This is a genomic window from Alkalilimnicola ehrlichii MLHE-1 (assembly GCF_000014785.1).
Lineage (GTDB): Bacteria > Pseudomonadota > Gammaproteobacteria > Nitrococcales > Halorhodospiraceae > Alkalilimnicola > Alkalilimnicola ehrlichii.
Genome location: NC_008340.1, coordinates 3,068,681 through 3,124,708, shown reverse-complemented (window position 1 = coordinate 3,124,708; position 56,028 = coordinate 3,068,681). Strand labels below are relative to the sequence as shown.

At 66.7% G+C, this 56,028-nt stretch carries 50 protein-coding genes, 1 tRNA gene and 1 pseudogene (1 of these 52 running past the window's edge); 26 read left to right on the top strand and 26 right to left on the bottom strand.

The window, feature by feature from the left end:
• Positions 1 to 23: 23 nt before the first annotated feature.
• Positions 24 to 1,322, bottom strand: a complete 1,299-nt coding sequence (locus MLG_RS13920; protein ID WP_011630485.1) for a citrate synthase — start codon at positions 1,320 to 1,322, stop codon at positions 24 to 26.
• A 372-nt stretch (positions 1,323 to 1,694) separates the two neighbouring features.
• Positions 1,695 to 1,949, bottom strand: a complete 255-nt coding sequence (locus MLG_RS13915) for a type B 50S ribosomal protein L31 (RefSeq protein WP_011630484.1) — start codon at positions 1,947 to 1,949, stop codon at positions 1,695 to 1,697.
• A gap of 173 nt (positions 1,950 to 2,122) precedes the next feature.
• Here MLG_RS13915 and MLG_RS13910 point away from each other — a divergent pair, with 173 nt between their 5' ends.
• Both MLG_RS13910 and MLG_RS13905 read left to right on the top strand, forming a co-directional pair.
• On the top strand, positions 2,123 to 3,148 hold the full coding sequence (locus MLG_RS13910) for an amidoligase family protein (RefSeq protein WP_011630483.1): 1,026 nt from the start codon (positions 2,123 to 2,125) through the stop codon (positions 3,146 to 3,148).
• Entirely contained in the window at positions 3,124 to 3,912 is a 789-nt protein-coding gene (locus MLG_RS13905; RefSeq protein ID WP_011630482.1) for a gamma-glutamyl-gamma-aminobutyrate hydrolase family protein, read from the top strand. Before MLG_RS13910 ends, MLG_RS13905 begins: the two co-directional genes overlap by 25 nt.
• 63 nt (positions 3,913 to 3,975) lie before the next feature.
• On the opposite strand, the gene uvrA is transcribed toward MLG_RS13905, so the two are convergent.
• On the bottom strand, positions 3,976 to 6,798 hold the full coding sequence (uvrA, locus tag MLG_RS13900; RefSeq protein ID WP_011630481.1) for an excinuclease ABC subunit UvrA: 2,823 nt from the start codon (positions 6,796 to 6,798) through the stop codon (positions 3,976 to 3,978).
• A 115-nt stretch (positions 6,799 to 6,913) separates the two neighbouring features.
• Between uvrA and MLG_RS13895 the strand changes: the two genes are divergently transcribed.
• Together MLG_RS13895 and ssb are read left to right on the top strand one after the other, a co-directional pair.
• Positions 6,914 to 8,134, top strand: a complete 1,221-nt coding sequence (locus tag MLG_RS13895; RefSeq protein ID WP_011630480.1) for an MFS transporter — start codon at positions 6,914 to 6,916, stop codon at positions 8,132 to 8,134.
• 170 nt (positions 8,135 to 8,304) lie between these two features.
• Complete coding sequence (gene ssb, locus MLG_RS13890; RefSeq protein ID WP_011630479.1) at positions 8,305 to 8,769, top strand: single-stranded DNA-binding protein; 465 nt, start codon at positions 8,305 to 8,307, stop codon at positions 8,767 to 8,769.
• Positions 8,770 to 8,786: 17 nt separating this feature from the next.
• Here the strand turns inward: ssb and MLG_RS13885 are convergent, their stop codons facing one another.
• On the bottom strand, positions 8,787 to 9,689 hold the full coding sequence (locus MLG_RS13885; protein WP_011630478.1) for a helix-turn-helix transcriptional regulator: 903 nt from the start codon (positions 9,687 to 9,689) through the stop codon (positions 8,787 to 8,789).
• Between the two features lie 201 nt (positions 9,690 to 9,890).
• Between MLG_RS13885 and MLG_RS13880 the strand changes: the two genes are divergently transcribed.
• The 8 genes from MLG_RS13880 (at position 9,891) to MLG_RS13845 (ending at position 18,844) form a co-directional block, all read left to right on the top strand.
• A complete protein-coding gene (locus MLG_RS13880; RefSeq protein ID WP_011630477.1) occupies positions 9,891 to 12,473 on the top strand; it encodes an efflux RND transporter permease subunit in 2,583 nt (860 codons plus the stop codon).
• Between the two features lie 23 nt (positions 12,474 to 12,496).
• Positions 12,497 to 13,351: an outer membrane lipoprotein-sorting protein gene (locus tag MLG_RS13875; RefSeq protein ID WP_011630476.1), complete on the top strand. Its 855-nt coding sequence runs from the start codon at positions 12,497 to 12,499 to the stop codon at positions 13,349 to 13,351.
• Between the two features lie 5 nt (positions 13,352 to 13,356).
• The gene (locus tag MLG_RS13870; protein ID WP_011630475.1) at positions 13,357 to 14,730 is read left to right on the top strand and encodes a DUF1302 domain-containing protein; all 1,374 of its coding nucleotides are present in this window, start codon (positions 13,357 to 13,359) and stop codon (positions 14,728 to 14,730) included.
• 45 nt (positions 14,731 to 14,775) lie between these two features.
• Positions 14,776 to 14,976 (top strand): YgaP family membrane protein, encoded by a 201-nt coding sequence (locus tag MLG_RS13865; protein WP_011630474.1) that lies wholly within the window; start codon positions 14,776 to 14,778, stop codon positions 14,974 to 14,976.
• Between the two features lie 181 nt (positions 14,977 to 15,157).
• Entirely contained in the window at positions 15,158 to 15,856 is a 699-nt protein-coding gene (locus MLG_RS13860) for an ABC transporter permease (RefSeq protein WP_011630473.1), read from the top strand.
• Between the two features lie 2 nt (positions 15,857 to 15,858).
• The gene (locus MLG_RS13855) at positions 15,859 to 16,638 is read left to right on the top strand and encodes an ATP-binding cassette domain-containing protein (protein WP_011630472.1); all 780 of its coding nucleotides are present in this window, start codon (positions 15,859 to 15,861) and stop codon (positions 16,636 to 16,638) included.
• A gap of 60 nt (positions 16,639 to 16,698) precedes the next feature.
• On the top strand, positions 16,699 to 17,505 hold the full coding sequence (locus MLG_RS13850) for a substrate-binding domain-containing protein (RefSeq protein ID WP_011630471.1): 807 nt from the start codon (positions 16,699 to 16,701) through the stop codon (positions 17,503 to 17,505).
• Between the two features lie 166 nt (positions 17,506 to 17,671).
• Complete coding sequence (locus tag MLG_RS13845) at positions 17,672 to 18,844, top strand: PQQ-dependent sugar dehydrogenase (protein WP_232209331.1); 1,173 nt, start codon at positions 17,672 to 17,674, stop codon at positions 18,842 to 18,844.
• 44 nt (positions 18,845 to 18,888) lie between these two features.
• Here MLG_RS13845 and MLG_RS13840 read toward each other — a convergent pair whose 3' ends face one another.
• From MLG_RS13840 to adh, 11 genes are all read right to left on the bottom strand, one after another.
• Entirely contained in the window at positions 18,889 to 20,877 is a 1,989-nt protein-coding gene (locus MLG_RS13840; RefSeq protein ID WP_011630469.1) for a sigma-54-dependent Fis family transcriptional regulator, read from the bottom strand.
• 195 nt (positions 20,878 to 21,072) lie between these two features.
• Complete coding sequence (locus MLG_RS13835; protein ID WP_011630468.1) at positions 21,073 to 21,381, bottom strand: hypothetical protein; 309 nt, start codon at positions 21,379 to 21,381, stop codon at positions 21,073 to 21,075.
• Between the two features lie 9 nt (positions 21,382 to 21,390).
• The gene (locus tag MLG_RS13830) at positions 21,391 to 22,029 is read right to left on the bottom strand and encodes a rhodanese-like domain-containing protein (RefSeq protein ID WP_011630467.1); all 639 of its coding nucleotides are present in this window, start codon (positions 22,027 to 22,029) and stop codon (positions 21,391 to 21,393) included.
• On the bottom strand, positions 22,016 to 22,993 hold the full coding sequence (locus tag MLG_RS13825; protein ID WP_011630466.1) for a quinoprotein relay system zinc metallohydrolase 1: 978 nt from the start codon (positions 22,991 to 22,993) through the stop codon (positions 22,016 to 22,018). The genes MLG_RS13830 and MLG_RS13825 overlap by 14 nt, the downstream gene beginning before the upstream one ends.
• The gene (locus MLG_RS13820) at positions 22,990 to 23,757 is read right to left on the bottom strand and encodes a quinoprotein dehydrogenase-associated SoxYZ-like carrier (protein WP_011630465.1); all 768 of its coding nucleotides are present in this window, start codon (positions 23,755 to 23,757) and stop codon (positions 22,990 to 22,992) included. Before MLG_RS13820 ends, MLG_RS13825 begins: the two co-directional genes overlap by 4 nt.
• Before the next feature lie 32 nt (positions 23,758 to 23,789).
• Positions 23,790 to 24,806 (bottom strand): substrate-binding periplasmic protein, encoded by a 1,017-nt coding sequence (locus tag MLG_RS13815; protein ID WP_011630464.1) that lies wholly within the window; start codon positions 24,804 to 24,806, stop codon positions 23,790 to 23,792.
• Positions 24,793 to 25,239 (bottom strand): cytochrome c-550 PedF, encoded by a 447-nt coding sequence (pedF, locus tag MLG_RS13810; protein WP_011630463.1) that lies wholly within the window; start codon positions 25,237 to 25,239, stop codon positions 24,793 to 24,795. The genes MLG_RS13815 and pedF overlap by 14 nt, the downstream gene beginning before the upstream one ends.
• Positions 25,240 to 25,339: 100 nt before the next feature.
• Entirely contained in the window at positions 25,340 to 27,148 is a 1,809-nt protein-coding gene (locus MLG_RS13805) for a PQQ-dependent methanol/ethanol family dehydrogenase (RefSeq protein ID WP_011630462.1), read from the bottom strand.
• A gap of 386 nt (positions 27,149 to 27,534) precedes the next feature.
• Positions 27,535 to 29,601: a TonB-dependent receptor family protein gene (locus MLG_RS13800; RefSeq protein WP_011630461.1), complete on the bottom strand. Its 2,067-nt coding sequence runs from the start codon at positions 29,599 to 29,601 to the stop codon at positions 27,535 to 27,537.
• A 66-nt stretch (positions 29,602 to 29,667) separates the two neighbouring features.
• On the bottom strand, positions 29,668 to 30,048 hold the full coding sequence (locus tag MLG_RS13795; protein WP_011630460.1) for a DUF779 domain-containing protein: 381 nt from the start codon (positions 30,046 to 30,048) through the stop codon (positions 29,668 to 29,670).
• A gap of 115 nt (positions 30,049 to 30,163) precedes the next feature.
• Positions 30,164 to 31,684: an aldehyde dehydrogenase gene (gene adh, locus MLG_RS13790; RefSeq protein ID WP_011630459.1), complete on the bottom strand. Its 1,521-nt coding sequence runs from the start codon at positions 31,682 to 31,684 to the stop codon at positions 30,164 to 30,166.
• Between the two features lie 584 nt (positions 31,685 to 32,268).
• Between adh and MLG_RS13785 the strand changes: the two genes are divergently transcribed.
• Positions 32,269 to 33,513: a porin gene (locus MLG_RS13785; RefSeq protein WP_011630458.1), complete on the top strand. Its 1,245-nt coding sequence runs from the start codon at positions 32,269 to 32,271 to the stop codon at positions 33,511 to 33,513.
• A 267-nt stretch (positions 33,514 to 33,780) separates the two neighbouring features.
• Entirely contained in the window at positions 33,781 to 35,910 is a 2,130-nt protein-coding gene (locus MLG_RS13780) for a TonB-dependent receptor family protein (RefSeq protein ID WP_011630457.1), read from the top strand.
• Here the strand turns inward: MLG_RS13780 and MLG_RS13775 are convergent.
• Both MLG_RS13775 and MLG_RS13770 read right to left on the bottom strand, forming a co-directional pair.
• The gene (locus MLG_RS13775) at positions 35,830 to 37,290 is read right to left on the bottom strand and encodes a LapD/MoxY N-terminal periplasmic domain-containing protein (protein WP_011630456.1); all 1,461 of its coding nucleotides are present in this window, start codon (positions 37,288 to 37,290) and stop codon (positions 35,830 to 35,832) included. The genes MLG_RS13780 and MLG_RS13775 overlap by 81 nt on opposite strands.
• 3 nt (positions 37,291 to 37,293) lie before the next feature.
• Positions 37,294 to 37,938: a response regulator gene (locus tag MLG_RS13770; protein ID WP_011630455.1), complete on the bottom strand. Its 645-nt coding sequence runs from the start codon at positions 37,936 to 37,938 to the stop codon at positions 37,294 to 37,296.
• A gap of 290 nt (positions 37,939 to 38,228) precedes the next feature.
• Here MLG_RS13770 and lpxD point away from each other — a divergent pair, with 290 nt between their 5' ends.
• Complete coding sequence (gene lpxD / locus MLG_RS13765) at positions 38,229 to 39,287, top strand: UDP-3-O-(3-hydroxymyristoyl)glucosamine N-acyltransferase (protein ID WP_011630454.1); 1,059 nt, start codon at positions 38,229 to 38,231, stop codon at positions 39,285 to 39,287.
• An 88-nt stretch (positions 39,288 to 39,375) separates the two neighbouring features.
• On the opposite strand, the gene MLG_RS13760 is transcribed toward lpxD, so the two are convergent.
• From MLG_RS13760 to MLG_RS15790, 3 genes and pseudogenes are all read right to left on the bottom strand, one after another.
• A complete protein-coding gene (locus MLG_RS13760) occupies positions 39,376 to 40,230 on the bottom strand; it encodes a universal stress protein (protein ID WP_011630453.1) in 855 nt (284 codons plus the stop codon).
• 37 nt (positions 40,231 to 40,267) lie between these two features.
• A complete protein-coding gene (locus MLG_RS13755; protein WP_011630452.1) occupies positions 40,268 to 41,761 on the bottom strand; it encodes a SulP family inorganic anion transporter in 1,494 nt (497 codons plus the stop codon).
• A gap of 527 nt (positions 41,762 to 42,288) precedes the next feature.
• A pseudogene (locus MLG_RS15790) lies at positions 42,289 to 42,576 on the bottom strand (ethylbenzene dehydrogenase-related protein); the annotation flags it as partial.
• 158 nt (positions 42,577 to 42,734) lie between these two features.
• Here MLG_RS15790 and MLG_RS13745 point away from each other — a divergent pair.
• Positions 42,735 to 42,811, top strand: a tRNA-Met gene (locus tag MLG_RS13745).
• Positions 42,812 to 43,006: 195 nt separating this feature from the next.
• On the top strand, positions 43,007 to 43,381 hold the full coding sequence (locus tag MLG_RS13740; protein WP_011630450.1) for a hypothetical protein: 375 nt from the start codon (positions 43,007 to 43,009) through the stop codon (positions 43,379 to 43,381).
• Positions 43,382 to 43,481: 100 nt separating this feature from the next.
• Here MLG_RS13740 and MLG_RS13735 read toward each other — a convergent pair whose 3' ends face one another.
• The 3 genes from MLG_RS13735 to MLG_RS13725 all read right to left on the bottom strand — a co-directional run bounded on the left by MLG_RS13735 (position 43,482) and on the right by MLG_RS13725 (position 45,990).
• Positions 43,482 to 44,246 (bottom strand): ABC transporter permease, encoded by a 765-nt coding sequence (locus MLG_RS13735; RefSeq protein ID WP_011630449.1) that lies wholly within the window; start codon positions 44,244 to 44,246, stop codon positions 43,482 to 43,484.
• Positions 44,243 to 45,211: a daunorubicin resistance protein DrrA family ABC transporter ATP-binding protein gene (locus MLG_RS13730; RefSeq protein WP_011630448.1), complete on the bottom strand. Its 969-nt coding sequence runs from the start codon at positions 45,209 to 45,211 to the stop codon at positions 44,243 to 44,245. The genes MLG_RS13735 and MLG_RS13730 overlap by 4 nt, the downstream gene beginning before the upstream one ends.
• 107 nt (positions 45,212 to 45,318) lie before the next feature.
• Positions 45,319 to 45,990 carry an NADPH-dependent FMN reductase gene (locus MLG_RS13725; RefSeq protein WP_011630447.1) on the bottom strand — a complete coding sequence of 224 codons (672 nt, stop codon included), beginning with the start codon at positions 45,988 to 45,990 and terminating at the stop codon, positions 45,319 to 45,321.
• Between the two features lie 123 nt (positions 45,991 to 46,113).
• On the opposite strand from MLG_RS13725, the gene MLG_RS13720 reads away from it, so the two are divergent.
• From MLG_RS13720 to MLG_RS13685, 8 genes are all read left to right on the top strand, one after another.
• Positions 46,114 to 46,458 (top strand): metalloregulator ArsR/SmtB family transcription factor, encoded by a 345-nt coding sequence (locus MLG_RS13720; protein ID WP_011630446.1) that lies wholly within the window; start codon positions 46,114 to 46,116, stop codon positions 46,456 to 46,458.
• A gap of 18 nt (positions 46,459 to 46,476) precedes the next feature.
• Positions 46,477 to 46,899 carry an arsenate reductase (thioredoxin) gene (gene arsC, locus MLG_RS13715; RefSeq protein ID WP_011630445.1) on the top strand — a complete coding sequence of 141 codons (423 nt, stop codon included), beginning with the start codon at positions 46,477 to 46,479 and terminating at the stop codon, positions 46,897 to 46,899.
• Positions 46,900 to 46,973: 74 nt separating this feature from the next.
• Positions 46,974 to 47,351 (top strand): arsenite efflux transporter metallochaperone ArsD, encoded by a 378-nt coding sequence (arsD, locus tag MLG_RS13710; protein ID WP_011630444.1) that lies wholly within the window; start codon positions 46,974 to 46,976, stop codon positions 47,349 to 47,351.
• 108 nt (positions 47,352 to 47,459) lie between these two features.
• On the top strand, positions 47,460 to 49,175 hold the full coding sequence (gene arsA / locus MLG_RS13705; protein ID WP_011630443.1) for an arsenical pump-driving ATPase: 1,716 nt from the start codon (positions 47,460 to 47,462) through the stop codon (positions 49,173 to 49,175).
• A complete protein-coding gene (arsB, locus tag MLG_RS13700) occupies positions 49,172 to 50,287 on the top strand; it encodes an ACR3 family arsenite efflux transporter (RefSeq protein ID WP_011630442.1) in 1,116 nt (371 codons plus the stop codon). The genes arsA and arsB overlap by 4 nt, the downstream gene beginning before the upstream one ends.
• Positions 50,284 to 50,604, top strand: coding sequence for a CC/Se motif family (seleno)protein (locus MLG_RS13695; RefSeq protein ID WP_011630441.1), 321 nt, complete (start codon positions 50,284 to 50,286; stop codon positions 50,602 to 50,604). The genes arsB and MLG_RS13695 overlap by 4 nt, the downstream gene beginning before the upstream one ends.
• A 30-nt stretch (positions 50,605 to 50,634) precedes the next feature.
• Positions 50,635 to 51,474 carry a universal stress protein gene (locus MLG_RS13690; protein ID WP_011630440.1) on the top strand — a complete coding sequence of 280 codons (840 nt, stop codon included), beginning with the start codon at positions 50,635 to 50,637 and terminating at the stop codon, positions 51,472 to 51,474.
• Positions 51,475 to 51,609: 135 nt separating this feature from the next.
• Positions 51,610 to 52,794 carry a thiolase family protein gene (locus MLG_RS13685; RefSeq protein WP_011630439.1) on the top strand — a complete coding sequence of 395 codons (1,185 nt, stop codon included), beginning with the start codon at positions 51,610 to 51,612 and terminating at the stop codon, positions 52,792 to 52,794.
• A 73-nt stretch (positions 52,795 to 52,867) separates the two neighbouring features.
• Here MLG_RS13685 and MLG_RS13680 read toward each other — a convergent pair whose 3' ends face one another.
• The 3 genes from MLG_RS13680 to MLG_RS13670 all read right to left on the bottom strand — a co-directional run bounded on the left by MLG_RS13680 (position 52,868) and on the right by MLG_RS13670 (position 55,898).
• Entirely contained in the window at positions 52,868 to 53,470 is a 603-nt protein-coding gene (locus MLG_RS13680) for a hypothetical protein (protein ID WP_011630438.1), read from the bottom strand.
• Between the two features lie 173 nt (positions 53,471 to 53,643).
• Positions 53,644 to 54,363, bottom strand: a complete 720-nt coding sequence (locus MLG_RS13675) for a DUF3012 domain-containing protein (protein WP_011630437.1) — start codon at positions 54,361 to 54,363, stop codon at positions 53,644 to 53,646.
• Between the two features lie 221 nt (positions 54,364 to 54,584).
• Positions 54,585 to 55,898, bottom strand: coding sequence for a thioredoxin domain-containing protein (locus MLG_RS13670; protein ID WP_049753607.1), 1,314 nt, complete (start codon positions 55,896 to 55,898; stop codon positions 54,585 to 54,587).
• Positions 55,899 to 55,978: 80 nt separating this feature from the next.
• On the opposite strand from MLG_RS13670, the gene putA reads away from it, so the two are divergent.
• On the top strand, positions 55,979 to 56,028 hold the 5' portion of the coding sequence (gene putA / locus MLG_RS13665) for a bifunctional proline dehydrogenase/L-glutamate gamma-semialdehyde dehydrogenase PutA (protein ID WP_011630435.1). The gene runs 3,103 nt beyond the window's last position; 50 of the gene's 3,153 nt are visible here — the first part of the coding sequence; its start codon is at positions 55,979 to 55,981; the stop codon falls past the right edge of the window.

The window sequence follows — 56,028 nt, the reverse complement described above, 5'->3', positions numbered from 1 at the left end:
CGTCGGCGGTGCCGGCAGGGGAATCAGCTGCGCTGATCCACCGGCACGTAGTCGCGCTTGGCGGCGCCGGTGTAGAGCTGGCGCGGACGCCCGATGCGCTGCTCGGGGTCGTTGACCATCTCCATCCACTGCGCCAGCCAGCCCGGGGTGCGGCCCAGGGCAAACAGCACCGTGAAGAACTCGGTGGGGATGCCCAGCGCGCGGTAGATGATGCCCGAGTAGAAGTCGACGTTCGGGTAGAGCTTGCGCTCGACGAAGTACTCGTCCTGCAGGGCGATATCCTCCAGCTCCATGGCCAGCTCCAGCTGCGGGTCCTTGCCCACGCCGAGTTCCTCCAGGACCTCGTGACAGGTCTTGCGGATGATGGTGGCCCGCGGGTCGAAGTTCTTGTAGACCCGGTGACCGAAGCCCATCAGGCGGAAGGGGTCGTTCTTGTCCTTCGCCTTTTCGATGAACTTGGGCACGTTGGAGACGTCGCCGATCTCGTTGAGCATGTTCAGCACCGCCTCGTTGGCCCCCCCATGCGCCGGTCCCCACAGCGCGGCGCAACCAGCTGCGATGGCGGCGAAGGGGTTGGTGCCGGTGGAACCGGCCAGGCGCACCGTGGAGGTGGAGGCGTTCTGCTCGTGGTCAGCGTGCAGGATCAGGAGCTGGTCCAGCGCCCGCTCGGCCACGGGGTTAACCTCGTACTTCTCGGTGGGGCGGGAGAACAGCATGTTCAGCAGGTTCCCCGCGTAGGACAGGTGGTTCTGCGGGTAGACGAAGGGCTCGCCCACCAGGTGTTTGTAGGCCGCCGCGGCGATGGTCGGCATCTTGGCGATGACCCGGTGCGCGGTCAGCTCCCGGTTCTTCGGGTCGTTGATGTCCAGTTCGCCGTGGTAGAAGGCGGATAGCGACCCGACCACCCCGGTGAGCATGGCCATGGGGTGGGCGTTGTAATGAAAGCCGTCGAAGAAGTCCTTCAGGCTTTCGTTGAGCATGGTGTGGTTGGTCACCGAGCTGACGAACTGGTCCAGTTCGGCCTTGTTCGGCAATTCGCCGTGCAGCAGTAGGTAGGAGACCTCCAGGAAGGAGCTCTTCTCAGCCAGGTGTTCGATGGGGTAGCCGCGATACAGCAGCACGCCGTTGTCACCATCGATGAAGGTGACATCGCTTTTGCAGCTGGCGGTGGAGGTGAAGCCAGCGTCGTAAGTGAAGTAGCCCAGCTCGCCATAGACATTCTTGATGTCGATGACCTCGGGGCCGTGGGTGCCTTGATAGACCGGCAACTCCACGGATTTGCCGGTGCTGTTGTCGGTCAGGGTGACGGTCTTCTCGGACATGGAACGCTCTCCTAGACAGCTCTCGAAATACCGTGATGCCGGCGCGCCCGCGGGCGCCGGTCCTGCCCCCTAAGCCGGTCTTGGGGCAAGACATTCAGGCCGGTCACGGTCCGGGAGTTACTGAAAGGGTATTGCAAAAAAAACCCTTGTCATCAGCAATCCGTTCCTCTGGGGCCCATACCCCGACGTGGATGGGCCCCTCGCCCGCCTCCATGGTGCGTGGCGTCGGGCGACCCGGGGGAGGGCCCCCGGGATATCTATGCGGTGGTTAACCGCTTTTTATAATAGATATCTCGCTGTTTTGCAGTGAGATACAAAAAAGCGCCCGGGGTGCAGGCGCTTTGGAGCGACAGGGACGAGACAAGCCCGCCCTCAGTTGCCGGTGCTGATGCCGAACTTCTTCTGGAACTGATCCACCCGGCCACCGGAGCTCAGCGCGCGCTGCTTGCCGGTGTAGAAAGGGTGGCTCTTGCTGGAGACTTCCACCTTAAACAGCGGATACTCCTTGCCGTCCTCCCACTGGATGGTCTCGTTGGTACGGACCGTGGAGCGGGTGATGAACGCGAAATCGGAGGAGATGTCCTGAAACACCACCTCGCGGTATTTGGGATGAATGCCTTGCTTCATGGTTGCCACCTGGGTCACGGGACCGGGCACGACGTCCCGGAGAATGGCTGAGCTTGAAAGGCGGCTATCATAATGCCCGCCCGTCTCCTAGACAAGCCCCGCAACACTGAGAGTAGTATAGACCCTGTTTGCCGCGGTCCGGCCTGGGCAGGGGCCGCAACTGGAGAGTGCGATTGTCCGAGTCACAGCCATCCGCCGCCGAACCGCCCGGCTTCCCGCAACCGGCCCGCCCGCTGCGGGCGGACGGCCGGCCACGTCGGGTCGGTTTCGAGCTGGAGTTTGCCGGCCTGAGCCCGGAGGGCGCCGCCGCCGCCATCCAGGAGGCCTTTGGCGGTGAGGTTCAATCGGACAGCCGTTTCGTCAAACGGGTCGCCGGTACGGCCTGGGGCACCTTTAAAGTGGAGGTGGATGCCCGGGTGCTCAAGGAGCGCAGCTACCGTGCCCTGCTCAGCCAGATGGGCTTTAATCTCGATGATCGCACCCTGGACAGTCTGGACGAGCAGGTGCTGCGTCTGGCGAGCACGGTGGTGCCGGTGGAGGTCGTCTCGCCCCCGTTGCCGGTGGGCGAGGCCGGCCAGATCGAATCGCTGCGTGAGGCCCTGCGCCGCCGGCTTGCCCAGGGCACGCGGGCCGGCCTGGTCTATGCATTCGGCCTGCACCTCAATCCGGAGTTGCCCGAGCTGGAGGTGGACACCATCCGGGCCACCCTCCAGACCTACCTGCTCCTGCTGCCCTGGCTGAAGTGGCGTGACGATACGGACGCGGTGCGCCGGCTCACCCCGTTCATCCAGGACTTTCCCGCCGAGTACGTCCGGCGGCTGCTCCAGCCCGGGTATTGCCCCGGGCTCGGTGCCTTCATCGACGAGTTTCTGGCCTTCAATACCACCCGTAACCGCAGCCTGGACCTGATGCCGCTGCTGGCCCACGTGGACCCCGGCCGGGTGCGCCGGGCGCTGCCGGACGACCCACTCACCCAGGCACGACCCACTTGGCACTATCGCCTGCCCAACTGTCTGGTGGACGACCCCGACTGGCGTATCGCCCGGCCGTGGCGCGACTGGCTGATGGTGGAGCGGCTGGCGGATGACCCGCAGCGGTTGGGGCAACTGATGGCCGACTGGTGGGCACGCGGATTCAGCCTCACCGAGCATCGCTGGATACAGCACGTGGACCAATGCCTCGCCCGACTCGACCGCTGATTGGCGTCACCGGGCCGGACCGCGGCGGGGCGGCGGCCTGGCTGATGACCGCCGTGGCGGTGTGGCTGGCCGGTGGCCGGCCCTGCCGGATCACCCCGGCCCGCCCGGCGCCGCCGCGGCCCCTGGACGGCTTGATCCTGGGCGGTGGTGCGGATGTCGATCCGGGCCTCTATGGCGAGGAGCGGGTGGAGCCCGGGGAGTTGCGCCGGGGCAGGACGGTGTGGTGGCGGTTTCTGCTCTCCTGGCTCTTGCTGCCGGTGCTTTATCTGTTGCGCTGGCTGCTCAGCATCAGCCCGGGGCCGCGGGGGGATCGCGGTCGCGACGGGGTGGAGTGGCGCCTGCTGGCGGACGCACTGGCCCGCGATGTGCCGGTGCTGGGCATCTGTCGCGGTGCACAGTTGCTCAATGTCTATATGGGCGGCTCCCTGCACCAGGATCTGAGCAGCTTCTATCAGGAGAGCCCGCAGGTACACAGCATTTGGCCCTATAAGCGGGTGACGGTGCGGCGCGACGCCCAGCTCTATCGCTGGCTGGGGCCCCATACGCGGGTAAACTCCCTCCACCGTCAGGCCATCGCCGAACTGGGTGAGGGCCTGAAGGCGGCGGCCTGGGAGCGGACCGGCGTGGTGCAGGCGGTGGAGGGCGACGGCGGTGCCCTATTGTTGGGTGTCCAGTGGCACCCGGAGTACCTCCCACAGCGGCGCGAGCAGCGCGCCCTTTTCCGCGCCCTGGTGCGGGCGGCCGCGACACAGGCAGGGCCCTGACCACCGGGGTGCGCGACATCATCGATCCACCCCGGCGCCGCAGCGTTGCCCCGTGGCCGGGGGTTAGGGACGCAGCAGCGGTCGCAGGAAGCGGCCCGTATGGGAGGCCTCCACCCGGGTGATGGCCTCCGGCGTGCCGGTGGCCACGATGCGGCCGCCGCCGTCGCCCCCTTCCGGGCCCAGGTCGATCACGTGATCGGCGGTCTTGATCACATCCAGGTTGTGCTCAATGACCACCACGGTGTTGCCGTGATCCACCAGCCGCTGGAGCACGGAGAGCAGTTGCGCGATGTCGTGGAAGTGCAGGCCGGTAGTGGGTTCATCCAGGATGTAGAGGGTCCGGCCGGTGTCCCGGCGGGCCAACTCGCGGGCCAGTTTCACCCGTTGGGCCTCGCCGCCGGACAGGGTGGTGGCGCTCTGGCCCAGGTGGATGTAGCCCAGGCCCACGTCCATCAGCGTCTGCAGCCGCCGGCGGATGCCGGGGATGGCGTCGAAGACGGCCAGGGCCTCCTCCACGGTCAGCTCCAGCACCTGGGCAATGTCCAGCCCCTTGTAGCGGATCTCCAGGGTCTCGCGGTTGTAGCGCCGGCCCTTGCAGACGTCGCAGGGCACGTGCAGGTCGGGCAGAAAGTGCATCTCCACCCGGATCACCCCGTCCCCCTGGCAGGCCTCGCAGCGCCCGCCCTTCACGTTGAAGGAGAAACGCCCGGGGCCGTAGCCGCGTGAGCGCGCCTCCGGGGTGCCGGCGAACAGCTCACGCAGCGGCGTGAACAGCCCGGTGTAGGTGGCGGGGTTGGAGCGCGGGGTGCGGCCGATGGGGGCCTGATCGATGTCGATGACCTTATCAAACAGCGCCAGATGGTCCATGCCGCGACAGGGGGCCGGGGCGGCGCTGGCGCCGTTCAGCTCGCGGGCCGCATAGCGGAACAGGGTGTCGTTGATGAGCGTGGATTTGCCCGAGCCGGACACCCCGGTGATGGCCACGAACAGCCCGGCGGGGATGCCCGCGTCCACGTTCTTGAGGTTGTGCCCGGTGGCGCCGCGCAGCCAGGCGACCCGGTCGGGCTGCACCGGCCGGCGTTCGGCGGGCACCGGGATCTCGCGCCGGCCGGCCAGGTAGTCGCCGGTGAGCGAGTCGGGGTGCGCTGCGATCTCGGTCGGGGTGCCCTGCGCGACCACCCAACCGCCGTGCACCCCGGCCCCCGGGCCCATGTCCACCACGTGGTCGGCGGCGCGGATGGCGTCCTCGTCGTGCTCGACCACAATCACCGTGTTGCCCAGGTCGCGCAGCCGCATCAGGGTGTTGAGCAGCCGCTGGTTGTCGCGCTGGTGCAGGCCGATGGAGGGCTCGTCCAGCACGTACATCACCCCGGTGAGGCCGGCGCCGATCTGACTGGCCAGGCGGATGCGCTGCGCCTCGCCGCCGGACAGGGTGTCGGCGGCCCGATCCAGGCTCAGGTAATCCAGTCCCACGTTGACCAGAAAGCTGAGCCGGGTGGTGATCTCCCGCAGGATGCGTCCGGCGATCTCGCCGCGCGCCCCCTCCAGCTTCAGCGCCTCGAAATGACCCAGGGTGCGGCCTACCGGCATGCGTGCCACCTCCGGCAGGGTGAGCGGGCCGACGAAGACGTGACGGGCGGCCTGGTTGAGCCGGGTGCCGTCGCAGCTCGGGCAGGTCTGCACCGCCTGGTAACGGGCCAGCTCCTCGCGCACCGCCGCCGAGTCCGTCTCCCGGTAGCGCCGGGCCATGTTGGGGATGATGCCCTCGAAGGCGTGGCGGCGACGGGTTTCGCCCCGCGGGCCGGGGTAGCGGAAGTCGATCTCCTCGTCCCCGGAGCCGAACAGCACGGTATCGCGGATGCCCTCGGGCAGGTCCTGCCAGGGGGTCTCCGGGTCGAAGTCGTGGTGCTTCGCCAGTGACTGGATCATGGCGTGGTACCAGGCGTTGCGCCGGTCCCAGCCGCGCACCGCGCCGGCGGTTAGGGGCAATTCCGGGTGCACCACCACCCGCGCCGGGTCGAAGAAGGTCCGCACGCCCAGGCCGTCGCAGTCGGGGCAGGCCCCGCGCGGGTTGTTGAAGGAGAAGATGCGCGGCTCCAACTCGCTGATGGCGTAGCCGCACTCGGGGCAGGCGTAGCGCGAGGAGAAGACCAGCGGCGCCCGCGCCGGGTCGTCCATCCAGGCGGCCCGGACCAGACCGTCCGACAGCGCCAGCGCCGTCTCCACCGAGTCGGCCAGCCGGGTGGCGAGGTCCGGCCGCACCCGGAAGCGGTCCACCACCGCCTCGATGGTGTGGCGCCGTTTGGGGTCCAGGGCCGGCACACTGTCGATGTCGTGGACCTCGCCGTCCACCCGGGCGCGCACATAGCCCTGGGTGCGCAGGGTGTCGATCACCTCCCGGTGTTCGCCCTTGCGTCCGTCCACCACCGGCGCCAGGAGCATGATCTTCTCGCCCTCGGGCAGGGCCAGGATCCGGTCGACGATCTGCGAGACCGTCTGGGCATTCAGCTCGATGTCGTGCTCGGGGCAGTGGGGGCGGCCAGCGCGGGCGTAGAGCAGGCGCAGGTAGTCGTGGATCTCGGTGACGGTGCCCACCGTGGAGCGGGGGTTGTGGGAGGTGGATTTCTGCTCGATGGAGATGGCCGGCGACAGGCCCTCGATGTGGTCCACGTCCGGCTTTTCCATCATCGAGAGGAACTGCCGGGCGTAGGCGGAGAGCGACTCTACGTAGCGACGCTGGCCCTCGGCATAAAGCGTGTCGAAGGCCAGCGAGGACTTGCCGGAGCCGGACAGGCCGGTGATCACCACCAGCCGCTCGCGCGGCAGCGACAGGTGCACATCCTGCAGGTTGTGGGTGCGGGCGCCTTCGATGCGGATATGGTCCATGCCTGCGCTGGGGCTCCTCCTTGCGGGATGAGGGAGTGTCCGGGGTCGCTGCTGGGGATTTGCAACGAACCTGCTAGTATATCGCGCCTGTCCACCGCCAACGGAACGCTCCACTGTGTCTGCCCGGACCGCCGCCAAGACGCCGCTCAACGCCGCCGAACGCCGTGCCGCCATGGGTCTGGCCGGGGTCTTTGGCCTGCGCATGTTCGGCCTGTTCCTGATCCTGCCGGTCTTCGCCCTTTATGCCCCCGGCCTGGAGGGGGCGACCCCGCTGTTGATCGGCCTGGCTCTGGGTGTCTACGGGCTCACCCAGGCCTGTCTCCAGATCCCCATGGGCATGGCCTCCGACCGCTGGGGCCGGAAACCGGTGATTGCGGCCGGACTGGTGGTATTCGCCATCGGTAGCGTGGTGGCGGCCACGGCGGATGGCATCTGGGGGGTGATCCTGGGGCGGGCCCTGCAGGGGGGCGGGGCCATCGCCGCGGCGGTGATGGCACTGGCCGCCGATGTCACCCGCGAGACCCACCGGGCGCGCGCCTTTGCCGCCATCGGCATGAGCGTGGGGCTGGCCTTCCTGCTGGCGCTGATGGTGGCGCCCCCGCTCACCGCCCTAGGCGGGCTGCAGGGGTTGTTCTGGCTCACCGCGGGGGCCTCGCTGGTGGGGCTGGTGATTGTCGCCCGCATGCCCCGCCCGGCGCGACCCGCCCAGTCGGCGGTCTCCGGCAGCCTGCGGCGCAGCCTCACCGACCCGGACCTGATGCGCCTGAACGTGGGCATCTTCGTGCTGCACGCGGCGCTCACCGGCATCTTTGTGGCCCTGCCATTGCTCATCCAGGCCCGCTTCGGACTGGAGGCGGCCCAGCACTGGCGGGTCTGGGTGCCGCTGCTGATCACCTCGGTGGCGGGCATGCTGCCGCTGCTCATCATCGCCGAGCGCCGCGGCGCCATGCACCGGCTGATCCCGCTGGCGGTTACCGCCATGGCCCTGGGGCTGATGGGCCTGGGGCTGCTGATGGCCGCGCCGGTCGCGGTCTGGTTGGTGGCCTTATGGCTTTACTTCGTCAGCTTCAATCTACTGGAGGCCGCGATGCCTTCGCTGGTGTCCCGCTTCGCGCCCGGCGAGGCCCGCGGCGCGGCCATGGGGGTGTATGCCTCGGCCCAGTTTCTGGGGGCCTTTGCCGGCGGCCTGTTCGGCGGGATCCTGGCCGGGGCCTTCGGGCCGGTGGGGGTGATGCTGGGGTGTGCTGCCATGGTGTCGCTCTGGGCCTTGCTGGCGCGGGGCCAGCGGGCGCCGTTGCCGGTGGGCACGCCCCGCGCTTCAGAGGGTTCCGGCTGAGCGGGCGGGTTTAATGGTCGGGGGAAAAACGGTAGATTGTCAGGCCAGTCCGGGGCCGATCACACCCGCCGGGGTACCCGCGGACCAGGCAGTGGGCCGCTGAGAAGGGCTCAACAGGGACGTTAACCACCCGGCACCCCGCCGGTCATCATCTTCAGGAGTAAGCAGTCATGGCACGAGGCGTCAATAAAGTCATCCTTATCGGCAACCTGGGCGTGGACCCGGAGGTGCGCTACACCGCCAACGGCAGTGCGGTCACCAATGTCCGCCTGGCCACCACCGACACCTGGCGCGACAAGCAGTCGGGTGAGCAACAGGAGCGCACCGAGTGGCACCGCATCGTCTTCTTCGGCAAGCTCGCCGAAATCGCCGGTGAGTACCTGCGCAAGGGCTCGAAGGTCTACATCGAGGGCCGGCTGCAGACCCGCAAGTGGCAGGGCCAGGACGGCCAGGACCGCTACACCACAGAGATTGTCGCCAACGATATGCAGATGCTGGACAGCCGGGGCGGCGCGGGTGACATGGGTGGCTCCGGCGGCGGGCAGTCCCGCGGGCGGCCGGCGGATGACCGGGGCGGCCGGCAGGACAACATGGGTGACGATGCGGGCGCCTTTGAGGACGATATTCCTTTCTAGCCACCCGGTCGCGCGGTTCAGGCATTGAAAACGACACGGCCGAGGTCGCTCAGGTCGTAGCCCTGCATCTCGTCTGCATGGGCCTGCAGCCGCGGGTCGCCCGCGAAGCGCACCAATGCCTGAACCGGCGGTTCAAAGTAGCTGCGTCGGCGCATGGCCAGGTCGAAGCACTCCCAGTGCAGCGGGAGGAAATCCAGGCCGTGCCGTCGGGCCGCGGCCTCCACCGCCACGCCGGTGTCGGCCTCCCCCTGGCGCACCGACAGCGCCAGATCATCCTCGGACAGGGCCGGGTGCTGGGTGAGATTCAGCCGGGCGCGGTCGATACCGGCCTGGTCCAGCAGCCACCGGAATAGGGTATCGGCGCCGGCCTCCGATTGCCGGTGGGCGATGCGCAGCCCCGGCCGGATCAGATCGGCGAGCGCATGGATACCCTTGGGGTTACCCGGGGCCAGCAGTAACCCCTGACGGCGGCGTGCCCAGCGAATGATCACCAGATCGCGCATACCGCCCAGGCCCAGGCGGGCCGGTACATTGTAGTCGCCGCTCTCCGGATCGAGGATGTGCATGCCGGCCGCCATCGCTTCGCCTTCTAACAGGCGCCGTACCCCATCGGCGCTGCCCCGGCAGAGGGTGGCCAGGCCGGTGCGGGACTCGCGCAGGGCCCAATCCAGCAGCGGATCCTGGCTGCCGGCCAGCACCGGTGGCGCCGGCCGGGTGCTGCGTTGATCCCCTTCCAGGTGGTTCATGATCCACAGGTCGATGACCTCGCGCGGGAACAGCAGTTTCCCGGTCACCTTGGTGCTGGGGATGAGCCCCTGGCGGACCAGGTCGTAAACCTTGCGCGGTTTGAGGCGGAGGTACGCCGCCACCTCATCGGTGGTCAGATAGCGCGGGTGGGTAGGCAGGCCGTTGGAGGTCATGTCGGTCGTCACTATGCCGGCGTGGACAGGCCCGATGATAGCGTGCTGAGGCGGCGTTGTCGGTGTGGCAGGGGGGCGATCCCTATTATATATTAGAGAAACGTGATATAAATTCCGGGCGCCTGGCAGGACTCTGCCTGTGCGGATGTCACTCGCGCCCGCTTTGGGCCGTCGGCAAGCGAAAGCAATGGGAGGATCTGAATGGGTGCACGGCTGACGGACTGGTGTATGGACCACCGCCGGTGGATCTTCGCCGCCATGGTGCTGATGGTGGTGGTCCTGGGTGCAATGATTCCGCGCATCCAGATCGACACCGATCCCGAGAACATGCTGCCGGCGGACCAGCCGGACCGGGTGCTCCACAATCAGGTCCAGACCCAGTTCAACCTCCACGACATGATCGTCGTCGGCCAGGTGAACGACGTCCACGCCGACGGCGTCTTCAACCCCGAGTCGCTGGCCGCCCACTACCACCTGACCCGCGCCATCGAGCAGATCGACGGGGTGGTGAGCCGTGATCTGCTCTCCATGGCGGCGGTGGACAATGTGGAGCAGGCCGCTCCCGGCACCATCGACTACGATTGGCTGATCCCCGCGCCGCCGGCCACCCCGGCAGAGGCGGAGCGCATCCGCACCGCAGTGGCCCGGTTGCCCATGTATCAGGGCACGCTCGCCTCGGAAGACGGCACGGCGGCGGCGATCTTCGTGCCGGTGGAAAGCAAGGACCAGAGCCACCGGATCGCTCAGGAGATCCGCGCCGTGATCGACGGGCTGGGGGTGGATGACGCCTTCCATATCACCGGGCAGCCGGTGGCGCAGGATACCTTCGGTGTGGAGATGTTCCAGCAGATGGCCATTTCCGCGCCGCTGGCGGGGCTGATCATCTTCCTGGTGATGCTCTACTTCTTCCGCAGCGTGCCCATGGTGGTGGCCCCCATGCTGCTGGCCATGGCCACGGTGATCTCCACCATGGGGCTGCTGATCGGCACGGGCTTCACCGTGCACATCATGAGCTCCATGATCCCGATCTTCCTGATGCCGATTGCGGTGGTCGCCTCGGTCCACGTGCTCTCCAACTTCGCCGACCGCTACCGGCCCGGTGACGACCCGCGGGCGGTGATGCGCGGGGTCATGGACCGGCTGTTCAAGCCCGTGCTGTTCACCGCCCTGACCACCGGCGTCGGCTTCGCCTCGCTGCTGTTCACCCCCATCCCGCCGGTGCAGGTATTCGGCGGTTTCATCTCCTTCGGGGTGCTGGTGGCGCTGGTCTTGACCCTGACCTTCATCCCGGCCTACACCGCCGCGCTGCCGCGCCGTGCCCTGGACAGGATGTCCACGCGCACGGCCCAGGATGGCGAGGCGGGCAGCACCGCCAGGCTGTGCCACGTGCTGCAGGCCGGTGGTCGCCAGGCCGTCCGCCACCGTGGATTCGTCCTCGGGGGCTTGGCGGTGCTGGTGGTGGTGGCCGTCTACGGCATCTCTCAGATCCAGATCAATGACAACCCCACCCGCTGGTTCAAGTCCAGCCACGACATCCGGATCGCCGATAGCGTGCTCAACGAGCGTTTCTCCGGCACCTACGAGGCCTACCTGCGCCTTCGCCAGACCGGCCAGGACGCACTGGAGAGCGAGCTGCGCACCCGCGCTGAGGCGATTGTCGATGAGGCGGAGGCCGAGGGCTTCGGCATCAGCGACCGCTGGCAGGCGCTGTGGGCGGCCCACCGGGGCGAGGCCCCGCTGGGGGACCGGTTGGAGCGCCTGGCGGTGGAGATCGACGACCTGCTGTTCACGGTGGACCTGGACGAGGCGGTCCATTGGGAGCGGCTGCTCGACCTCGTGGAGGCGGCCCGAACGGACAGCCGCGCCTTCCAGAAGCCCGGGCATCTGGCCTGGATGGCGGCGTTGCAGGCCCACCTGGAGGCCGGCGGCCACATCGGCAAGGCCGGTTCGTTGGCGGACCTGGTGAAGACCATCAACCGTGAGCTGGTCAGCGGTGAGCCGGAGGACTACCGGCTGCCGGCGAGCGCCGGTGGCGTCTCGCAGGCGCTGCTGAGCTTCCAGAGCTCGCACCGCCCGCACGATCTTTGGCGTTTCGTGACCCCGGATTTCACCGAGGCCAATATCTGGCTGCAGCTCCCCAGCGGCGACAACCAGGACATGGGGCGGGTGCTGGAGGCCGTGGATGCCTTTATCGCGGACAATCCGCCGCCCGAGGGGGTGGAGTGGGACTGGGCCGGCGCCACCTATATCAACCTGGTCTGGCAGGGGGAGATGGTGGCCGGCATGCTCCTCGCCCTGCTCTCCGCCTTCGTCGTCGTGCTCCTGATGATGATCGGCCTGTTCCGCTCCATCACCGTGGGGGCGCTGGCGATGCTGCCGCTCACGGTCACCATCGCCGCCATCTACGGCGTCATGGGGTTGGTCGGCAAGGATTACGACATGCCCGTGGCGGTGCTGTCCTCGCTGTCCATCGGGTTGTCGGTGGACTTCGCCATCCACTTCATCCAGCGCTGCCGCATGGCCCTGGACGAGGTGGGCGATTGGCGCCTGGCGTTGGACCGGGTCTTCCAGGAGCCCGCCTGCGCCATCACCCGCAACGCCGTGGTCATCGCCGTCGGCTTCCTGCCGTTGCTGGCCGCGCCGCTGATGCCCTACGTCACGGTGGGTATCTTCCTGGCCAGCATCATGGCCGCCTCTGCGGTGGTCACCCTGTTCGCCCTACCGGCCCTGATCGCCTACGCCCACCCCGTGCTCTTTCCGCGCGCCACGGGGCGGGGGGCCTGACACTCGCTATGGGAGGTCCCGTTATGAGCCACATTGTTCCTGTTCACTGCCTGCGCCGGCCCCGGTTGGCCCCGGTGGTGGGACGGCTGCGCGCCGCCGCGCTGGCCCTGGCCCTCTTTGCGCTGCCGCTCGCCGGCCACGCCGACGAGCCGCCCACCGCCGCCGAGATCGTGGAGCGGGCCAACAACGCCTCTTACTACGCCGGCAATGACGGCCGTACCGAGGCCCGCATGCTCATTGTCGATGGCCGGGGCCGGGAGCAGACCCGCCAGTTCACCATCCTGCGCCGCGACGTGGAGGCGGGGGGTGAGCAGCACTACCTGGTGGTCTTCAGCCGGCCCTCAGAGTACCGCAACGTGGTCTTCCTGGTGGAAAAGCACCCGGGGGCCGATGACGATCGCTGGCTCTATCTGCCGGACATGGACCTGGTGCGGCGCATCGCACCCGGCGACAAGCGCACCAGCTTCGTCGGCTCGCACGTCTTCTACGAGGATGTCTCCGGGCGGCATCTCGAGGACGACGAGCACACCCTGCAGGAGGTCACCGACGAGTACTACGTGCTGCGTTCCACTCCCCGGGACCCCGGCTCGGTGGAGTTCGCCGCCTACACCACCTGGATCGACCGGGCCACCGACCTGCCGGTGCGGATCGAGTACGAGGATCAGGATGGCGAGGTGTACCGGCGTATCGCCAGCACCGACATCCGGGAGGTGGATGGTTATCCCACCGCCATGCGCATGCGGGTGGACGACCTGGAGAGCGGCGGGCACACCCTGGTGCAGTTCCGGGGCGTGGAATACGATCTGGGGATCCCGGCCGCGGTGTTCAGCGAGCGCAGCCTGCGTAATCCGCCGCGGGACTGGTTGCGCGGGAGGTGATCGCCATGCCGGGCCATCAGACGGTCAGGGCGGCGGCGCCCATCGCCGCGGTTGCGCTGTCGGTCCTGCTCGGCGTGGGGTCGCCGGTGGCGCTCGCCCAGGGCGACGACCTGTGGGAGGACGACGCCTGGGGGGAGGAGTCCTGGGACGATGACCCCTGGGAGGACGACCCTTGGGAGGAGGAGAGCGGGCTGCCCTTCGACCTCGAAGGCTTTTTCGAGGCCGCCGGGGGGCATCACATCCGCAACAACCGGGTCACCGACAAGGACTACAACCTGGCCGAGGCCCGCCTGCAGTTGGACATGCGCGGCGACTGGCGCCGTTACCGCTTCCGGGTGCGTGCCGACGGGGTGGCCGACGGCGTCGACGAAGAGTTGCGCGGTGAGCTGCGCGAGGCCCGGGTCAGCTTCCCCGTCGGCGACCGGCTGGATGTCCGGGCCGGGCGGCAGATCCTCTCCTGGGGCACGGGGGACCTGCTCTTCGTCAACGATCTGTTCCCCAAGGACTTCGAATCCTTCCTGACCGGCCGCGACGAGGACTACCTGCAGGCCCCCTCCGATGCCCTGCGCGGGACCTGGTACGGCGACGCCGTCACCCTGGACGTGGTCTGGACCCCGGTGTTCGAGCCGGACCGCTTCGTCGACGGCGATCGCCTGTCCTACTTCGATCCCGCCACCGGGGCGCGCACCGCCGAGTCGCTGCCCGCCACTGCCCCGGACGACTTCCCGGACGATGGCGAGCTGGCCGCCCGCCTCTCCCGGCGGGTCGGTGGGGTGGAGCTGGCCGGTTATCTCTACCGCGGCTTTTTCCCTCAGCCCAGCGAGCAGATCGGCACCGCGGACCAGCCGCGTCTCACCCACGCCCGGCTGAACGCCTACGGCGCCAGTGTGCGGGCCCCGGTGGCCGGCGGTATCGGTAATGCCGAGATCGGTTACTACGACTCGGTGGATAACCGCGACGGCAAGGCAGCACCGTGGGTGCCCAACTCCCAGGTGCGGTTTCTCCTGGGGTACACCCGGGAGCTGATCGCCAACCTCGATCTGGGCCTGCAGTACTACGCCGAACGGCTGCAGGACCACGATGAACTGAAGGCGCGCTGGATGGCCGACGAGGACTACCTGCCGGAGGCCTACCGGGATGTCGTCACCGTCCGGCTGACCTATTCCATGTGGCGCGACGATCTGATCTGGTCGCTGTTCAGCTACCTCTCGCCCGCCGACGAGGATTACTACCTGCGTCCGAGCGTCCGCTACCGCGCCTCGGATGCCGTTACCTACACCTTCGGCGGCAACCTCTTTGGCGGCAAGGACCGCCATACGTTCTACGGGCAGTTCAAGCGGGATTCCAATCTCTATGCCCGCGTGCGCTTCCGGTTCTGAACCGATGCGCCGTTCCTGAGACTGATGATTAGGGAGATATGACCGATGACCGTAAACGCTGGACTTCGCATGCTCGCCGGCTTCTTCGTGCTGCTCACCGTGGTGCTGGCCTACGCTCACCACGAGGCCTGGCTGCTGTTCACCGCCTTCGTCGGGCTGAACCTGCTGCAATCCGCATTCTCTGGCTGGTGCCCGGCGATGGCGGTGCTGCGCAAGCTGGGGTTCAAGCAGGAGCGTCCGGTGTGACGGCCCCCGCCCGCCCTTGATCCACCTCTCCTCTCGGCTTCGGCCATCGCCCGCGCTGCCGGCGGTGGCCGCCCCTTATCCTGCATATTCGCGTTGTAAGGCTGTTTCCATTTCATGATGCAGCGGTTGTCGGCAGACTGTGTGCCCCAGTGCAGCCGTTTTCCGACTATCTTTCCTGGTCATGCAGCCGAACGCTTTCGCCACCGCCTGGGAACTCATCGTCGGGCTTGACCCGGCCCTGATGGGCATCGTCAGCCTCTCCCTGCAGGTCTCGCTGACCGCGGTGGTGATCGCCAGCTTGATCGCACTGCCCCTGGGGGCGGTGGTGGCGCTTTGGCGGTTCCCGGGCCGGGGCCTGATCGTGGTGGTCCTCAACGCCTTCATGGGGCTGCCACCGGTGGTGGCGGGGCTGACGGTCTACCTGATGCTCTCCCGCGCCGGGCCGTTGGGGCCGTTCGGGCTGCTGTTCACCCCCACCGCCATGGTGATCGCCCAGGTGGTGCTGGTGCTGCCCATCATCGCCGCGCTCTCCCGCCAGGTGATTGAGGACCTGTGGCAGGAGTACGGCGAGCAGCTCGGGTCGCTGGGGGTCACCAAGGGGCGGGCCATCCCCACCCTGTTGTGGGATGCCCGCTTCAGCCTGATCACGGTGGTGTTGGCCGGCTTTGGTCGGGCCAGCGCGGAGGTCGGGGCGGTGCTCATCGTCGGCGGCAATATCGACGGCGTGACCCGGGTGATGACGACGGCCATCGCCCTGGAGACCAGCCGGGGTAACCTCGCCCTGGCGCTGGGTTTGGGCATCATCCTGTTGACCCTGGTGGCGGTCGTGAACGGCGTCGCCTTCCTGGTGAGTGAGGCGGCCAAGCGGCGGGAGGCGTGAACATGTTGCAGCCAGTGTCAGACGCGGGGCCGGGCCCGGAGTCCGCCGGGCGGGTCGAGTCGGCCCTGCTGCCCCTGGAGTTGAAGGGCATCGGCTTTCGCCACCGGGGGCAGCCCCTGCTCCAGGGGGTCGATCTGCGGATCGGCGGGCGCGGCAAGACCATCGTCATGGGGCCGAATGGGGCCGGCAAGAGCCTGCTGATGCGCATCTGCCACGGGCTGTTGACGCCCACCGAGGGGGAGCTGGTCTGGCGCGGCCCCCGGGGAGGCCGGGCCGAGGAGCGGCGCCGCCGGCAGGCCATGGTGTTCCAGCGTCCGGTGATGCTGCGCCGCTCGGCACTGGCCAACGTGACCTTTGCCCTCGCGGCGCAGGGCTACCGCCGGCGTCAACGGCGAGAGCGGGCCATGGCCGCACTGACCCGGTTCGGGCTGGCGCCGCTGGCGCGGCGGCCGGCGCGGGTGCTCTCCGGTGGCGAACAGCAGCGCCTGGCGCTGGCGCGGGCCTGGGCGTTGGAGCCGGAGGTGCTGTTCCTGGACGAGCCCACCGCCGCGCTCGATCCGGCCGCCACCAAGGCGGTGGAGGAGGCGGTGGCGGGGTTCGACCGCCGGGGCACGCGGATCGTGATGACCACCCACGACTTGGGCCAGGCCCGGCGTCTGGCCGATGAGGTGGTCTTCATCTGTGGCGGTCGGCTGTTGGAACGTACGCCGGTCGCGGACTTTTTCGAACGGCCCCGGAGCCCGGAGGCGCGCGCCTTCACCCGGGGCGAGCTGGTCTGGTAGCGCCCGGTCGTCGGACCGGGCGCCGGCTTGGAGGGGCGCAGCGTGGCGACAGGGCAGGGGATGATCAGAAGCGTTTGTTGGATCCTCATCGGCCTGGCCGCGCTGACTCTGGCGGGCACGGCCCAGGCGCGGGATTACATCACCCTGGCCTCCACCACCTCCACCGAGCAGTCCGGCCTGTTCCAGCACATCATCCCGAAATTCTCAGAGGCGACGGGCATCGACGTGCGGGTGATCGCCGTGGGCACCGGCCAGGCCTTCGCCCTTGCCCGGCGGGGTGATGTGGACAGCCTGCTGGTCCACGACCCTGTCGGTGAGCGGGCCTTTGTCGAGGCCGGTTATGCGGTCGAGCGGCGCGATGTGATGTACAACGATTTTGTCCTCATCGGCCCGGCAGACGACCCTGCGGATGTGGGCCATGCCGACGACATCGCCGATGCCCTGCAGCGCATCGCCGGGGCCCGCGCGCCTTTCACCTCCCGCGGCGACGACAGCGGTACCCACCGGGCGGAGCAGCGGCTGTGGCAAGCGGCCGGTATCGCGCCCTCCGGGCGCTGGTACCGGGCGTTGGGCGGCGGTATGGGGCCCACCCTCAATACCGCCGCCGCCATGGATGCCTATGTGCTGTCGGACCGCGCCACCTGGGTCGCCTTCGATAACCGCCAGCGTCTCGAGATCCTGTTCCAGGGGGATGAGGCGTTGCACAACCCGTACGGGACCCTGCTGCTGAGCGCCGAACGCCATCCCCACCTGAACCACGAACGGGCCCGGCAGTGGCACGAGTGGCTGCTCTCCGAGACCGGGCAGAGCGCCATCGCCCGCTACACCCTGCGTGGCGAGCGATTGTTCTTCCCCAACGCGGACTGAGCCCCTCCCAAGGGCGGCGTCCTGTCGGACCGGTGTCGGGTGGCTATGCTATCCGTTACATTCCGGCAATAGGTCTACCCGAGGAGGCACCATGCAGCAGCCTGGTTCATTCCTTACGACCCCAGCCCGCTGCGTAGTCGGGGCAGCGGTCCCAGCGGTCTTGCTGGTGACCAGCCTGTCGGCGCTGGCGGAGGTCAGTCGCAGTGACCAGGTGGTGGCCGCCGGGGTCGAGAGCGAGCAGGCCCGCTTTGATGTCGTCCAGGTGCTGGAGGGGTTGGAGCACCCCTGGGCGGTGGCCTGGCTGCCCGATGGCCGCAAGCTCGTCACCGAACGCCCCGGCCGCCTCTGGCTGGTGGATGGCGATGACATCACCCGCGTGGGTAATACCCCCCGGGTGAACCCCGAGGAGCGCGACGGTCTGGCCCTGGAGGCGAGCTGGCAGGGCGGCCTGCTCGATCTGGCGGTCCACCCCGATTACGAGGACAACGGCTGGATCTACATGACCTATTCCAGCCCGGGGGATCCGGACGCGGTCATCGGCGACGCCGAGTTTGGCAGCGGCACCGCCCTGGCCCGGGCGCGGTTGAGCGACGACGGCAGCCAGCTCACCGACCTGGAGACGCTGTACGTGCAGATGCCCCGCACCGCCCCGGGCCGGCACTACGGCTCGCGGATCGTCTTTCCGGGCGACGGCACCGTGATCTTCTCCATCGGCGACAGCGGCCTGCGCGCCCCCTCGCAGGATCTGACCGATCCGGCCGGGTCCATGATCCGCCTCAACGAGGATGGTGGCGCCGCCGAGGACAACCCGCTGGTGGGCATGGCGCCGGGCAACCTGCGGCCGGAGATCTACTCCTTCGGTCACCGCAACAACCAGGGCCTGGCCATCCACCCGGAGACCGGTGAGATCTGGACCAGCGAGCACGGGCCCCGGGGCGGCGACATGATCCACCGGATCGAGCCCGGCAACAACTACGGCTGGCCCCAAGTGGCCTACGGCACCGAGTACTCCACCGACGAGCAGGTCGGCATTGGCCGGTCCGCCCCCGGCGTGACCCCGGCGGTCCACTACTGGGACTACTCTATGGCCCCCTCAGGGCTCGCCTTCTACAGCGGTGATGAGGTGCCGGGCTGGCAGGGCGATCTGTTTGCCGGGTCGCTGGCCGAGGAGCGCTTGCACCGGCTGGTGCTGGAGGGCGACCGCGTGGTCCACGAGGAGCTCCTGCTCGACGGCACCCTCGGGCGCATCCGGGATGTGCGGCAGGGGCCGGACGGCCGGCTCTACCTGCTCACGGATGAGGAGTCGGGGGGGCTCTATCGGTTGGAGCCCGCCCACTGATGGCGTTGTTACCGGTCCCGGCGGCGCGCGGGCGCGTTCAGCCCTCAGCCGCCGCGGGCGCCGCCGAGACCGTGCCGCCGCATCTTCCGGTAGAGGGTGTTACGGCTCACGCCCAGGCTCTCCGCAGTGCGGCTGACGTTGCCGCCGTGCTGCTCCAGGGCGGCTTGGAGTGCCCGGCGCTCGGCGTTGGCCAACGGGTCGCCGCCGCCGGTGCAGGTGCCCTCTATCACCTGGTCGTCGCCGGCTGTCTCAGCGGCATCCAGCACATCGTCGGGCAGGTCTTCCACCGTGAGCGTCTCGCCATCGCTGAGCGCAACGGCGGTGCGCAGCACGTTGCGTAGCTGGCGGATATTGCCGGGCCAGGGATGGTTGCGCAGCACCGCCAACGCCGCCTGATCGATATCCACCCGGCCATCGCTCTCCAGTCGCAGGATGCAGCGAATGACATCCTGGCAGTCAGCCCGGTCGCGCAACGGGGGTAGGGTCAGGGTGAGGCCGTTGAGTCGGTAGTAAAGGTCTTCCCGAAAGCGCCCCTCGGCCACCAGCTCCGGAAGGTTGTGATGAGTCGCCGAGACCAGGTAGACATCCACCGCCTGTGGTTTGTCACCGCCGATGGGCACGATCTCGCGCTCTTCCAGGACCCGCAGCAGGCGGGCCTGCAGTTCCAGCGGCATATCCCCGATCTCGTCCAGGAACAGCGTGCCGCCGTGGGCCTGGAGGATTTTGCCCTTGCGCCCGTTGCGGTCGGCGCCGGTAAAGGCGCCACCCTTGTAGCCGAACAGCTCGCTCTCGATCAGGGGCTCCGGTATCGAGGCGCAGTTCACGGCAACGAAGGGGCCGTCCCTGCGGCTGCTGGCCGTATGCACGGCGCGGGCGAACAGTTCCTTGCCGGTGCCGGTCTCGCCGTTCAACAGGATGGGGATGTCCTTATCGATGATCCGGTAGGCCCGGTTAACGTTGCGCGCCATGCGCGGGTCATTGCCCTTGAGTGCCTCCAGGGTGCAGAGCGTGGCGCGGTGATCGCGGGGTTGACTGGCACTGCGGCTTTGGACCGGTACGGGGCGGGCGGGCTGTTCCGCCGCCCGGCGGCCCGCTGCTGTGTGCCCCAGCTGGATACGGGCGTGCAACTGGGTGCCCTGGGCCGTGGTGAGCACCCAGTAGGGGAGGTACGGGCGTTCGGCCCGTTCCACCAGGATCTCCGGACGGATGTCCAAGACCTGGTCAATGGGCCAGCCGATGAGGCGATGCCGGTCGGGGAGTCCCAGGAAGACGCAGGCGTTGTGGTCGGCACCAACGATGGTGCCGTCCCGGGAGACCGCCAGCACACCGTCATTGATCAGACCGACATATTCGCAGCGGCTGTGGAAGCGGATGATGATGGCATCCGAGAATTCCTCCAGGAACCGCCACTTGGAGATGAACTGGGCGGACAGGGTGACCAGTGCCAGGGTGTGGCTCTGGGTCTCCGGCGTCTGATTGCCGTTCACGGTGGAGGCGTCCAGGACGGCCATCACCTGGCCGTTGGCGTCCAGAATGGGGGCCCCGCAACAGCTCAGCGCGTGGTGACACGCCTTATAGTGCTGGTCCCGCAGTACTGCCACCGGGCGGCTCTCAGTGAGGGCGGTGCCGATGCCGTTGGTACCTTCGTGGCGTTCACTCCAGTCGGCACCCAGCCACAGGCCCGCCGAACGGAATTCACGCCGCAGGTTCGGGTCTCCCACGTAGTCGAGGATCACGCCGCGGTTGTCCGTGAGCAGCAGGGACCAGCCGGACCCGGAGACCTGCTGGTAAAGGCTGTGCATCTCGGCGTTGGCCACTTTCAGCAGCTCGCCGTGACGCTCCCGCTCTTCCTTTACCTGCGGGCCTTCCAGCACGTTGGCGTCCTTTGGCTTTTTGCGGGGGTCGAGGCCGTAGGCCTGACAACGCTGCCAACTCTTGGAAATGAGGCGCTGCGCCTTGTCGCCCGGGAGGGGGCTGGGGTATCCGCCCTCAGAGGCGCGTCCCAAGGAGATCGGGGCGATAATCGATGACATTCTCTCCTCCTGCCGGTCGCCCCTGTGACTGTTGTTCTGGTGGGGCACCGGTACCGCTTCGAAAGGCGTTGTAAAGCGTTTTGGTCGGCTTCGTGCACCTTTTTATTATCCCTGTTCGGTTACTATAACCGGACTTTTACGCCGACTGTATAGTTGGTCGGAAAAAGAATATATTTTATATCCATGTTCGGTTCATCAGTCGGCCTCCCGGGCCCGTCCGCGCCACGCCTCTGCCGCCACTGGATCCGGGGCCGCCATACCCTGGCCGCGCTCGTAGAGGGTGGCCAGTTGTTCCATGGCGGCCGGGTCCCCCGCCAGGGCCATCTGGAGGAAACGGCGGAAGGCGCCTTCGTAATCCCCCATCTTGTAGACCGCATAGGCCTCAATGCGACCGATCATGCCGTCACGGTAGCGCTCCGCACCGTCTGCCCCGTCATCGCCCAGGGCCGGGCCGGCGGCGAGCAGCAGGGTCATGGCAAGGGCCAAGTGGTTGGTTGTGCGCATAATGACCTGTTAGTGTCGTGGTTTCGGTTGGGCAGGTTCCGTCGGCAGCCCCGCCCGCTGCCAGCCATCCGCCCCCGGCGGGTACCAGTAGAGCGAGGTGTAACCCAGGGCGGCCGCGCGGCGCACCGCGTTCCAGGCCATCCAGCAATCCGTGATGCAGTAGAAGAGGAGCGGCTGGTTGCTATCACCGGCGGTCAACTCCGCCAGGGCATCGGCGAACCAGGCCTCCATTTCTGGGCTCAGCCGCCCCGCGCCCACGTTGGGTAGCCAGATGCTTCCGGGAATGTGCCGGCGTTCCTCCAGCACCACCCACTCCGGCTTCCCGTCCGGTCCTTTCCGTTCGAGGACCGGCATCACATCGATGGCCACGACCTCCCCGGCGGCCCAGAGGGCTTGTGCACGGCCGGTATCCACCGTCTCCCCTTCCGGCACAGAGTCCGGTGTCGCGGCGCGGTAGCGGGCATAACGGTAACCCTCGGCGTTGATGTGCGGGTGGTGCCAGATGGGGTCATCGGCATCGTCCACCGTCGCGGCCACACCCGGGATTAGCAACCCGCTGAGCAGTAGCCCGCAAACGACCAGGGCCGGCACGGTGCCTGAGCGGCGCCACCCCTTGCCCTCGCGATGGTGGCGGCTATTGCAGACCATCAATGACTTGGTTCAATGCTTGGGTTTCGTAACCCGGGTACAGGTGCGCCACCGAACGGCGCAGTTCTTCGTCCACCACTGCCAGATGGCGGAAGCGTTCCGGCACCTCCAACTCCAGTGCCTCGGCCATGTCCAGGCCCTGTTCCGCCGCTTCGCGCAGGGCGGAGGCGAGCCACTCCACGTAGTCACGGGTCTGCAGCACGGCCTCGACGTCGCGGGTGACGGGGCCGTGACCTGGCACCAGTGTTCGGGGCAGTTCCCGTTCCAACTCATGGAGCAGCGCGACCCAGCGGGAGAGGTCCGCATGGGGGGTGGTGGGCGCCCGGTCGTAGAAGACCAGGTCGCCGGCGAACAGGGTGTCGCTGCGCTGGTCGTGGAGCATGAGGTCAGAGGCCTCGGGGCCGCTGTGCCCGGCGCCGGCGATGACCTCAAGCGTGCGTTCGCCTACGGTGACAGGCCCTGGCTCGGCGGTGCAATCCGGCGCCACCACATAGGTGCCGCCCATCCAGCCGCTGAGCAGGTTATACATGTTGTCCAGCAGCGCCTCGCCGTCCCGCTCGATCATCTCGCGGGTGTAGGGCAGGGCGCAGATGGGGACATCCTCGAAGGCCTGGTTGCCCAGAAAGTGATCGGGGTGGTGGTGGGTCAGGTAGACACTGTGGATGGGTTGATCGGTGACTTGTGCGATCGCGCGGCGCATCTCCTCCCCGTAGGCCCGGGACGGCCCGGTGTCCAATACCACCACCCCGGCGCTGGTGATCACAAAGCCGGTGTTGACGATATTGCCGCCATTGCGCCGGGTGAAGTGTTCCTGGCGACCCTCGAAGATGTACACCCCATCGGCGACCTGCTGCGGCTGCAGGCCGTAAAAGATTCCCCCCGCGTTGGCAGCTCCAATGGTCAGGAGGCCTAGCGCCATCGCCGCCAGCCGAAGGAAAGGCGCTTGCAGTGGGTATTCCATCATGGCTGCAGGGTCCCCTCGAAGCGGTTGCCGTTGTTATCACGACCGACCAGTCGTGTTGTACCCCGGTGCTCCAGGTCGAGGGTCAGATGGGGGTTCTCCGACATGGAGGCGTGGATCTCCATGCGGGCCAGCGTCTGGTCATTGCCGTCCCGGACCTCCAGCTCTTCCAGGTAAAACTCGGGGATTCCAGGGGCAAGCCCGGTATCCATGGGGTGCAGGAGGCTGAAGCGCACCCGTTGGCTGCCCTCCCGCTGCCAGGTGCGGCCGCGGATTTCGCCCAACCGGCTCTCCCAGGCTGGATCGGCGCTGGCGATGCTCGGTGCGCTGCAGCCGCCGCCGGCAGCGTCGATCCAGGTGCCCCCCAGGTGCCAGACGCCGTCCTCGGTCTGTGCCGCGGCCCGCAGGGCCGTCGCCTGCTCGACTTTGAACCGGAAGCCCACATTGGGCGCGCCGCGCGGTATCTCCATGTCGAGGATCTTCGGGATGGGGTTGAGGTCGGTGAAGACCATCAGCCGCCGTACGTTGCCCAGCCCCTCGACGCGGACGAAACCGGGGACCTGGAAGGTGTCCTCGGCACTATCCGGTGCAATCACCTGGACCTTGTCGTGGGCGAAGACATAAGTTTCGCCTTGGAAATAGCGGGCCTTGGACAAGTGCCAGCCCGGCGAACCCAGTGGATCCTCCTCGACGCCAGCGGCGGCCGGAGCCGCCAGCGCCGCTGCCAGAAGCAAGCAAAGGGGTAGCAAGTGCGGGGATACCCTCATGGCGCATCCTCCCAGGGTTTCGACGCGGGTGCTCAGTACAGTCCGGCCGGCATTGTTGCCCGGCAGAGCTGCGCGCGTTCCAGGCCGGTGCGGGTCACGCCCGCGGGGCCATTGCCGTTGCGGGCTAGGCGGTACTCCTCCCCCGGGCCCACCCAGGCGATGCCGTATTCGTTAAAGATACGCTCCACGGTCCCGTCGGCCACCAGTTGTGCCATGGCCTCCTCGACTGCCCGGGAGAGCTCCGGGTTGCCGGCCTTGACGGCCATGCCCACGTCCCAGTCGCTACGCACCCGGTCCGTGCGGAACAGGTCGCGCAGCTCGCTCAGGGCGAGGCTGGTGCGCGGTTCGGGGAAGGCGGCCAGGGCGCTCTGAAGCTCGCCGCGCGGTGCGAAAACCGCGGAGGTCTCACCGGCAAGCAGGGCCTCCACTGCTTCGGGCACGTTCTTGTGGTTGACCACGCCGGAGCGCAGGCGGCCGTCAAAGCCGTTGGTGAGCATGGTGTAGGAGTAGGTGTACATCTCCACACCCACGCGCAGGCCATCGAACGGGTCCGGGGTGTTCACCGAGTACCCCAGATCGCCGATTTCCTCGCGGTCGTAGAGCACCGCCATGGCCTCGTGGAAGTAGGCGCCCATGATGTCGTAATCGGCGTTGCGCTCCTGGAAGACGGGGTCCACCGGTACGTGCATCATCAGGTCGGGGGCGCGCTCGAGCAGGGCCTCGTCCCACTCGTCCTCGGCCTGTTCGTCCTGCAGCAGGGCCAGGTCCTGGTCCATGCTGTCCTGGGCGCCGAAGCCGGCCAGCTCCACCTTCAGGTCCAGCTTCTCGCCCAGGGCGCGGGCCAGGGCCACGTCAACCCCGATCAGCTCGCCGCCGGTGCCGACGCAGGAGTAGGGCCCGAAGTCGTTGTACAGGGCAACGGTCAGTGTGCCGCGGTCGCGGATCTCGTGCAGCCGCTCGGCGTTCGCGCTACCGGCGAACAGCGTGGCACCGCAGAGGGCGGCGGTGGCGGCCAGGCGGCCGGCCTTGATCAGATCAGTAGTATTCATCCATCGCCTCCTCGTGCATGGTGTTCAGCCAGGTGTAAATGGCCCAGATGGCCTCCTGGCTCAGTACGCCGTCGAACGACGGCATGCCGGCGCCGCGACCCTTGCGAACCGTCTGAACGTAGTATTCGTCGTCGAAGCCGGGTTCCAGCAGGCGCAGGTCCGGGGCGATTCCACCGGAGGCGCCGCCGAGACCGTGGCAGACGGCACAGTTGGCCTGGTAGCCGCGCTCGCCGATGCGTATGGCCTCGTTGAGCGTAGATTCATCGGCGTCGCGAAAGGGGTTTTCCAGTTTCCAGTCGTCCAGTTCCGGTAGGTCGCCGGTATCCACCGGTTGCGGGTTCACATCGCCATGGGCGAAGAGGGCCATCCCTGTCGCAAGCATCGCGCCGGCCACGGCGGTCTGCAGAAGTCGCTTAGTCGTTCTAGTAGCCATGGTGTTGCACCGTTAATACGTTGAAGGTCACTGCATGCTGGCGCCGGGCCAGAACGGCCCGGTGCTGCGGCGGCACCGGGCCCTTCGTGCGGGCTCGGCCTTACAGGCCGGCCTCCGCGGCCAGGTCGGAGATCTTGAAGGTCCAGAGCATGCCGCCCTGGCTAATATGGCGGACCAGCGGGGCCACCTCCCCGCCCCAGAGCGGCACCGCGCCGCCCCAGCCGGAGACCACGGAGATATACTGTTCGCCGTCCATCTCCCAGGTGGCCGGTTGGCCGACGATCCCGGAACCGGTCTGGAAGCTCCAGAGCTCCTCCCCGGTCTCATCGCACATGGCCTTCAGGTGGCCCTCGGGGGTGCCGTAGAAGACCAGGCCGCCGGCGGTGGTGAGCACGCTGGACCAGAGCGGCGAGCGGTTGGGCACTTCCCAGACAATCTCGCCAGTGGCCGGGTCGAGGGCGCGCAGTACGCCGACCTTGTCGTCGTAGATGGGCTTGATGGTGAAGCCGGCACCCAGGTAAGCGGCACCGCGACGGTAGTCCACCGGCTCATTCCAGATCTCCATCTCCCACTCGTTGGAGGGGATATAGAACAGGCCCGTGCGCTGGCTGTAGGACATGTGGCTCCAGTTCTTGCCGCCAAGGAAGGCCGGCTGGGCGGTCACGGCCTCGCCCCGGTCGCCCTCCATGTCGGCCGGGTTGCCCGGGCGGCCGCCCTCGATTTCGACCGGGCGCCCGGTCTCCATGTCGATATGGCTGGCCCAGGTGATGTTCTCCACGAAGGGTTCGGCCAGCAGCAGCTCGCCGTTCTCCCGGTTCATCACGTAGAAGAAGCCGTTGCGGTCGGCCTTGGCACCGGCCTTGACGGTCTCACCGTTGTGCTCGTAGTCGAACAGCACCAGCTCATTGACGCCGTCGTAATCCCAGTGGTCATTGGGGGTGGTCTGGTAGTACCAGACGATCTCCCCGGTGTCGGCATCCAGGGCCACGGTGGCGGAGGTGTAGAGGTTGTCACCGGGGCGGGCGTGGGCGTTCCACGGGGCCGGGTTGCCGGTGCCGATGTAGATCAGGTTGAGCTCCGGGTCATAGGTGCCGCCCAGCCAGGGGGCGCCACCGCCGGTCTTCCAGGCCTCACCCTCCCAGGTTGCGTTCAGCTCGCCGGTCATGGTCTCACTGCCATCCGGCAGCGTGCCCATGTGACCTTCCACCACCGGGCGGGTCCAGACGATGTCGCCGGTCTTCGGGTCGCGGGCCTGCACTTCGCCGACGGCGCCAAACTCGCCTCCGGAGTTGCCGGTGATCAACAGATCGTTGGCGATCATCGGTGCGGCGGTGTAGGAATAGCCAGCCCGGTAGTCGGCGATGCGGTCGCGCCAACGGACCCGGCCGGTGTGCCGGTCCAAGGCCACCAGTTGCGCATCCAGGGTGCCGAAGATGACCAGGTCGTCGTAGAGGGCCATGCCGCGGTTGACCACGTCACAGCAGGGCATGATGCCGTCGGGCAGGCGGTGGGCGTACTGCCAGAGCCGCTCGCCGGTGCGGGCATCCACCGCCCACATGCGGGAGTAAGAGCCGGTCACGTAGATCACGCCGTCATACACCAGGGTCTGGCTTTCCTGGCCCCGCTGCTGTTCACCGCCGAAGGAGTAGGCCCAGGCCGGGGTGAGGGCGTGCACATTGTCCCGGTTGATCTTGTCCAGGGTGCTGTAACGCTGTCCTTCGGGGGATTGGCCGTAGGTCAGGATGCGGTCGTTGTGGTGGAAGTCGGCGTCGATCATCGCCTGGGTGATACTTTCGGGGAAGTCCCCGTTTCCGTGGCTGCCCGCGGTGGCGCATCCGGCCCCCAGGGCGACGGCGGCCACGGTGGCCGGGATCAGCGCTATGCGCAGGTTGTGCTTTACGGTAGTCATTGTTCGCCTTTCTCCTCTCATCTCTTTTTTCGTTGCCAGGCAATTGGATGGCTTGGTGGCCAGCCCGCAACGTCCTTCAAGCAACAGCTATGCCAGCTCTGCGTTTGGGTGCTCGGAGATGGCGCTCAAGGTGCGTCAGAATGACGCGGGGCGGGGCCGTGGCGAGGGGGCTGTCCTTGGCGATGGGGGGCCGGCGTCGGGTCGCGAACCGGCTGAAATCGGGGCTGTCACGCTGCAGTGTCCCAGGAATGGCACAGTCGGCCGGGCCGGGGCTGTTACAGGCGGGAGACAGGCACCTTTATCGGGTTGCTGTGGCCGGCACCCCGGAAGCAAAGGACCCCCTGTCCGGTGGGGCCGGAACAGGGGGCCGGAGGACTGGTGGGGCGCTATCGGGGGCGGATGGTAACGCCGGCGAAGACAGTGCGCTCGGGGGCGGGCTCATAAAAGCGCCCGCCGAAGGTATTGATGCGAATGTTGCTGAAGTACTCTTTGTCGAAAAGGTTGTTCACCGCCACATAGGGCGAGACCTCCAGGCCCTGCAGCCTTAGCCGGGTGCCGGCGCGGAGGTTGGCGACCCCGTAGCCCGATACCCGCTCCTCGTTGGCGTTGTCCGCGTACTGCCGGTCAACGGCAACGACATCCAGGGCGGCAAAGCGGCCCTCGCGATCCTGCCACGCCGCCTCGGCGAATAACTGTTGGCGCGGGACGCCGGGGAAGGCGTTGCCGCTGAAGTCATTACCGAACCGGTCTTCAAAGTCGCGGAACTCAAAGTCGGTGTAGGTGTAGGCGGCGGTCAGGACCCATTGGTCTGCGGGGCGGTGTTCCAGGCCCAGTTCCAGGCCGTTACGGCGGGAACGGCCTGAGTTCTCGTAGAAGTCGCGACCGGCGTCCCGCTGGAAATTAACGATCTCATCGCGGACGCGAATGGTGTAAAGCGACAGCTCGTAACGGCTGTGATCGCCGATGAACCCCTTGGCGCCCAGCTCGTAGTTGACGGCCTTTTCGGGTTTCAGGTCGGGATTGAACCCGGTGCCACCGTCGGGATTCGCGAACTCGGTGAAGGTGGGACTCTCGAAGGATGTGCCGACGTTGGCGTAGATCTGGTGGGCGCGGGCCCAGCGGTAGCTCAGACCGGTGCTGTAGCTCCACTCGTTGAAGGTCTCACGCCCGGAGCGGTCTTCACCCATCGGCTGGAATCGGTCATCGACGGCGATGCGCAGTTGGTCGAAGCGCGCTCCGAAGACGAGGTCCAACCGGTCGGTCAGGGCGAGATCGCCCTGGCTGAAGAGCGCCAGGGTCCGCGCCTTTTCCCGCTGGTCGAAGGTCTGGTCACCGCGCGCCCCGCCGGCCAGATTGTCAAAGCGCTGGCGGTCGTCGCGCTGTTCCTCGGCGTCGAAGCCTACGCCGAGCCGGGCGGGGCGCCCCATCACTTCGTTGAGATGGGTGTATTGGCCGCCCAGGCCGTAAAAGTCGCGCTCGTACTGAACCTGACCACCGCTCTCGAAGGGCAGTCGATTGCCGAAATCGCGGCGGGTGTAGAAAGCGCGCAGGGTGATTTCGTCCTGGGCGGCCATGGGACGCGAGTAGACCAGGCCCACCGTCTGCTGCTCGGCGGACTGGCCGCCATCCAGTGCCTTTGACTCGGGGCGTGCCTGCCGGCGGTCCTCATCCACTTGGTCCAGGGTCAGGGAGCCCGGATCCTGGGTGTCCGGGGCATCCAACAGGCGGACGATGGTCTCCAGGCGTCCGCCATCAGCCCATTCATAGGCCAGCTTGCTGTTGAACAGGCGCTTCTCCACCCGACTGTGATCCCGGTAGCCGTTGTAGCGCATATCCCAGGTACTGACGCTGTACTCCCAAGGCCCCTGGCCGCCGCCCGCCTTGAGGCCGATGCGCCGGAAGTCGTCGCTGCCGTAATCCAGCTTGACCGCGGCGCCGTCGATATCCCGGCCGCTTTGGGTACGGAGATCGAGCACGCCGCCCGCGGCGTTGCCGTAAAGGGTTGAGCTGGGGCCGCGGATGACCTCGGCCTGGTGCAGCGATTCCAGGTCGATGGCGTCCACTTGGGACTGCCCGTCGGGGAGGGTTTCGGGGATCCCGTCCACGATTACCCGCAGCCCCCGGATACCGAAGGGCGCGCGCGCGCCAAAGCCGCGGATGGAGACCCGCAAATCCTGGGAGAAGTTGTAGCGGTTTTGCATCTGTAGGCCGGGGATCCGGTTCAGGTGTTCATCCATCTGCAGATTCTGGTGCCCGGGCTGGATGTCCTCCGGCGTGAGCACGCCGACGGCGGATGGGTTTGCCAGCCAATCCCGCTCCAGGCGCGGTGCGGTGACCTGGATAGGCTCCAAGGCCTCGGCCGATGGGGTGGTGTCGGCCACGGCGGTGCCCGCGGTGCCGAGGATCAGGGATGAGAGAACACCCAGGGTGGGGTATGGGGTCAGTGGTCGCATAGATCATTCTCCGGCGCCTCTAGTGGGGGCACCTTAGTTCTGTCAGTTGGGGTAGACCGCCTGCGCTCAGCGGCCCTCCTGCGCTTGCAATGCCGTCCATTCGGCATCGGTGAACAGCCTTGAACGGGTGTGGAAACGTCTGCCCGTGGGGCCCTCCAGCGAGAACATGCCGCCACGGCCGGGCACAACGTCGATAATCAGGTGGGTGTGTTGCCAGTATTCGAATTGGGACTCGCTCATGTAGAAAGGACAGCCACCGATCTCGCCGAGCAAGATGTCGCTCTGACCGATGCGGAATTCGCCCCTCGGATAACACATGGGTGAGCTGCCGTCGCAGCAGCCGCCGGACTGGTGGAACATTAACTCACCATGCTGGGCGCGCAGTTCGTCGATGAGTTCCAGCGCCGCCTCGGTGGCGGTGACGCGGGATACGGGGGAATGACTCATGCGCCTGCCTCCTGGTGTCGGACCGGCCGGTGCCCCTCTTCGAGGACGGCGCCGGCAGGACCGGTCGTCGGGAAAGCGAGCGGGCGGCTTTACGCCGCCCGCGCCTGACGTCAGCTTAGAAAAAGCCCATGGCCTTGGGGCTGTAGCTCACCAGCAGGTTCTTGGTCTGCTGGTAGTGCTCCAGCATCATCTGGTGGTTCTCCCGCCCGATGCCGGACTGCTTGTAACCACCAAAGGCGGCATGGGCCGGGTACAGGTGGTAGCAGTTGGTCCACACCCGGCCGGCCTGGATGGCCCGGCCCATGCGGTAGGTGGTGTGTGCGCTGCGGCTCCAGAGACCGGCCCCCAGGCCGTAGAGGGTGTCGTTGGCCAGCTCCAGCGCCTCGGCCTCGTCCTTGAAAGTGGTGACGGAAACCACCGGGCCGAAGATCTCCTCCTGGAAGATGCGCATCTTGTTGTGGCCGCGGAACAGGGTCGGCTGCACGTAGTAGCCGTTCTGGAAATCACCGCCGATCTCGGCGCGGTCGCCGCCGATGAGGCACTCGGCGCCTTCCTGCCGACCGATGTCCATGTAGCTCAGGATCTTCTCCATCTGCTCGGAGGAGGCCTGGGCCCCGATCATGGTTTCGGTGTCCAGCGGGTTGCCCTGTTTCACCATGCTGAACCTGTCGATCACCTTGGCAATGAAATCGTCGTAGATGTCCTCCTGGATCAGCGCGCGCGAGGGACAGGTGCAGACCTCGCCCTGGTTCAGGCACGCCAGGGTCATCCCCTCAATGGCCTTGTCCAGGAAGTCGTCATCCTGGTCCATCACGTCGGCCATGAAGATGTTCGGCGATTTGCCGCCCAGCTCCAGGGTTACCGGGATGATGTTCTCGGCGGCGTACTGCATGATCAGCCGCCCGGTGGTGGTCTCGCCGGTGAACGCCACCTTGGCGATGCGGTTGCTGGTGGCCAGCGGCTTGCCGGCCTCGACACCGAAGCCGTTCACCACGTTCAGCACCCCCGGGGGCAGCACGTCCTGGATGCACTCCATCAACACCAGGATGGACGCCGGTGTCTGCTCGGCGGGCTTGAGCACGATGCAGTTGCCACAAGCCAGGGCCGGGGCGATCTTCCAGGTGGCCATCAGCAGCGGGAAGTTCCAGGGGATGATTTGCCCCACCACGCCCAGCGGCTCATGAAAGTGGTAGGCGATGGTGTCGTGGTCGATCTCGCTGATACCGCCTTCCTGGGCCCGGATGGCCCCGGCGAAGTAGCGGAAGTGATCAATGGCCAACGGGAGATCGGCGTTGAGGGTTTCACGCACGGGCTTCCCGTTGTCCCAGGTCTCGGCCACCGCCAGGCGCTCCAAGTTGGCCTCCATGCGATCGGCGATCTTCAGCAGCACGTTGGCACGCTCGGTCACCGACGCTTTCCCCCAGGCATCTTTGGCGGCGTGGGCCGCGTCCAGGGCGCGTTCCACGTCATCGGCATTGGACCGGGCGACTTCGCAGAATACTTCTCCCGTTACCGGGGTGATGTTCTCAAAATACTGGCCACTGGCCGGTTCTACCCACTCGCCATTGATGAAGTTTCCGTAGCGGGGTTTGAACTGGACTTTCGCGTCGCGCTCACCGGGGTTTGCGTAGATCATTACTGTCTCCTCGATCGCATCATTCGGTTTGTTATCTGCTGTATTCGGCCTGAGCCCTTCGACGGGAGGCCTCGGGTCGGGGGGGCGGTGCGGGGGGCCCGTTCAACGCCGACCCTGCCGACTCAGCGATGGAGAGAGCAAGGGTTGGGCCATCCTGTGTAACCCACTGAATATCGGCCTGATGTCGAGTTGCTGGGCAGTTGTTGTCGCAGCAAGTGTCACGCTGATGGCACAGTTTCCCGATGAGTTGTGACACCGGGGTTTCGATGGCCGGGACAACAGTGATCGCCCCATTGTGGGTGTGGGGTTTAGTCACCGAACCTGCATCCTAATGGTGTGGCATTCCTGTGAATAGTGGGTGTCACACTGTGTTGTCATGGGTACATAAGGCCAACTGGCTGAGCCGGCAGCTATGTATTAAGTGTTGGTGTCTGTAGGGATTTTGGTTGTTGGCATGGTCGCTGCTTTAGGGTTCGGCGTTATCACACGAGGGAAGCGTGGGGCTGGTAGCCAACCACAAAACAATTGAACCACGGCGATAACGAAAAAAGTGATACGCCGAACCCCTAGAGGAGAATGCAACCATGCGACGTTTTACCACTCCAGTGGCCACGGCTGCAGGTATGGCGGGCCTATTGCTGGCCTCCGCCGCCCAGGCGCAGATCGAGGTCGAGGCCGGTGATTGGACCCTGACCTTCGACGGCAACGTCAATGCCTATTACACGAACACCCGTTGCGAGAGCGATGCGGCGACCGTCCAGGGCGGCCTGGCCTGCACGGACGCCGCGGAGAGCGACCGGCGCGCCAATATCCGAACCGGTTTTCTGCCAGCGAAGCTCGGCATCGGCGCCTCCACCACCCAGAACGGCCTCGATATCGCGGCCTATGTCAGCTACTGGCCGGGTGTGGATGGCGGGGACGCGGTCTCCGTCGCCGGTTCGGCGGACACTGGGCTGGGCTTCGGCAACGTGAACTTCCGTCAGGTTTTCCTGACCGTGGGCAATGAGCGCATCGGTACCTTCAAGCTCGGGCGTGACCTGGGGATCTTCGGCTCCGATGCCATCCTCTCCGATATGAGCCTGTTGGGGGTGGGCACGGTCTCCGATATCACCCTGGGGGGTGGCAACACCTCCTTGGGTCGGGTCGGCAACGGCTATCTCTACGCGGACTGGAAGGCGCAGATCAGCTACGCCTCGCCCGATTTCAACGGCTTTGGCTTTGTGATCGGCGCCACTGATCCCTTCGATCCCTTCACCGTCGCGCCGGGTGACAACTCCCTAGCTGCGGTGGGGGAAAAGACCAGCCCGGCGGTCGAGGGCAAAGTCACTTACGATTGGACGGCTCGGGATGTCAGTGGCCGCGTCTGGGCCGGGTTCATCAACCAGAAGGTGGATGACCGGGACGGCAGCTTCGATGACTTCCGCGCCACCGGGTTCGACCTGGGCGTCAAGGCGGGCATCGCCGGCTTCGAGGGCGTCGCCTACTACTACGAAGGCAAGGGCATCGGCACCACGGCGTTTCTCCACCAAGCCGCCTCCGCGGATGGGACGCGCCGCGACTCTGACGGCTTCATGCTGCAGGGCACCTACACCCTGCCGGGATTGGGCACCAAGCTCGGTTTGAGTTACGGGGAAAGCAACCTGGACCAAAACAACGGCGATCCCGATACCCTGCTTGACCGCAACAGCTCGGTGATCGTGGGCGCGTACCATCCGATCACGCCGAACCTGAACCTGGTCGCCGAGTTCACCCGGACCAAGGCCGAGAACCATGCGGGTGACGACAATCGCGAGGACAACGTGGCCCTGGGTGCCATTCTGTTCTTCTGATCCTCTTCGCTCCTCCTAGTGAAGCGGCGGGCCCCGCCCTGGGGCCCACACGGGTCCGTGACCGGTGTATCGGGTGCTTCCGGCTCACGCCGTGCCTTTGACGGCGCACAGGGATGTGCGTCGCTTTTTATGCCCTTCCCCAGACCGCTGTGCGTCCCCTTAACAATCTGTGCGATCAGGAATTTCTCCTATGTCATGCGCGCCTTCCAGGGGGCACACTCAATCCATACGAAACCAGAAATCGTGGGTGAGAGGAGGAGACCCCGTATGGACCGCAAGACCCATTCCCTGATTTGTCTGACTGCCGGCCTGAGCCTGTTGCCAGCCGCCGGCGCGGCCCTGGCTGAGGACGAGACCGCCGGCGCCGTCCGCGCCCTGCAGCCGTTGCAGGTGCGTGCGCTGCTGCTCGATGAGGTGGCTGATACGCCCGGCGCGGCCTCGGTGCTCACCGATCTCGACTTCGAGGCGCTGCGGCCGTTCACCCTGCACGATGCCTTTGATTTCGTCGCCGGCGTCAGGACCATTGATGATGATGCCCTGGGCCTGCGTAGCGGCATCGGCGTGCGTGGCGCGCCGCCCCGGCGCTCCCGCAAGACCTTGCTGCTGGAGGATGGTTCGCCGATCAGCGCCAGCAACTACTTGGACCCCAGTGCCCACTACACGCCGCCCATGCAGCGCCTGGAGCGGGTGGAGGTATTGAAGGGCGCGGGGCAGTTGATCCATGGGCCGCTGAACAACCACGGCATCGTCAACTTCCGCAACAAGCAGGCCACGCCCACGCCGGAGACCACGGTGGAACTGGCGGGGGGTAATCAGGGCACTTTCAAACGCCACCTGATGCACCGGCGTACCGTGGACGACGTGGGCGTGGTGCTGGCCTATACCGGGGCCAATTCGGACGGGGTGTTTGATACCGAGGAGCACCAGTTCGACGACTTCTACGCCAGCTTCGACTGGGACGTGAATGCCCGGCACGATCTGCGGACGTCGATTCTCCACTTTCGGGAGCGCTCCGACGGTTACGATGAGAGCAACCTCTCCCCCGAGGACTTCGCCATCGATCCGCGCGGCAAGCGCCGGCTCGGTGAGGGGCGCAAGGACAACAACATCTCCGTGAACTACTGGAAGTGGGACCTCACCCATGCCTTCCAGGCCAGTGACCGGCTGAGTTTCTCCAGCAAGGTCTTTTATTCTGATCTGGATCGGCCCCGATTCCGGTCCCGCAACCCGGATGACCCTCGTGCCGAGCGAGTGATGGAGGGGCGGGACCGGCGTTACGAGGTCTTCGGGGGCGAGTCGCGGGCCGCCTTTACGGGCATGCAGACCGGTGCGGTTACGCACACCGTCGAGGGGGGGCTAAGGTTCGAGCAGCACGATTTTGACGACCGTCGTCCGGTTGGGCGTCCGGGTGAGCGGTTGGACGAGGGCAATCGCGGACGGCTGCGGGCGATTGCCGGAGAAGACGGGTTTACCCGCGACGGGCGTCTGATCACCTACAAGGCCGAGGCGTACTCCGGGTTCCTGCAGAACCGCATGCAGGCGGGAGATTGGACCCTTACCCCAGGCCTGCGCGTGGAGAGCTACCGACAGGAGAAGTCCACACGCTTTCGTCCGGGCAGTGATGACGAGGGGGTAACGGAAAGCGAGTGGAACACGCTCTACCTCCCCGGTATCAGCCTGCTCTACCAGGGCCTGGATCAGGCGGACCTCTACGCCGGTGTGCACCGGGGCTACGCTCCTGCACCCGCCCGCTCCGATGAGTTCCCCCTGGTGCCGGAGAAGGGTCTCAACAGCCAGTTGGGTGTCCGCAGCCGTGGCCTCCAGGGTGTGAGCTACGACGTCGCGGTGTTTTATAACCGCATCGAGGACACCCTGATCCGCGACGACGTGGATGAGTTCGGTGACGCCCTGTTCGTCAACGCGGTGGATTCGGACGTCTACGGCCTGGACGTGGAACTGCGGGTGGATTCCGCCCCCTTCACCGGCTCCGATTACAATTTCTTCGGCCAAGTGGCCTGGAACTACACGGAAGCCGAGTTCACCACCGGACCACTGGACGGCAACCGGGTGCCGGAGATCCCGCGCCACGCCGGCAGCCTGACCTTGGGCATGGACCACCTCAGTGGTTGGGAAGTCAGTGCCACGGTCAGTCACTTCGGGGACTTCTTCTCCGATATCGAGAACACTCTTGAGATCGCTGAAGACGCAGGGCAGGTGCCCAGCCGCACGCTGCTCTCGGCCCGGGCCAGCTATCACACCCAGGTCAGCGGGGCGGACGCCACCTTGTGGCTGCAGGGCCGGAACCTGACCGACAAGCTATACATCAGCGACGTGCAGGACGGGCTGCGGCCTGGTGCTGAACGCACCGTCATCGGCGGTCTGACCCTGCGTTTCTGAGGGGGCGGCATGGGGCCGTTGTCCGGGTCTGGCGACGGGCTCCGGGGCAGAGGCGGTGGGCAGCGGTACCGCGGCCACCAGCGTGGTGCCGCCCGCCGGTCCGCTGAAGCAACGCAGCCGGCCACCCAGGCCCTGAATCCGCTCAGCCATACCCATCAAGCCCATCCCGTCACCGTCGCGCCGCGTCCCGAGGCCGTGGCCGTCGTCGCCAATTACCAGCCACAGGTGTTCGCCCCGATCGCGGAGTCGCAGCCGGACACGCCTGGCATGGGCATGCTTTGTGACGTTGGTAAGGCCCTCCTGTACCACCCGATAAAGGTGAATCGCCTGGGATGGCGGGAGTCCCCGGGGGGTGTCCTGGATCTCCATCGCCACGGCGATATCGGGGTGGCGGCGGGCCCAGTCGCCCGCCATCTGGCGCAGCGCCGGCCCCAGCCCGAGCTGTTCCAGCGCGGCCGGATGCAGCCGGCCCATAATCCGACGGGTCAACTGGTAGACGTGGCCAGCGGTCTGCCGGATGGCGTCGGCGCTGGCACGGACGTTGGCAGGGGGCGCGTCCGGGGCATTGGCGATGATCATGGCGTCGGCGCGGATGGCGACCAGGCACTGACCCAGCTCATCATGCAGCTCCCGGGCGAGGGTGTGCCGCTCTGCCTCCTGCACGTCGAACAGTCGACGGTTCAGTCGCTGGATGCGCTGGTGGCTGGTCGCCAACGAATCGGCCATGCTGTTGAAATGGCGGGAGACCCGGTCGAATTCGTGGACACGGAATCGTGGCAGTCGCGATTCCAGGCGACCTCGTTGGAGTGCGTCCAGGCCCTTGAGGATGTGGCCCAACGGGCGCAGTGCCCGTCCCAGCAGCCAGTACATCAGGGCGTTGGCGGCCACTGCGAAGGTGAGCAGCAACAGCAGCAGGGTGCGGGTGCTGCCCCACGCCTCGGTGATCTCGTCCGCCGGCTCGGCCCGGATGATCACGCCCCCCAGGTCTGGCCGGCCCAGCGAGACCTCCCGATAAAGTACCTGCATCTCAGGCGTGACGAGCCGAATGAACCAGTCCGGCGCGCCGGCGGTGCGTGCCGGCGGCATGGCAGCGCGGGCGGCGGCCCGGTTATCGCCGTGCCAGGCCGTGATTTCGATATGCCGGTGCCCCCCGAGCTGAGTCAGCCCGCTGATCATCGCGTCGCGGACCTCGGACCGGTTCAGCTTTTCGCCCATCGCCTCAATGGAGGCTTGGAGCAACTCAGCGGTGAGGCTGGTGGCCGAGTGCAGCTCGGCCCTGACGTCGTGGCGGGCTGCATTCACCACCAGGAAGACCCCGGCCAGCAGGAAGGCAGCGGTGAGCAGGGTGATGAGCAGGCTGAGGCGCAGGCGCAGGGGCACGGTTCAAGCCTTGATCACACCGGCGCGGATCGCCAGCCGGGTCATCTCCGCGACGTTGTTCAGCGCCAGCTTCTCACGAATGCCGCTGCCGTAGTTGGCCACGGTCTTGTAGCTGATGTTCAGCAGCCGGGCGATCTCGGCGGAGCCACACCCTTCGGCCAGCAGTCGGAAGATCTCAAACTCCCGCGCCGAGAGCGATTGCAGGCCGGCGGTGTCGGCATCGCCGTGCCGACACCGCACATCCGGCCCCAGGTAGTGTCCGCCCGCAGCGATCCGCTGGACCGCTTCCACCAGCACCTCGGGGGCGCTGGACTTGGTGATGTAGCCGGCGGCACCGCCCGATAGGGCTTGTTCGGCAAACACGGGTTCCTCATGCATGCTGAAGATCAGCACTCTGATCTCCGGTGCCCGGCGTTGCAGCCGCGCGAGGGTCTCAAGGCCGCTAATGCCCGGCAGTGAGATGTCCATGACCACAACGTCGAAGCGCTCCCGTGCGCACGCCCGGTAGGCCGACTCACCGCTGTCCGCCTCGGTGACCTGCCAGCAGCGACTGGCCTGCTCCAGGAGTCGGCGATACCCGGCGCGCACCACGGCGTGGTCGTCCACTAGGAGCAGTGTCAGCGGGCCGGGGGGTTGTCGTTGGGTCATGGCGATGGTCCTGCGTTGGCTCTTCCGGCCTATCCGGATGCAAGATCGTGACCAGCCAGGGCCGAGGCCGAGATGGGCCATGCGGGGCGGCCTCCGCGCCATATGACGGGCAATAACCATGACGGCGAGTCGCGAAATAACCGTGACAGTTGTGCAGCCGGGCCCTGGCTCAGCGCCTTGCTACGGCGCAGCAAGCCCCGGCCCCCGGCTCGGTGATACCCTATTGCGGCGTGGCAGCCCCGTCCGGTCGCCATGGCGGCAGTGTTGTTGAATCAGGTGGGAGCGGGTAGATGACAGAGACGGTAACGGTAAGCGAGTTGGCGGAAGGGCTGGGTGCTGAGCTGGTGGGGAAGCCCACAAGGGTCATCCGTCGGGTCGCCACATTGTGCGATGCCGGTCCGGACGCCATCGGCTTTTGCAGCAACGCGAACTACTTGGAGGATCTGCGTGCCACCGGTGCCGGCGCGGTCATTGTCCGCGCGGAACATGTCGCGGAATGTCCCACCACCGCATTGGTGGTGGATGATCCCTACTACGCTTACGCCGCGGTCGCCACGCGTTTGCATCCGGCGGAACGGCCACCTGCCGGCGTGCATCCCACGGCCGTCGTGGCGGAGGGCGTGACCTTGGGTGAGGCTGTCTCTGTCGGCCCGCACGCGGTGGTGGAAGCGGGGGCTCGTCTCGGCGCACGTACGATCGTGGGGCCGGGCTGCCACGTGGGGACCGGGGTGGAGATCGGTGAGGACAGCCACCTGATGGGCCGGGTTACGGTCGCGGATCGCTGTGTGGTGGGGTGCCGGGTCATCCTGCATCCGGGGGTGGTGGTGGGTGCCGACGGCTTCGGTTTCGCCAAGGGGCCGGGTAAGGCGGGCTGGCGCAAGGTGCCCCAACTCGGGCGTGTGATCCTGGGCGATGACGTGGACTTAGGCGCCAACACCACGGTGGATCGTGGTGCGATCGACGACACGGTCCTTGAAGAGGGGGTGAAGCTGGATAACCAGGTGCACATTGGCCACAACGTGCGTGTTGGGGCGCGCACCATTATCGCCGGCAATACCGTGGTGGCTGGCAGTACCACCATCGGCTGTGACTGCATGATCGGGGGTTCCTCGGCCATCACCGGCCATATCAGCATTGCTGATGGCGTTATTCTGATGGGCATGACCGGGGTTACGGGTTCGATCAAGCAGCCCGGTGCTTACGCCTCCCCGCTGCCGGCGAAGCCGGTGCGGGAGTGGCGCCGCAACAGCGTCCGCTTTACCCAACTGGACGACCTGTTTCGCCGGGTGAAAAGGCTGGAGGCCGCGCAATCAACGGGTGAAGGTGATGGCGGTGACGACGGCGATTAACGGTTGTTCCGGCGCCTGCCACTGCGATGAAGCACGCGTTAAACGGGCCCGGGTGCCACTTATTTTATGACACCCGGGGTTACCGGGCTCAGCGCAGTATCAACAGCGGGATCGGCGAGCGCATGATCATGTGGGTGGTGGTGCTGCCCACGAAGAACTGGCGCAGCCGCGAGTGGCCGTAAGCACCCATCGCCATTAGGTGGATGTCGTTGGCCTCGCGATAGTCACAGACCACCTCGTTCACCTCGCCCGATTTCACCGCCGTGGTCACCTGGAAGCCCTCTTTCTGCAGCCGGGCCCGGGGCGCCTCCAGTTTCTCGCGGTTGGCGTCGGTCTCCGCACCCACCATCAGGATATGGGCCTCCAGCCCGTCCAGCAGGCTGCTTCGGGCCAGTCGGTCCACCACCTTGTCGGCCGTGGGGCTGCCGTCATAGGCGATCAGGAAGCGCTCCGGGGTGCGGAATTGCAGCGGCACCACCAGCATGGGCTTGTGCAGGGTGCGGATGATGTTCTCCAGGTGGCTGCCGATATGCCGGGTGACCACGTCGCCATCCTTGCCCTGCTTGCCCAGCACCAGCAGGCGCATGTCCTCCTCCAAAGCGGCCAACGCCTCGGTGATGTCCCCGTTGCGCAGCAGACGGCCCGGGTTTTCCACCCCGGCCGCCTCGACCCGCGCGATGGCGTCGGCCAGCACCGCCTTGCCCTGCTCCCGGGCCAGCTTGCCGCGCTTCTCCTCCAACTCCACCAACTCCTGGAGCAGTTCTTCCCGGTTGCCCAGGCTCAGGTTGCCGCTGTAGTCGGGCTCGCGTTCCCCGTGGGGATTGCGGATGACATGCAGCAGGGTCAGCGGGGCGCCCAGGCGCTGGCAGGCCCAGGCGGCGTGGTCACAGACGGACTCGGACGAGCGCGAGCCGTCCACACAGGCGAATACCTTTTCAGTCATGGCGTTGTCGCTCCTTGGTCGGTGTGTGGCTCGCGGTTCAATGGCCCATCAGCCGGTCAATGGCGTCCGGCTTGTCGTGCACGGCATGGCGGTCGACGATGGTGGCCGTGGCCTCGTTCATGCCCACGATCTCTACCTCGGTGCCCTCACGGCGGAAGTTGATGACCACCCGGTCCAGCGCCGCCACGGAACTGATATCCCAGAAGTGGGCGCGGGTGAGATCAATGGTCACCTTATCCAGATCCTCGCCGAAATCAAAGGTGTTCATGAACTTTTCGGTGGAGGCGAAGAAGACCTGGCCCACGACGCGGTAGGTGCGCTGCAGGGTCTGGTCGTCCGGGTGCTCGTCCACGTCGGAGCTGACGTGCATGAACTGGCTGACCTTGTTGGCGAAGAACAGCCCCGCCAACAGCACCCCGGTGAGCACCCCGATGGCCAGGTTGTGGGTGATGACCGTGACCGCCACGGTGCTGACCATGACGATGTTGGTGCTCATGGGGTTTTTGCGCAGGTCGCGGATGGAGCCCCAGCTGAAGGTGCCGATGGCCACCATGATCATCACCGCCACCAGCGCCGCCATGGGGATCATCTTGAGCAGGGGCGAGAGGAAGACCACCAGCACGATCAGCACCAGCCCGGCCACCAGGGAGGACAGCCGGCCGCGACCGCCCGATTTCACGTTGATGATGGACTGCCCGATCATGGCGCAGCCGGCCATGCCGCCGAAGCTGCCGGCCACCAGGTTGGAGATGCCTTGGCCGCGGCACTCGCGGTTGCGGTCGGTCTTGCTGTCGGTCAGGTCGTCCACGATGCTCTGGGTCATCATGGACTCCAGTAGCCCGACCACTGTCAGTGCCAGCGAGTAGGGCAGAATGATCCAGAGGGTCTCCAGGTTGAGCGGCACGTCCGGCCACAGGAACACCGGCAGGGTATCGGGCAAGTCGCCCATATCCCCCACCGTGGGCACGTTCATGCCCAGCGCCCAGGCCAGCAGGGTAAGCACCACAATGGTGACCAGCGGCGAGGGGATGGCACGGGTGAGGTAGGGCAGCAGGTAGATAATGGCCAGCCCGCCGGCCACCATGGGGTAGACCAGCCAGGGCACGTCCACCAACTCCGGGATCTGCGCCATGAAGATCAGGATGGCCAGGGCGTTGACGAAGCCGGTCATCACCGAGTTGGAGATAAAGCGCATCACCCGGCCGACCTGCAGGTAGCCGGCGATGACCTGCAGCACGCCAGTGAGTAGCGTGGCGGCCAGCAGGTACTCCAGGCCGTGGTCCGCCACCAGGGTGATCATCAGCAGCGCCATGGCGGCGGTGGCCGCAGAGATCATCCCCGGCCGCGCGCCGGTGAAAGCGATGACCACCGCGATACAGAAGGAGGCGTACAGCCCCACCTGCGGGTCCACGCCGGCGATGATGGAGAAGGCAATGGCCTCGGGAATCAGCGCCAGGGCCACGATGATGCCGGCCAGCACATCCCCGCGGATGTTGCCGAACCACTCTTGTTTCAGTCTCTTCCAGTTCATGAGCGCTTCCGTGTGAATGATCGCGGGCCGGTGCGGGATGGGTGCTGACGGCGCCGCCACGCGCCCCTGAGCAGGCGCTGGACAAGCGCGGCATTACCGCGCACCGGTGATGGTGATCTTTGGGGTGGCGGCACATGACGCTACCCGGTGAGGAGTAAGGGCCATGCCGCCGCAGCGAGGCGGAAGAGAGCGAGTTGTCCGCTAGGGCGGACTGACGTGTTCCATGGGGATGGGCATGCTCTACAAGGTCGTTCGCTGCAAGAAGGCGCGATACCCTATAAGAAAACGTGCAGAAAGTGAAGGGTGAGGTATCGCCGGGAAGGGCGCGAGGGCAGGCACTCCGTTACTCCGAGGCGGCAGAGCCGCCATGCCCGGGTGGTCCTCGCTGTGCAGAAACTGCCAGGTGATCTGGCCCGGGTGGAACACGGTTAGTTCCGTCCATTCCAGTTCCGCGTCCGCCAGATCGCCGTCCACGTAACCGCCCTCGGCGCGGATGGTGCCGCGGCTGCCGCTCGGCTCCTGCAGGAAACGCTGTCGCTGTCCACCTCCGAGGTCAGGGTGCGCATGCCCTCGTGGACCGTCTTCCAGCCGCCGTAGCGGCCGAAACCGTCTACCGATCCGTCGTCCAGAAGTATGGAGATGCGGTCTTCGTAAAGGCCGCTGGGGGCGGGCATGGGACCGCCGGACCCATAGCGCACCCATTCGCCGCCGTCGTAGCGCCAGTACTGGTGATGCCAGTTGGGTTGGTCGGTCTGGAAGATATAATGAATCTGGCTTTTTTCGTCATTGTAAGCTGCCGCCACCTGCAGCGTGCCATGGTTGCTCTGGGGTACTCCTTGGGTGGTTCCATGGTGAAAGTTATTGGTTATTAATGCTCGCCGTGGCGGTAGGCGCCAAGGGTGTCGGCGGGTTCCGCCAATCCGGCCGGGCCTTGACAGCAGCAGGGCGGCGGGCGAGAATTCGCCGCTCAAGTGGCTACGTAGCTCAGCTGGTCAGAGCATCGCACTCATAATGCGAGGGTCGGTGGTTCGAGTCCACCCGTAGCCACCAGTATTTTCAAGTAGTTACCCTCCTTTCAGCGCCGCCCCTATCTCCCCGCGACAAGTTTGTTGTCCCCATGCAGCACTTTGCGACGCAAGGACAGCGGCGAGCATTCAGCAGTCGGGCCGTCGCCTAGTTGCTCCCAGCTATACTCTGACCTGTTGACGGAGCCCGCACACCGGTTACTGCCCCGGGGGGTCGCCCATGGACCAGGACAGCCAGAAGCACGCCATCGATTCCCTCCGGGACTGGAGCAAGTGGCTTATCGGAGTGGATTTTGCCGCTGCGACCGGCTGCGTAGTCGTGTTGCAGAGCGCCGATCCCGGCGGTGTTGCGCGGTTGCTGCTAGTGCTGGCCATCAGCGCCTTCGCGTTATCGGTGCTCTGCGCCATCGTTCTGACCCGGGTGCTGGCTTCCGTTGTCGAACGCCTGCCGCTGACCGGGGGCGATGGGCGGCCCGTGAGTATTGCCGCCTACCGGCTGGGTGGCGGACTGCTTACCGTCGGCGGGCTCGCGTCGGCGCAGATTGTCCTGATGGCGCTGGGTGGCGGGTTACTGATCGGCTGGATCGTCGTATAGCGGCCGGCGGGCGACCCCCGGATCACCGCGCTGCGGGAGGGGGCCTTGGTGCCCATTCGACCCGAGTTGCCTCTTGCCCCGGCGTTCATCGGCGCCGCTGTCAGCCACGCGCCAGGCGACGGTTGAGGGCGTAGACGGATAGCGGCGCGAACACCAGCGCGATGCCCAGGGCCCAGAGCAGGGACCACGACGCCGGGGCGGCGGCCGGACCGCCGTTCATCAATGCGCGTGCGGCGTCTGCGAGCAGGGATACGGGGTTGGCGTACACGAAGCCCTGCAGCCACTCGGGCATGGTCTCCACCGGTACGAAGGCGGAGCTGACGAAGGTCACCGGGAACAGCGCCGTGAAGCCGAACAACTGCACGTGCTCTGGGTCCCGCGCCATCACGCCCACCAGCACCATCACCCAGGAGAAGGCGACGGCGAAGACCAGCACCAGCAGGATCATGCCCAGCAGGTGCACCACGGAGGTGGCCAGACGGAATCCGAGCAGGTAGCCCACGACCAGCAGCAGCGCGATGCAAAGCGCCTGCTTGACCACGTCCGCGAGGATGCGGCCGGCCAGCGGCGCCCAACGCGGGATCGGCAGGGCGCGGAAGCGGTCAAACACGCCCTTGGTCAGGTCGGTGTTCAGTCCATGGCCCACATAGACCGTGACGAACAGCATGTTCATCACGATTACCCCCGGCAGCACGAATGCCAGGTAGTCGTCCGGCGAGCCGGCGATCGCCCCGCCGAAGACGTACAGAAACAGCACCAGGAAGAGGATCGGCTGGATGCTGTAGTCACCCAGCTCCCAGGGGTTGCGCCGCACCTGCACCAGGCTGCGCCAGGCCAGCGTGAGTGTCTGCTGCAGACCGCTCATGGAGCGTCCTCCGCTGCATTTTCATTGGGCCCGGATTGGCCGCTGTGGCCGGTCAGGGCGAGGAAGACGTCGTCCAGGCTCGCCCCGCGCAGGCCCAGCTCGGCGACCTCGATGCCCGCCTGGTCCAGGGCCCGCAACACCGCCGGCAGCAGCCCCGGGTCCTGCACCGGTGCACTGATCTGTTCGCCGTCCACCTGCGCCTGCGCGCCCGTGACCGCGGTCACCCGTTCCGCGGTGCGTGGGGCCAGGGCCGGGTCGGAAACGGTCACGTAGAGGGTGCGCGCACCGACCCGCGACTTGAGCTGGGCGGAGGTGCCTTCGGCGATCACCCGGCCCTGGTCCAGCACCACGATGAGGTCGGCGAGGGCATCCGCCTCCTCGAGATACTGGGTGGTCAGCAGCACGGTGGTCCCGCCGGCCTGTAGCTGGCGGATGCGCTGCCACAGGTCGCGCCGTGCCCGCGGGTCCAGCCCCGTGGAGGGCTCGTCCAGGAACAGGATGCGGGGACGTCCGACCAGGCTGGCGGCCAGGTCCAGGCGTCGGCGCATGCCGCCCGAATAGGTCTGGGCGGGTCGCCGGGCGGCCTCTTCCAGGGAGAAATCCGCGAGCAGCGCATCCGCACGCGCCTTCGCCTCCGCGCGTTTCAGTCCCAGCAGGCGGCCGACCAGGATCAGGTTCTCGCGACCGGTCAGCTTCTCGTCCACCGACGCATACTGGCCGGTCAGCCCGATGATCTCGCGCACCCGGGCGGGCTCGCGGACGACGTCGAAGCCGCCGACCCACGCCTGTCCCGCCGTGGGGGCCAACAGCGTGGCCAGGGTCCGGACAATGGTGGTCTTGCCGGCGCCGTTCGGTCCCAGCAGGCCCAGCACCTGGCCGGTCGGCACGCTCAGGCTCACACCATCCAGTGCGCGGGTGCCGCCAAAGTCTCGCACCAACCCTTCTACCTTGATCGCGTGGCTCATTTTCACTCCGTTGGCAGGCCTCCCTGTCCTTTCAAGCGACTGCGTTCTGCACTGCACGGGGAGGGCCCAGACCCGCATCCAGGCAGGTCTGACCGTCAATCCCCGCGTCACTCCGGCGGTTTCGGCGCGTTCCGTTGCGATGGGTCGCGCTGGAACGCTTGAGCCCGGTCGAACGGGTCAGCCTGCTGCCGGTGCGCCCGCGCGGCGGCCGCCCACCAGTTCAGTTGTTGCAGCGTTCTGCCCATGTAGCCCGTCCATTCCTCGTCGTCGGCCCCTTCTAGAAATGAGCCGTCCTCGGCCAGCACCGTCTGCGCCTTGGGGATGTGGATCATTGCGGAGACCGGGAGACAGCCCAACTCGGAGAGAAATGTCCGCATCGCCACCGCGGCCCGGGCCCCGCCCCATTGTCCGGCGGAGTAGGTGACGATCGCGCTGGGTTTGTAGGAGAAGAGCGAACTCCCGAAATGGTTCAGCAGGTGGGCGAGTACCGGGCTCATGGAGTGATTGTATTCCGGACTGACCATGACATAGCTGTCGGCCGCCTCGATCTGTTCCGCGAGGGCGCGGAGCTGATCCGGGGCCTGCTGGCTCGCATAGGCGAAGTGCGGCTTGAACACGGCACCGAATGTCAGGTCCAGCGGGTCGACCAGCTCTACCTGATGGTCCGGAAGCCATTCATTGAAGTAGGCCAGGCAGGCCCTGGCGACCCGCAGACCCAGCCGGGGCGGCCTGGGTGGGGTGCTCTGACGGGACGTGCCGACAAAGATCAGTGTTTTCATAGGGGCTCCGTTACTGGCAGGGTCAAGCTCACCAGGGTATTTTGGCATCGTGGCCTGGATGGTGAAGCGCCCCATGAAGGGGGTGCCATCCGCTTGACCAGATATATGGAGATGCGTATATTCATGCCCATGAGCATAGCCCCTGAAAAACTGTTCCGCCTCCTGTCGGATTCCACCCGGCTGCGCAGCGTGCTGCTACTGCGCGCGGAGGGCCGGTTGTGCGTCTGTGAGCTGACCCATGCGCTGGAGGTCTCCCAGCCCAAGATCTCGCGCCATCTGGCGCAATTGCGCGATGCCGGGCTGGTGACCGATGAGCGGCGGGGACAGTGGGTCCATTATCGGTTGGCGGATGGCCTGCCGGACTGGGTGCGTCGGGTTATCGAGGCCGTCGGCGAGGGCACCGGCGTGCCTTGGAAGGCGGCGCAACAGCGTCTCGGCGGGATGCCCAACCGGCCATCGCTTTCATGACAAACTTCGAGGTCAACCATGCCCGAGCGTAAGACCCTGCTGTTTCTCTGTACCGGCAACTCCTGTCGTTCGCAAATGGCCGAGGGCTATGCCCGCGCGATGGCAGACGACGACCTGGAGGTGCTGTCCGCCGGCATCGAGGCCCACGGCAAGAATCCGCGCGCCATCGCGGTCATGGCCGAAGACGGCGTGGATATCGCCGAGCAGGCCTCCACGCGCCTGACCGACGAGATGCTGGCCCGGGCCGACGTGCTGGTGACCGTCTGCGGGCATGCCGACGAGCACTGCCCGGTGGTGCCCGTGGGTATCGAGAAGCACCACTGGCCATTGCCCGATCCGGCGAAGGCCCGGGGCACCGAGGATGAGATCATGGCGGAGTTCCGGACGGTGCGGGATGACATCAAGCGCCGTGTTGCTGATCTGGTGGCCGCGCTGAAGTGAACCGCCCGGAGCGGGCGTCGTCAGGCGCGCGTCGCGGTTCGCGTTTTATCCATTCGTAGCAGAGGTGTTTTGACATGACCGAACTGACTGTTTTCGACCCGCCGCAGTGCTGTTCCACGGGTGTCTGTGGCCCGAGTGTCGATCCCAAGCTCTCGAAGCTGGCCGCCGACCTGGACTGGGTGAAAAAACAGGGGGTGTCCGTCATCCGCTACAACCTCTCGCAACAACCCGGCGCCTTCGTCGAGAACGCGACCGTTAAGGACATCCTCCAGCGCCGGGGCGAGGACGCCCTGCCGGTCTTCCTGGTGGACGGCGAGGTGATGAGCCAGGGCAGCTACCCGGATCGCCAGGCGCTGGCCGCCTGGGTTGGCATCAAGGCCGAATCGGCTGACACCGAGTCCGCTGGCGGCTGTGGTGGCAACGATCAGTCACCGGGCTCCGGCTGCTGTTGACAGCATGACAGCCCCTGATGGAAGCCGGCGTGCATTCGACCGCTAAAGGCACCTCTGGGCCCATCGGTTCAACCATCCGCCATCAACCATCAACGTCAAAGGCAGGCCATGCAATTTCTGGAAAACGCCACGCGCAATCTCTTTTTCACCGGAAAGGGCGGTGTCGGTAAGACCTCCCTCGCCTGCGCCACGGCGCTGGCCCTAGCGGAGCGGGGCAAGCGTGTCCTGCTGGTCTCCACCGACCCGGCCTCCAACATCGACGAGGTGCTGGAGACCGACCTGACCGGTACTCCGCGCCCGGTCAATGGCGTGGACAACCTCCATGCACTCAACATCGATCCGGAAAAGGCTGCCGAGGAGTACCGCGAGCGCGTCGTCGGTCCTTACCGTGGTCAGCTCCCGGACGCCATCGTGCGGAGCATGGAAGAGCAGCTTTCTGGTGCCTGCACCGTCGAGATCGCCGCCTTCGACGCCTTCGCCGGCCTGCTGGGCGACCCCCGCGCCGCCGAGGGCTACGACCACCTGGTGTTCGACACCGCCCCCACCGGTCACACCCTGCGGCTGCTCTCCCTGCCCAGCGCTTGGAGCGGGTACATCGAGACCAACACCTCCGGCACCTCCTGCCTGGGCCCGCTGGAAGGGCTGTCCGCCCAGAAGGACGTCTATGCCGGCGCGGTGGAGGCGCTGGCGGAGGCCGACCGCACCACCCTGGTGCTGGTCAGCCGGCCGGAGGGGGCCGCGCTGGACGAGGCCGCCCGCACCAGCGAAGAACTGCGCGACCTCGGTGTGAAAAACCAGCATCTGGTGGTCAACGGCGTCTTTCGCGCCACCGACGCCGACGACCCGGTGGCCCGGGCCCTGGAGGCGCGGGGCCAGCGCGCCCTCGAGGCCATGCCCGCCGGGCTGGCGGAGCTGCCGCGCAGCGAGCGGCCACTGCGGGCGCACGCGCCCATGGGCCTGGACGGCCTGCGCATCCTGCTGGGCGAGCAGGCCCCCGACATTCCCGAACAGCCGGCGGAGGACGCACCCGAGGGCGAGTCCTTCGAGCAACTCATTGACAGCCTGGAGCGCGACGGCCGCGGTGCGGTCATGACCCTGGGCAAGGGCGGGGTGGGCAAGACTACCCTGGCGGCCCGGATCGCCGTGGCGCTCGCCTCCCGCGGGCACAGTGTTCACCTGACCACCACCGACCCGGCGGCCCACGTGGCCGCTGCCGTGGGCGGCGAGCTGCCCACCGGGCTGACGGTCGGCCGGGTGGACCCCAAGGCCGAGACCGAGCGCTACCGCGAGCACGTCATGGCCACCGCCGGCGCCGACATGGACGAGGAGGGGCGCAAGCTGCTGGAGGAGGACCTGCGTTCGCCCTGTACCGAGGAGATCGCCGTCTTCCAGGCCTTCGCCCGTACCGTGGCCCGGGCCGAGGACGAGATCGTGGTGCTGGACACCGCCCCCACCGGCCACACCATCCTGCTGCTGGATGCCGCCCAGGCCTATCACCGCGAGCTGGGCCGGCAGAGCCAGGAGGTGGCGCCGGAGGTGGAGCAGTTGCTGCCCCGGCTGCGTGACCCCCACTACACCCACATGTTGATCTGCACCCTGCCGGAGGCCACGCCCGTGCACGAGGCGGCAGCTCTGCAGGCGGACCTGCGCCGGGCGGAGATCGAGCCGGCGGCCTGGATTGTCAACCAGTCGCTGACCCCGCTGGCGGTGACCGACCCGGTGCTGCGCGCCCGCCAGGCGCAGGAGGCCCGCTGGCTGCGCGAGATCGTGAGCGAACATCACAGCCGACTGATTATTGAACCCTGGAGCGAAGACTACTCATGAGTGATTCGCAGCCGACCGCCGCCAATGACACCCCCTCCACCAAGGAGGGTATGGGCTTGTTCGAGCGCTACCTCACCCTTTGGGTGGCGCTGGGCATGATCGCCGGCGTGCTGCTGGGGCAGTTTCTGCCGGTGGTGCCGGATACCCTTGCACGCTTCGAGTACGCCCAGGTCTCCATCCCCGTCGCCATCCTGATCTGGGCCATGATCTACCCGATGATGGTGCAGATCGACTTCGGTGCCATCCTCGGTGTGCGCCGGCAGCCCAAGGGGCTGGTGATCACCACCACTGTGAACTGGCTGATCAAGCCTTTCACCATGTTCGCCATCGCCTGGTTCTTCCTGATGGTGGTCTTCCAGCCCTTCATCCCGGAGGACCTGGCCCGGGAGTACCTGGCCGGGGCCATCCTGCTGGGCGCGGCCCCCTGCACCGCCATGGTCTTCGTCTGGAGCTACCTCACCCGGGGCGATGCCGCCTACACCCTGGTGCAGGTCTCGGTGAACGACCTGATCATGCTGTTCGCCTTTGCCCCCATCGTGGTGCTGCTGCTGGGCATCTCTGACATCCAGGTGCCGTGGGATACCGTGGCGTTGTCGGTGTTCCTGTACATCGTCATCCCGCTGGCTGCCGGCTACCTGACCCGCGTGATGCTCATCAAACACAAGGGCGTGGAGTGGTTCGACAACGTCTTCATGAAGCGCCTGGCGCCGGTGACGCCCATCGGGCTGATCCTCACCCTGATCCTGCTGTTCGCCTTCCAAGGCGAGGTGATCCTGAACAACCCGCTGCACATTCTGTTGATCGCGATCCCGCTGATCATCCAGACCTTCCTGATCTTCTTCATTGCCTATCGTTGGGCGAAGGCGTGGAAGGTGCAGCACTCGGTGGCGGCACCCGGGGCCATGATTGGCGCCAGCAACTTCTTCGAGCTGGCCGTGGCCGCGGCCATCGCCCTGTTCGGCCTGCAATCGGGGGCGGCGCTGGCCACCGTGGTGGGCGTGCTGGTGGAGGTACCGCTGATGCTGGCGCTGGTCCGCATCGCCAATAAAACCAAGCACTGGTTCCCGGAAGAGACGCAGCCGGGGCTGGCCCCCGCCTCGGGCAAGGCATGACCCCGGTCATCCTGACCCCGGCGGCGCGGGCATGGGTGCTGGCCCAGGGGGGCGTACTGACTGTGCGTGCCGCCCCCCAACATGGCTGCTGCGGCGGCCACGCAGCCGTGCCCCGGGCCGAGGTCCGGGTGCCGGAGGCCCGCGAGGACTACCAGGCCCTGTCGCTGGAGGGCGTCACCGTCTACCTGGCCCGGGCGCTCTCCGAAGGCCCCTACCGGGTGGATGTGGAAGGGTTCTGGCGCTGGAAACGCCTGGTGGTGGAGGGCGCCGTCAGCCCCTGGCGCCCCGCGGGGCACACGAAAACCGAAGGGCAATGATTCTGGCGATTCAGCCAACGGAGAAAGGACATGCTGAAGCATATACTGGCCGCCATCGACTTCTCACCGGCCTGGTCGCAACTGGAGGCCCAACTGGCCCGCCTGCCGGCGCTGGGCTGCCGGCGCGTGACCCTGGCCTACGTGATGGCCGAGGGGTATACCCAGGCCCCGGAGCTGGGTCATCGGGCCTATTACGAGGAAAAGCTGGCCGAGGCGGCGAAGGCACTGAAACAGGCCACCGGGCTGGACGTGGACTGGACGATCCGGGTCGGCGCCGTGGCCCAGGAGCTGATCGCCGCCGCCGAGGCCTGCCAGGCGGGCACCATCCTGGCCGGCAGCCAGGGGCACGGTTTTGTCCACGAACTGCTCCTTGGCAATACGGTGCTGAACCTTGCGCGTCTGGCCGACCGGCCTCTGTTGCTGGTGCCGATCAATGGCGAGGCGTCCCTGCCTTCGGGCGGTATCTGCCGGCCGCTACTGGCCACCGATGGCTCCGAGGCGGCCTCCGGCGCCGAGGCGGCCTTTCTCAAGCTGCTGCCCCATTGTGGTCGGGGGGTCGTGGTCTCCGTCGGCCGGTGGGATGATCGCAAGGATGAGGATGGCGAACGGGTACGGATCGAGCAGCATATCCGGGGCCTTCTCGATCAAGCAGGCGCGGACACCTTCCAGACGGTATTGGTAGGGCGTGGCAAGCCCAGCCAGGTGATCAGCCAGGTGGCCAGGGAACAGCAGGCGGACTTGGTGGTGCTCGGGCGGCGCGGCCACAACCCGTTAACTGAACTCCTGCTGGGGAGCACCGCCGAGGCGGTCTGCCGTAATAGCCACCAGCTCGTGCTCTTGGTGCCGGCGCGTCCCACTTCCGCGAGCTGACCAGGCTTGGTAAACGGTTTGAGGGCCGGTGGTAAGCGCTTCCCGGAACCGCGGATTTACGTCGTTTCGGGCGCGCTGGCGGTATCGTGCGATTACCCTATTCTTGTGCGGTTTTCACTAGCGAGGTAAATGGCTATGACTCAGCGCGAGGTTGTGCTCTGCGCCCCCGTCCGTACCGCGATCGGCACCTACGGGGGCACGCTCAAGAACACGCCTGCCACAGAGCTCGGGGCCTGTGCCGTGCGGAGCGTCCTCTCCCGGACCGGTTTGGCGCCGGAAAAAGTCCAGTCCGTGGTGATGGGCAACGTTATCCAGGCCGGCAACCGGATGAATCCGGCCCGGCAGGTGGGCATACACGCAGGTCTCCCGGTGGAGGTGCCGGCACTCACGGTGAACCGCGTCTGCGGCTCCGGGGCTCAGGCCATCGCCAGTGCCGCCATGGAGATCTGGAGCGGCATGACGGACTGTGCCATCGCCGGGGGCATGGAGAACATGGACATGGCGCCCTATCTGATGCCGCAGGGTCGCTGGGGTGCCCGGATGGGCGACGCGAAGCTGTTCGACAGCATGCTGACGGACGGATTGAATGATGCGTTCAGCGGCAAGCATTCCGGTTGGCACACCGAGGATCTGGTCAGTCGCTACGGTGTCTCCCGGGAGGATCAGGATCGCTGGGCGGCCCGCTCGCAACAGCGGTTTTCCGAGGCCCAGGCGGCGGGTCGTTTCGACGGGGAAATCACCCCCGTGGAGGTCAATGCCCGCAAGGGCGTTGTACCGTTCGAGCGGGATGAGCACAACCGGGGTGATGTAACCGCCGAATCGCTCGCGCGCATGAAACCGGCCTTCCGCGAAGGGGGGACTATCACGGCCGGCAACGCCCCCGGCCTCAACAGCGGAGCGGCCGCGATGGTGGTCGCTGATCGGGCCTGGGCCGAGGCCGCGGGCGTCGTGCCGATGGCCCGGTTGGTGGCCTTTGGCGTCGGCGCGGTGGAGCCGGGTTATTTCGGCATCGGCCCGGTGCCTGCGGTCAGACAGGCCCTGGATCGGGCCGGCTGGGCGATTGGGGACGTGGATCGGGTGGAGATTAACGAGGCCTTTGCCGCCATTGCCCTGGCCTGCCTGCGAGAGCTGGGGCTCAGCGAGGATGTGGTTAATGTCGAGGGGGGCGCCATCGCCCATGGACACCCCATTGGCGCCACCGGTGCGGTACTCACGACCCGACTCCTGCACGCCATGCATCGTGATGGGGGGCATCGCGGCATCGTGACCTTGTGTATTGGCGGAGGTCAGGGGATCGCCCTGGCATTGGAGAGGCTCTGAGGCCGCCGTGGCGGGGCTGGCGCCCCGCCTGCGGTAAGTCGGTAAGTCGGGTCGGTATCGGGGGCAATGCGCGTCAGTAACCCAGGCCACCCATGATATCTTCAAGATCCGTCGGATTGTCGGCAACCTGCTGACGTGCATGCTCAGGTAGCAGTAGGGTTGCGTCAGCGGTTTCTGCCCGGATGATCCGGGCCTCCGGGCCGCGAACCCTGACGGTCCAGGTTACCGGCAGTGGGTCTTGCGTTGCGTCCGTCACCAGTTCGCCCGAGGCATCGAACTCAGTGTCCCTCTCGGTTGGCGTGATGGACTCAATGTGAAAATCGGTGATCGCCAGCGATTCCAGGTAGTCCTGTATGGCCGATGGGAACACCTCCAGGAAGTCGTTGCGCAGTGCCCTGTCAATCTTGAACCAGTCGTCGCCGAAGATCTGCATGGCGGCCACGCGATAGTTGATCGCTTCCGTCAGAGCTCGGGCGTAGCCCTCGCTGGTGCCGTCGGCAGCCTCGTAGATCGTCAGGAATAAGGACTCAACCGGCGCGATGGAGGCCTCCCCGTTGTCCCCTGGTGCGAAGAAGCCGTCGAAGGGGTCGGCGTGGAGCGCGGGTGACGTCAAGGCCGCCGTGCCGATGAAAGCGCTGATCGCGGCTGCCTTGAGGGTTGGGTTTCTGCGGTGCATGTTGCTCGTCTCCTAATATTGTGCGCGTATCCTGATATCACTATGTTGGCATATCCGATTGCACAGATAAAGGGGCCCGTGCCGACCCATTCAGATCGGACGGATGGCCCGGCATGCCCGTGACACCAGCCGAGCCGAGCGGGGCCGGCTGGCCTGCGGATACCCGCCCGCGCTCAACCGCCCGTGCAATGGTTCGCGAACGCAAAGGCGTCGTTCATCGTCCATTGGGACTGCGGCGTGTTGGCCATCCGTTCACACCAGGTAGGCGAACCGATCTGCCCGGCCGACCCGCGGGCTGCGTCCTCGGGAGCCGGCTCCGGTGCCAGAAGACGGTCCAGAGCCAGCCACCGCTCATCGTTCATGAAGGCCTCCAGGTTTTCCCCAAAGGCGATCACGCCATTGAGCACCGTTTGCGCCTGCCCCGGGTTGGCCAGGAACAGCGCGTTGATACTCCCGTCAACGCGCTCTGTGGCCCGATCCAATCTCATCCCGGCTTCCTTTAGGCGGCCATCCGCCGCGAAGATCGCATCCAGTTCCTCGGCGAGTACCGCACGCTCCGCCGCATCGAGAGGTACCAGGTACTCTTCCGCCCACTGGACCATGTCCTCAATCCCGGCAATCGCCCGGTCCGTGTAGGCTCCCTCGAGGAGCCGGCCTACCTCTTCGGCGGCGGCTTGCCCGTCAATGGCCAGGATGCGATCACCAATCTCCTCGAAAATCGCGGTCTGATCATGGAAGTTCTGCACCAACAGATCGGCAACCGCGCTCGCCTCCAATGCGGGCCTATTGGAGGCGAGCGGTGCCGCGTCGTCGTCCGCCGATTGTTCATTCCCGCAACCCATCAGCAAAAGGACAAACAGCACTGAAAATAACAAAACTCGTGGTGTTTGCATGACTCAGCCCTCCGGGTGAATAGGGCTGTCGGGCGGCAGGTGGGAGCGGGTTATCCGCCGCCCGGCGGGCTGTCCGGAAGCACCGGGCCACCGGATCAGGTTTATCTAACAAATCTCCTCACGGCAGAAGTATAGGTCCTAATGCCGGTGTCTAATCATGTAAATATTCGCCAGGTGCGTCGCCCAGGGCCCCGCCGGCGCGGCCTCAAACCTGCTCGGGGTCATCGACCGCCTGACCCTCGCGGGGACAGACGGCGGACCAGCCCGGTGGCCAGCAGGGCCAGGAAGATGACGCCGACGGCGAACAGGGGGTTGGCCAGCAGGTCCGGACGCAGCAGCAGCATCAGTCCCAGACCCAGCATCATCATCCCCGAGAGCAGTTTCAGCAGCCGCCCCTCGTCTTCCTGCAGCTTGCGATTGCCCAGGGTGAAGGCGAACAGCGCCACGATGATGAGCATGGGAAGCACGTAGATCACGTTGTAGGCCAGCAGGTAGCCGTAGTATCCCACCGCGCCCGGGTCGTGGGCGGTGAGGATGCGGGTGTAGATCATGGGGAAGCCCATGGTGCAGAGGATCTCGTAGAGGTTCACCACCACGGCGAGGATCAGCGTGGCCCCCAGCACCCAGGGCAGACTGTCGGCGGTGGTGAGTGCGCGCATACGCCGGAACAGCCCCGGCCGGGCCGAGTCCGGAATGCTCAGTGACACGCCGCGCTTGAACCAGAAGTAGTCCTTGATGTTGATCAGCGCCATGGTCACCGCCACCAGCCCGGCCAGCCGGGTCACCAGCGGCATCTCGCCAAAGACCAGGAAGGCGTTCAGCCAGGCGGTCATGAAGGTGAAGTAAATGACCCCGGAGATGGTCACGAAGATGCCGCCAATCAGCAGGATACGGCCGCGGCTGCGGCTGTGCACCACCACGCTGAGCAGGAACAGCAGCACGAAGAAGGCGCAGGGGTTGAAGGCGTCGAACCCGGCCAGCAGGAGGGTCAGTGCCGGCAGCGAGAGGTCATCCGGCCGCACCTCGCCGAGCAGCGGCAACCGCATGGGTTCCGCCTCGGTCCAAAGGGCACGCTCCAGCACCGGCGGCCCGCCGGCCTGGATCTGCGCATGACAGGTCTCCAGCAACTGGCGCAATCGCGCCTCCTGCCGGCCGTGGTCATCGAAGCCCACCAGCATGGCGTCGCAGAAGACAAACCCCGGCACCGCCCGGGCCTCCTCGCCCAGGGCGCTGGCCAGTTCCCGGTAGACCTGGCCGTGCCGTGGCTCCGCGCTGAGGTTGTAGCTGCGCACCTCCAGCCAGTCGTAGTCCTCGGCCAGCCGGCGGACGGCGGGCAGGGCGGCAATGCAGCGGGGGCACTGCTGGGTCCAGAAGAAATGCAGGGTGATGGTGTCCGCCCCGGCGGGGCCGTTCTCAGCGGCCTGTGCACTCGGTACGGGTTGCTGCAGCAGGAGGGCCCCGAGCAGCAGTAGCACCCAGACGCTCAGCCGGGCTGCCTGTTCCGACGGCTGGCGGGCGGCGGACGTCTGCTCCATGGGGGTCCCCTCCTGCACGGTGGTCTGTCCGATTATACGGGTTCCCTTGCAGCCACAGGCCCGTGGTCCAGACTTTACCAATGAGCCATTTTGTTCACCCGCAACCCGACGCCTTGCTGCACCCGGAGCG

Excerpts from the sequence above, each read along its gene's own strand:
- MLG_RS13920 (WP_011630485.1), bottom strand. The coding sequence starts at position 1,322 with ATGTCCGAGAAGACCGTCACCCTGACCGACAACAGCACCGGCAAATCC.
- MLG_RS13915 (WP_011630484.1), bottom strand. The coding sequence starts at position 1,949 with ATGAAGCAAGGCATTCATCCCAAATACCGCGAGGTGGTGTTTCAGGAC.
- MLG_RS13905 (WP_011630482.1), top strand. The coding sequence starts at position 3,124 with ATGCCTCGCCCGACTCGACCGCTGATTGGCGTCACCGGGCCGGACCGC.
- uvrA (WP_011630481.1), bottom strand. The coding sequence starts at position 6,798 with ATGGACCATATCCGCATCGAAGGCGCCCGCACCCACAACCTGCAGGAT.
- ssb (WP_011630479.1), top strand. The coding sequence starts at position 8,305 with ATGGCACGAGGCGTCAATAAAGTCATCCTTATCGGCAACCTGGGCGTG.
- MLG_RS13885 (WP_011630478.1), bottom strand. The coding sequence starts at position 9,689 with ATGACCTCCAACGGCCTGCCTACCCACCCGCGCTATCTGACCACCGAT.
- MLG_RS13880 (WP_011630477.1), top strand. The coding sequence starts at position 9,891 with ATGGGTGCACGGCTGACGGACTGGTGTATGGACCACCGCCGGTGGATC.
- MLG_RS13875 (WP_011630476.1), top strand. The coding sequence starts at position 12,497 with ATGAGCCACATTGTTCCTGTTCACTGCCTGCGCCGGCCCCGGTTGGCC.
- MLG_RS13870 (WP_011630475.1), top strand. The coding sequence starts at position 13,357 with ATGCCGGGCCATCAGACGGTCAGGGCGGCGGCGCCCATCGCCGCGGTT.
- MLG_RS13865 (WP_011630474.1), top strand. The coding sequence starts at position 14,776 with ATGACCGTAAACGCTGGACTTCGCATGCTCGCCGGCTTCTTCGTGCTG.
- MLG_RS13860 (WP_011630473.1), top strand. The coding sequence starts at position 15,158 with ATGCAGCCGAACGCTTTCGCCACCGCCTGGGAACTCATCGTCGGGCTT.
- MLG_RS13855 (WP_011630472.1), top strand. The coding sequence starts at position 15,859 with ATGTTGCAGCCAGTGTCAGACGCGGGGCCGGGCCCGGAGTCCGCCGGG.
- MLG_RS13850 (WP_011630471.1), top strand. The coding sequence starts at position 16,699 with ATGATCAGAAGCGTTTGTTGGATCCTCATCGGCCTGGCCGCGCTGACT.
- MLG_RS13840 (WP_011630469.1), bottom strand. The coding sequence starts at position 20,877 with ATGTCATCGATTATCGCCCCGATCTCCTTGGGACGCGCCTCTGAGGGC.
- MLG_RS13835 (WP_011630468.1), bottom strand. The coding sequence starts at position 21,381 with ATGCGCACAACCAACCACTTGGCCCTTGCCATGACCCTGCTGCTCGCC.
- MLG_RS13830 (WP_011630467.1), bottom strand. The coding sequence starts at position 22,029 with ATGGTCTGCAATAGCCGCCACCATCGCGAGGGCAAGGGGTGGCGCCGC.
- MLG_RS13825 (WP_011630466.1), bottom strand. The coding sequence starts at position 22,993 with ATGATGGAATACCCACTGCAAGCGCCTTTCCTTCGGCTGGCGGCGATG.
- MLG_RS13820 (WP_011630465.1), bottom strand. The coding sequence starts at position 23,757 with ATGAGGGTATCCCCGCACTTGCTACCCCTTTGCTTGCTTCTGGCAGCG.
- MLG_RS13815 (WP_011630464.1), bottom strand. The coding sequence starts at position 24,806 with ATGAATACTACTGATCTGATCAAGGCCGGCCGCCTGGCCGCCACCGCC.
- pedF (WP_011630463.1), bottom strand. The coding sequence starts at position 25,239 with ATGGCTACTAGAACGACTAAGCGACTTCTGCAGACCGCCGTGGCCGGC.
- MLG_RS13805 (WP_011630462.1), bottom strand. The coding sequence starts at position 27,148 with ATGACTACCGTAAAGCACAACCTGCGCATAGCGCTGATCCCGGCCACC.
- MLG_RS13800 (WP_011630461.1), bottom strand. The coding sequence starts at position 29,601 with ATGCGACCACTGACCCCATACCCCACCCTGGGTGTTCTCTCATCCCTG.
- MLG_RS13795 (WP_011630460.1), bottom strand. The coding sequence starts at position 30,048 with ATGAGTCATTCCCCCGTATCCCGCGTCACCGCCACCGAGGCGGCGCTG.
- adh (WP_011630459.1), bottom strand. The coding sequence starts at position 31,684 with ATGATCTACGCAAACCCCGGTGAGCGCGACGCGAAAGTCCAGTTCAAA.
- MLG_RS13785 (WP_011630458.1), top strand. The coding sequence starts at position 32,269 with ATGCGACGTTTTACCACTCCAGTGGCCACGGCTGCAGGTATGGCGGGC.
- MLG_RS13780 (WP_011630457.1), top strand. The coding sequence starts at position 33,781 with ATGGACCGCAAGACCCATTCCCTGATTTGTCTGACTGCCGGCCTGAGC.
- MLG_RS13770 (WP_011630455.1), bottom strand. The coding sequence starts at position 37,938 with ATGACCCAACGACAACCCCCCGGCCCGCTGACACTGCTCCTAGTGGAC.
- lpxD (WP_011630454.1), top strand. The coding sequence starts at position 38,229 with ATGACAGAGACGGTAACGGTAAGCGAGTTGGCGGAAGGGCTGGGTGCT.
- MLG_RS13760 (WP_011630453.1), bottom strand. The coding sequence starts at position 40,230 with ATGACTGAAAAGGTATTCGCCTGTGTGGACGGCTCGCGCTCGTCCGAG.
- MLG_RS13755 (WP_011630452.1), bottom strand. The coding sequence starts at position 41,761 with ATGAACTGGAAGAGACTGAAACAAGAGTGGTTCGGCAACATCCGCGGG.
- MLG_RS13740 (WP_011630450.1), top strand. The coding sequence starts at position 43,007 with ATGGACCAGGACAGCCAGAAGCACGCCATCGATTCCCTCCGGGACTGG.
- MLG_RS13735 (WP_011630449.1), bottom strand. The coding sequence starts at position 44,246 with ATGAGCGGTCTGCAGCAGACACTCACGCTGGCCTGGCGCAGCCTGGTG.
- MLG_RS13730 (WP_011630448.1), bottom strand. The coding sequence starts at position 45,211 with ATGAGCCACGCGATCAAGGTAGAAGGGTTGGTGCGAGACTTTGGCGGC.
- MLG_RS13725 (WP_011630447.1), bottom strand. The coding sequence starts at position 45,990 with ATGAAAACACTGATCTTTGTCGGCACGTCCCGTCAGAGCACCCCACCC.
- MLG_RS13720 (WP_011630446.1), top strand. The coding sequence starts at position 46,114 with ATGCCCATGAGCATAGCCCCTGAAAAACTGTTCCGCCTCCTGTCGGAT.
- arsC (WP_011630445.1), top strand. The coding sequence starts at position 46,477 with ATGCCCGAGCGTAAGACCCTGCTGTTTCTCTGTACCGGCAACTCCTGT.
- arsD (WP_011630444.1), top strand. The coding sequence starts at position 46,974 with ATGACCGAACTGACTGTTTTCGACCCGCCGCAGTGCTGTTCCACGGGT.
- arsA (WP_011630443.1), top strand. The coding sequence starts at position 47,460 with ATGCAATTTCTGGAAAACGCCACGCGCAATCTCTTTTTCACCGGAAAG.
- arsB (WP_011630442.1), top strand. The coding sequence starts at position 49,172 with ATGAGTGATTCGCAGCCGACCGCCGCCAATGACACCCCCTCCACCAAG.
- MLG_RS13695 (WP_011630441.1), top strand. The coding sequence starts at position 50,284 with ATGACCCCGGTCATCCTGACCCCGGCGGCGCGGGCATGGGTGCTGGCC.
- MLG_RS13690 (WP_011630440.1), top strand. The coding sequence starts at position 50,635 with ATGCTGAAGCATATACTGGCCGCCATCGACTTCTCACCGGCCTGGTCG.
- MLG_RS13685 (WP_011630439.1), top strand. The coding sequence starts at position 51,610 with ATGACTCAGCGCGAGGTTGTGCTCTGCGCCCCCGTCCGTACCGCGATC.
- MLG_RS13680 (WP_011630438.1), bottom strand. The coding sequence starts at position 53,470 with ATGCACCGCAGAAACCCAACCCTCAAGGCAGCCGCGATCAGCGCTTTC.
- MLG_RS13675 (WP_011630437.1), bottom strand. The coding sequence starts at position 54,363 with ATGCAAACACCACGAGTTTTGTTATTTTCAGTGCTGTTTGTCCTTTTG.
- MLG_RS13670 (WP_049753607.1), bottom strand. The coding sequence starts at position 55,898 with ATGGAGCAGACGTCCGCCGCCCGCCAGCCGTCGGAACAGGCAGCCCGG.